General features: G+C 65.2%; 46 protein-coding genes (2 of these 46 cut by a window edge). 19 read left to right on the top strand and 27 right to left on the bottom strand.

From position 1 onward, the window contains the following. Positions 1-304, bottom strand: the 5' end (the start) of a protein-coding gene (locus tag DVDV_RS01790) for an XRE family transcriptional regulator (RefSeq protein ID WP_075353010.1). 536 nt of this gene lie to the left of the window's left edge; only the first 304 of its 840 coding nucleotides appear in the window; the start codon lies at positions 302-304; its stop codon lies beyond the left edge, outside the window. Positions 305-442: 138 nt separating this feature from the next. On the opposite strand from DVDV_RS01790, the gene DVDV_RS01785 reads away from it, so the two are divergent. Continuing rightward, positions 443-697 (top strand): Mor transcription activator family protein, encoded by a 255-nt coding sequence (locus tag DVDV_RS01785; RefSeq protein ID WP_043640180.1) that lies wholly within the window; start codon positions 443-445, stop codon positions 695-697. Between the two features lie 183 nt (positions 698-880). On the opposite strand, the gene cls is transcribed toward DVDV_RS01785, so the two are convergent. Further along, positions 881-2,293, bottom strand: coding sequence for a cardiolipin synthase (cls, locus tag DVDV_RS01780; RefSeq protein ID WP_075353009.1), 1,413 nt, complete (start codon positions 2,291-2,293; stop codon positions 881-883). 134 nt (positions 2,294-2,427) lie between these two features. Between cls and DVDV_RS01775 the strand changes: the two genes are divergently transcribed. Further along, a complete protein-coding gene (locus DVDV_RS01775; RefSeq protein ID WP_075353008.1) occupies positions 2,428-3,024 on the top strand; it encodes a hypothetical protein in 597 nt (198 codons plus the stop codon). A gap of 368 nt (positions 3,025-3,392) precedes the next feature. On the opposite strand, the gene DVDV_RS01770 is transcribed toward DVDV_RS01775, so the two are convergent. From DVDV_RS01770 to DVDV_RS01760, 3 genes are all read right to left on the bottom strand, one after another. Next, complete coding sequence (locus DVDV_RS01770; protein WP_075353007.1) at positions 3,393-4,685, bottom strand: EAL and HDOD domain-containing protein; 1,293 nt, start codon at positions 4,683-4,685, stop codon at positions 3,393-3,395. Positions 4,686-4,805: 120 nt separating this feature from the next. After that, positions 4,806-6,236, bottom strand: a complete 1,431-nt coding sequence (locus tag DVDV_RS01765; protein ID WP_075353006.1) for a cell wall metabolism sensor histidine kinase WalK — start codon at positions 6,234-6,236, stop codon at positions 4,806-4,808. Continuing rightward, a complete protein-coding gene (locus tag DVDV_RS01760) occupies positions 6,220-6,891 on the bottom strand; it encodes a response regulator transcription factor (RefSeq protein WP_075353005.1) in 672 nt (223 codons plus the stop codon). The genes DVDV_RS01765 and DVDV_RS01760 overlap by 17 nt, the downstream gene beginning before the upstream one ends. A gap of 376 nt (positions 6,892-7,267) precedes the next feature. On the opposite strand from DVDV_RS01760, the gene DVDV_RS22615 reads away from it, so the two are divergent. From DVDV_RS22615 to DVDV_RS01735, 6 genes are all read left to right on the top strand, one after another. Next, a complete protein-coding gene (locus tag DVDV_RS22615) occupies positions 7,268-7,432 on the top strand; it encodes a hypothetical protein (protein WP_175577041.1) in 165 nt (54 codons plus the stop codon). Positions 7,433-7,665: 233 nt separating this feature from the next. Next, positions 7,666-8,394: an amino acid ABC transporter ATP-binding protein gene (locus DVDV_RS01755; protein WP_075353025.1), complete on the top strand. Its 729-nt coding sequence runs from the start codon at positions 7,666-7,668 to the stop codon at positions 8,392-8,394. A 54-nt stretch (positions 8,395-8,448) separates the two neighbouring features. After that, positions 8,449-9,267, top strand: a complete 819-nt coding sequence (locus DVDV_RS01750; protein WP_075353004.1) for an ABC transporter substrate-binding protein — start codon at positions 8,449-8,451, stop codon at positions 9,265-9,267. A 98-nt stretch (positions 9,268-9,365) separates the two neighbouring features. Next, positions 9,366-10,067: an amino acid ABC transporter permease gene (locus DVDV_RS01745; protein ID WP_075353003.1), complete on the top strand. Its 702-nt coding sequence runs from the start codon at positions 9,366-9,368 to the stop codon at positions 10,065-10,067. Positions 10,068-10,077: 10 nt separating this feature from the next. After that, positions 10,078-10,773 carry an amino acid ABC transporter permease gene (locus DVDV_RS01740; protein ID WP_075353002.1) on the top strand — a complete coding sequence of 232 codons (696 nt, stop codon included), beginning with the start codon at positions 10,078-10,080 and terminating at the stop codon, positions 10,771-10,773. Positions 10,774-10,988: 215 nt separating this feature from the next. Beyond that, a complete protein-coding gene (locus DVDV_RS01735) occupies positions 10,989-11,861 on the top strand; it encodes an alpha/beta hydrolase (RefSeq protein WP_075353001.1) in 873 nt (290 codons plus the stop codon). Here the strand turns inward: DVDV_RS01735 and hflX are convergent. The 5 genes from hflX to DVDV_RS01710 all read right to left on the bottom strand — a co-directional run bounded on the left by hflX (position 11,794) and on the right by DVDV_RS01710 (position 21,683). Continuing rightward, positions 11,794-13,530 carry a GTPase HflX gene (gene hflX, locus DVDV_RS01730; protein ID WP_254845191.1) on the bottom strand — a complete coding sequence of 579 codons (1,737 nt, stop codon included), beginning with the start codon at positions 13,528-13,530 and terminating at the stop codon, positions 11,794-11,796. The genes DVDV_RS01735 and hflX overlap by 68 nt on opposite strands. 244 nt (positions 13,531-13,774) lie before the next feature. Then, positions 13,775-16,141, bottom strand: a complete 2,367-nt coding sequence (locus tag DVDV_RS01725; protein ID WP_083634541.1) for a glycosyltransferase family 39 protein — start codon at positions 16,139-16,141, stop codon at positions 13,775-13,777. A gap of 247 nt (positions 16,142-16,388) precedes the next feature. Further along, on the bottom strand, positions 16,389-18,386 hold the full coding sequence (locus DVDV_RS23100; protein ID WP_254845190.1) for a ribonucleoside triphosphate reductase: 1,998 nt from the start codon (positions 18,384-18,386) through the stop codon (positions 16,389-16,391). After that, positions 18,304-19,080, bottom strand: a complete 777-nt coding sequence (locus tag DVDV_RS01715) for an anaerobic ribonucleoside-triphosphate reductase activating protein (protein ID WP_075353024.1) — start codon at positions 19,078-19,080, stop codon at positions 18,304-18,306. The genes DVDV_RS23100 and DVDV_RS01715 overlap by 83 nt, the downstream gene beginning before the upstream one ends. A gap of 230 nt (positions 19,081-19,310) precedes the next feature. Next, positions 19,311-21,683: a glycosyltransferase family 39 protein gene (locus DVDV_RS01710; protein ID WP_075353023.1), complete on the bottom strand. Its 2,373-nt coding sequence runs from the start codon at positions 21,681-21,683 to the stop codon at positions 19,311-19,313. A 207-nt stretch (positions 21,684-21,890) separates the two neighbouring features. On the opposite strand from DVDV_RS01710, the gene DVDV_RS01705 reads away from it, so the two are divergent. The 6 genes from DVDV_RS01705 (at position 21,891) to DVDV_RS01680 (ending at position 29,973) form a co-directional block, all read left to right on the top strand. Further along, positions 21,891-22,886 (top strand): DNA polymerase III subunit delta, encoded by a 996-nt coding sequence (locus DVDV_RS01705; RefSeq protein ID WP_075352998.1) that lies wholly within the window; start codon positions 21,891-21,893, stop codon positions 22,884-22,886. Between the two features lie 87 nt (positions 22,887-22,973). Next, complete coding sequence (radC, locus tag DVDV_RS01700) at positions 22,974-23,660, top strand: DNA repair protein RadC (RefSeq protein WP_075352997.1); 687 nt, start codon at positions 22,974-22,976, stop codon at positions 23,658-23,660. A gap of 16 nt (positions 23,661-23,676) precedes the next feature. Further along, complete coding sequence (locus DVDV_RS01695) at positions 23,677-23,979, top strand: acylphosphatase (protein WP_075352996.1); 303 nt, start codon at positions 23,677-23,679, stop codon at positions 23,977-23,979. An 86-nt stretch (positions 23,980-24,065) separates the two neighbouring features. Continuing rightward, positions 24,066-26,549, top strand: a complete 2,484-nt coding sequence (gene lon / locus DVDV_RS01690; RefSeq protein ID WP_075352995.1) for an endopeptidase La — start codon at positions 24,066-24,068, stop codon at positions 26,547-26,549. 349 nt (positions 26,550-26,898) lie between these two features. Then, a complete protein-coding gene (locus DVDV_RS01685) occupies positions 26,899-29,130 on the top strand; it encodes a vitamin B12-dependent ribonucleotide reductase (protein ID WP_075352994.1) in 2,232 nt (743 codons plus the stop codon). A 240-nt stretch (positions 29,131-29,370) separates the two neighbouring features. Further along, entirely contained in the window at positions 29,371-29,973 is a 603-nt protein-coding gene (locus DVDV_RS01680; protein ID WP_075352993.1) for a hypothetical protein, read from the top strand. A gap of 277 nt (positions 29,974-30,250) precedes the next feature. On the opposite strand, the gene DVDV_RS01675 is transcribed toward DVDV_RS01680, so the two are convergent. Further along, positions 30,251-31,120, bottom strand: coding sequence for a universal stress protein (locus DVDV_RS01675; RefSeq protein ID WP_075352992.1), 870 nt, complete (start codon positions 31,118-31,120; stop codon positions 30,251-30,253). 408 nt (positions 31,121-31,528) lie between these two features. Between DVDV_RS01675 and DVDV_RS01670 the strand changes: the two genes are divergently transcribed. Then, entirely contained in the window at positions 31,529-31,708 is a 180-nt protein-coding gene (locus tag DVDV_RS01670) for a FeoB-associated Cys-rich membrane protein (RefSeq protein WP_075352991.1), read from the top strand. Between the two features lie 142 nt (positions 31,709-31,850). Here DVDV_RS01670 and DVDV_RS01665 read toward each other — a convergent pair whose 3' ends face one another. The 4 genes from DVDV_RS01665 to DVDV_RS01650 all read right to left on the bottom strand — a co-directional run bounded on the left by DVDV_RS01665 (position 31,851) and on the right by DVDV_RS01650 (position 36,959). Continuing rightward, entirely contained in the window at positions 31,851-34,241 is a 2,391-nt protein-coding gene (locus DVDV_RS01665; protein ID WP_075352990.1) for a methyl-accepting chemotaxis protein, read from the bottom strand. A 501-nt stretch (positions 34,242-34,742) separates the two neighbouring features. Continuing rightward, positions 34,743-35,177: a co-chaperone YbbN gene (locus DVDV_RS01660; RefSeq protein ID WP_075352989.1), complete on the bottom strand. Its 435-nt coding sequence runs from the start codon at positions 35,175-35,177 to the stop codon at positions 34,743-34,745. Between the two features lie 16 nt (positions 35,178-35,193). Then, positions 35,194-35,646 (bottom strand): AsnC family transcriptional regulator, encoded by a 453-nt coding sequence (locus DVDV_RS01655; RefSeq protein ID WP_075352988.1) that lies wholly within the window; start codon positions 35,644-35,646, stop codon positions 35,194-35,196. Positions 35,647-35,648: 2 nt separating this feature from the next. Then, a complete protein-coding gene (locus DVDV_RS01650; protein WP_075352987.1) occupies positions 35,649-36,959 on the bottom strand; it encodes a diguanylate cyclase in 1,311 nt (436 codons plus the stop codon). Positions 36,960-37,644: 685 nt separating this feature from the next. On the opposite strand from DVDV_RS01650, the gene DVDV_RS01645 reads away from it, so the two are divergent. Then, positions 37,645-38,052, top strand: coding sequence for a hypothetical protein (locus DVDV_RS01645; protein WP_075352986.1), 408 nt, complete (start codon positions 37,645-37,647; stop codon positions 38,050-38,052). Positions 38,053-38,417: 365 nt separating this feature from the next. Then, positions 38,418-40,463: a methyl-accepting chemotaxis protein gene (locus DVDV_RS01640; RefSeq protein WP_254845187.1), complete on the top strand. Its 2,046-nt coding sequence runs from the start codon at positions 38,418-38,420 to the stop codon at positions 40,461-40,463. A gap of 81 nt (positions 40,464-40,544) precedes the next feature. On the opposite strand, the gene DVDV_RS01635 is transcribed toward DVDV_RS01640, so the two are convergent. The 11 genes from DVDV_RS01635 to DVDV_RS01585 all read right to left on the bottom strand — a co-directional run bounded on the left by DVDV_RS01635 (position 40,545) and on the right by DVDV_RS01585 (position 53,859). After that, positions 40,545-43,805 carry an efflux RND transporter permease subunit gene (locus DVDV_RS01635; protein ID WP_075352984.1) on the bottom strand — a complete coding sequence of 1,087 codons (3,261 nt, stop codon included), beginning with the start codon at positions 43,803-43,805 and terminating at the stop codon, positions 40,545-40,547. After that, the gene (locus DVDV_RS01630; protein ID WP_139311475.1) at positions 43,802-44,998 is read right to left on the bottom strand and encodes an efflux RND transporter periplasmic adaptor subunit; all 1,197 of its coding nucleotides are present in this window, start codon (positions 44,996-44,998) and stop codon (positions 43,802-43,804) included. Before DVDV_RS01630 ends, DVDV_RS01635 begins: the two co-directional genes overlap by 4 nt. A gap of 117 nt (positions 44,999-45,115) precedes the next feature. After that, entirely contained in the window at positions 45,116-45,733 is a 618-nt protein-coding gene (locus DVDV_RS01625) for a histidine phosphatase family protein (protein WP_075352983.1), read from the bottom strand. Further along, positions 45,730-46,902: a DVU_1551 family NTP transferase gene (locus DVDV_RS01620; protein WP_075352982.1), complete on the bottom strand. Its 1,173-nt coding sequence runs from the start codon at positions 46,900-46,902 to the stop codon at positions 45,730-45,732. Before DVDV_RS01620 ends, DVDV_RS01625 begins: the two co-directional genes overlap by 4 nt. 31 nt (positions 46,903-46,933) lie before the next feature. Then, the gene (locus DVDV_RS01615; RefSeq protein ID WP_075352981.1) at positions 46,934-49,048 is read right to left on the bottom strand and encodes a histidine kinase dimerization/phosphoacceptor domain -containing protein; all 2,115 of its coding nucleotides are present in this window, start codon (positions 49,046-49,048) and stop codon (positions 46,934-46,936) included. A gap of 47 nt (positions 49,049-49,095) precedes the next feature. After that, positions 49,096-49,287, bottom strand: coding sequence for a hypothetical protein (locus DVDV_RS01610; RefSeq protein WP_075352980.1), 192 nt, complete (start codon positions 49,285-49,287; stop codon positions 49,096-49,098). Next, entirely contained in the window at positions 49,278-49,655 is a 378-nt protein-coding gene (locus tag DVDV_RS01605; protein ID WP_083634540.1) for a phage holin family protein, read from the bottom strand. The genes DVDV_RS01610 and DVDV_RS01605 overlap by 10 nt, the downstream gene beginning before the upstream one ends. A 1-nt stretch (position 49,656) precedes the next feature. Further along, on the bottom strand, positions 49,657-49,953 hold the full coding sequence (locus DVDV_RS01600) for a DUF883 family protein (protein ID WP_075352979.1): 297 nt from the start codon (positions 49,951-49,953) through the stop codon (positions 49,657-49,659). Between the two features lie 66 nt (positions 49,954-50,019). Beyond that, entirely contained in the window at positions 50,020-53,013 is a 2,994-nt protein-coding gene (locus DVDV_RS01595; RefSeq protein ID WP_075352978.1) for a PAS domain S-box protein, read from the bottom strand. Between the two features lie 18 nt (positions 53,014-53,031). Beyond that, a complete protein-coding gene (locus DVDV_RS01590) occupies positions 53,032-53,277 on the bottom strand; it encodes a Nif11-like leader peptide family natural product precursor (protein ID WP_075352977.1) in 246 nt (81 codons plus the stop codon). Positions 53,278-53,526: 249 nt separating this feature from the next. After that, entirely contained in the window at positions 53,527-53,859 is a 333-nt protein-coding gene (locus DVDV_RS01585; protein ID WP_175577040.1) for a hypothetical protein, read from the bottom strand. A 349-nt stretch (positions 53,860-54,208) separates the two neighbouring features. Between DVDV_RS01585 and DVDV_RS23725 the strand changes: the two genes are divergently transcribed. Then, positions 54,209-54,331 carry a hypothetical protein gene (locus tag DVDV_RS23725; protein WP_303046317.1) on the top strand — a complete coding sequence of 41 codons (123 nt, stop codon included), beginning with the start codon at positions 54,209-54,211 and terminating at the stop codon, positions 54,329-54,331. 81 nt (positions 54,332-54,412) lie between these two features. Here the strand turns inward: DVDV_RS23725 and DVDV_RS01580 are convergent, their stop codons facing one another. Further along, the gene (locus tag DVDV_RS01580) at positions 54,413-56,113 is read right to left on the bottom strand and encodes a glutamine--tRNA ligase/YqeY domain fusion protein (protein ID WP_075352976.1); all 1,701 of its coding nucleotides are present in this window, start codon (positions 56,111-56,113) and stop codon (positions 54,413-54,415) included. Between the two features lie 239 nt (positions 56,114-56,352). Here DVDV_RS01580 and DVDV_RS01575 point away from each other — a divergent pair, with 239 nt between their 5' ends. Then, positions 56,353-57,671: the 5' portion of an EAL domain-containing protein gene (locus tag DVDV_RS01575; protein WP_075352975.1), read on the top strand. It continues 1,159 nt past the right edge of the window; the window shows 1,319 of its 2,478 coding nt (coding positions 1-1,319); its start codon is at positions 56,353-56,355; its stop codon lies beyond the right edge, outside the window.

Below are 57,671 nucleotides of genomic sequence, written 5' to 3'. Positions count from 1 at the left end.
TCAGCGGCCCCTCGGCCGGGTAGGGCATGGCTTCCAGTCGCTGGCGGCCAAGGGTCATCATGTCCTCATAGGGCAGCTCGAAAAATTCCGCGAACCGGCGGCGCAGCCGGGCCTTGGGCACCTGCTTGCCGGCCAGGATCTTGCTCACATAGCCTTGGCTCACCCCGACAAAGGCGGCCAGATCACCCTGGTTGGCCTCTTCCACGGCGGTCAGTTCCACCAGGGCCTTCCAGAAATACTGGTCCTCCTCGGTGCGAAACGGGCCGTCTTCCGGGCCGGGCGGGGGCGTAGCCGGACGTATCATGTTCGGATTGTGCCCCAGGCGGGGAGAGAATGTCCATTCCTTTTTTGGAATAATATTCTTGACAAATATTCCAATTAGGAATATTTCGTCACGCAGGCAAGGCCGCTGTTCCACTCAAAGACCACGGAGACGGTTGCAATGCGTGAAGCCGAATTGGAGGCCACATTGGCGCAGAGCCTGGGAGAAGAAGCCGCCCGGGCTGCCCTGGACGCCCTGATCGCCGCCTGGGGCGGTTGCCGGCTGGATATTCCAAACGGGACCTCGTCCCGCAAACGTCGGCGTGATGCCGAGATCAGGCGACGCCACCGCGACGGCGTGGACCTGTTCGCCCTGCGCGACCTGTACGGACTGTCCGACCGACATCTGCGGCGCATCCTGTACACAACCCATTAGCCGGGTTGCGGTCCGCCCTGCCCACCGCCGGACCGGCTGGTCCGGCGGTTTTTTTAGGACAAGGGAGTGTGCGGGAAGAGGGAGAAGAGCCTCCGGCGGCCGGGGGCCTGAGGCCCCCGGACCCCCCAACGGCGCGCGTCGGCCGGCTGGGCCGTCCGAAACCTTGGGGGCCTGGGCGCGGCCCTACAGGATCGGCGAAAACAGGCGGCTCATCATGACGCCGATTTTAAACACAAAGGACCGGTCCGAGTAGTCCTCGGCCGTGGCCCGGACGCACTGGGTGAAATCGGCCAGCAACATGGTCTCGACTGCGGCAATGAAACCCGGATCGGCCACGGCCAGGGTGATTTCGAAGTTTAAGCGAAACGAACGATTGTCGCAGTTGGCCGTGCCCACGCTGGCCATGGTGTCGTCGACCAGGATGACCTTCTGGTGCAAAAAACCGTCCTGGTAGCGGTAGAACTTGGCTCCCAGGGTCTCCAGGTCGGTGAGATAGGAAAACGAGGCCAGATAGACCATGTGGTGGTCGGCCTTTTGCGGCAGCATCACCCGCACGTCCACCCCGCGAAGCACGGCCAGTTGCAGGGCCGAGACGATTTCCCGGTCCGGCACGAAATACGGCGAGACGATCCACAGCCGGTCTTTGGCCGCCGAGATGGCCTGGAAGAAAAACAGGTCGCAGGATTCGATGTCGTCGGCCGGGCCGGTGGGCAGGACCAGGGCCGACATCTCGCCGCCCGGAGCCGGACGCAGGTCCCAGGCCAGGGTCGGCGTCTCCCGGGTGGCCCAGTACCAGTCCTCCAGGAAGGTGAGCTGGACCAGGGCGGCGGCCGGTCCCGCGATGCGCACGTGGGTGTCGCGCCAGTGTCCCAGGCGGGGATTTTGGCCGAGATATTCATCCCCGACATTGTGGCCGCCGAGAAAGGCGGTGGTGCCGTCGACCACCACGATCTTGCGGTGGTTGCGGAAGTTGAGCTGCAGGCGGTTTCGCCAGCCGAGCGTGGTGTTAAACGGCGAGATTTTCACCCCGGCCCGGACCAGTTCGGCAATGTAGCTGGCATCGAGTTTGTGGCAGCCGATCTCGTCGTAGAGCACGCGCACGGCCACCCCGGCCCTGGCCCGGGCGATGAGCCGTTCCTGGAGCCGGCGGCCGATGGTGTCGTCGCGGATGATGAAAAATTGGACCAGGACGTAGGACTTGGCCGCGTCGATGGCCGCGAAGATGGCCTCGAAGGTGGCCTCGCCGTCGATCAGCAGGCGCACGTCGTTGCCGGCGGTAAAGGGCAGTTCGGCCAGCCGTTCCAGGACCGGAAAAAGGCTTGGCAGGCCCGGAGCGTGGCTGTCCGGGAAGGCCCGGCCGGCATTGAGTTCCGGGGCCATGGCATTGACGATGCGGTCCCCGGCCCGGCGCGAGGCCACATAGCCCTGGAAGCGGTTGCGCCCGAAAATCCAGTACAGCGGCACGGCCACATACGGGAAGGTGATCATGGCCATGACCCAGGCCATGGCCCCCTGGGACGAGCGGGCAGTGAAAAGGGCCCGGGAAGCCGAGGCAATGCCGATGAGGTGGCACAGGCCGAGTATGACGAACAGCACGAGGCCTCCCCGGCCGGCACTGGAGCGACGCACAAACGCGCATTGTTCTTGACCGGCCTTTGCATCCTTCTATACGCACAGGGCAGTCCCGGCAAGAAACGCCGCGATCCCACGCACCCCAACCGGAGACACCCATGTCCGAACATATGCTCAATTTGCCCCTGGCCGCCCCGGTGTATGCCGGCAAAACCCTGGTCGGGCGGGTCGAACACGTCATTGTCGATCCTTCCCATGGCCGGGCCACCTGGCTTGTGGTGCGCGAAAACGCCCTGCCCAACACCCTGCGCCTGGTTGCCGAGAAGTTCGTGGCCGAAACGGGCGCAGACGGCGTGCACCTGTCCTGCGACGCCGCCAAGCTGGCCGCCATGCGCGAATACGTGCTGACCGAATACTATCCGCCTGCGTTTTTCCTGCATCTGGCGGCTGACGAGAAGTGCAAACTGCCGCTAGCCCCGTCAGGCTGGACCATCGAACGCCCGGCCACGCCGGCCGGTTCGGTCGCCCTGGCCGGCCACGAGGCGGTCTGGGCCACCGACGGCAAGGTGGGGCGGCTCGACGGCGTGCACGTCGAGGCCCACACCGGCCGGGTGATCGAACTGCTGCTGCGCCAGGGCCATCTGTGGGGCGCGCGCGAAGTGGCCATCCCGGCCGGGCTGGTCGCGGCCTACGAAGACGGCATCGTGCGTTTGGCTGTCGATACCGCCGCCATCGGCGCGCTGCCGTCGGTGTAAAGGGGAGGCCGGAGACGGGGAGGCAGGAGGCAGGAGAAAGATGCCTCCGGCGGCCGGGGGCCTGAGGCCCCCGGACCCCCCAACGGAAGAAGTTCTTCGAGGAGTTCTTCGCGTGGGCTGCTCGTCCGGGCGGTTTTTGAACGGGAGAGCCGAAGCATACGCTTGATGTGCAACACCGTTGCTCCGGCGGCCGGGGCATGATCCCCCCGGACCCTGCAAAGAGAAAAGTTTGGGGACGGGTGGTTTGCGCTGGCGGGTGAGCCGTCGTCCTGGGCGTACGCGCGGCCATAACGGAAAAAGCCGGCCCGTCTTCCCTGGTGGGGAGGACGGGCCGGCTTTTTGACGGGCTGTAGGCGACGTGGCCGGGGCTACTGGTGGACCCGTTTGCCCGGGGGCGGCGGGACATCGGCCTGGCTGACGAAAAAGCCGCTGCTGTAGGCCATGGCCTCGCTGGCGCAGACCTTGACGGCGTCAAGCTCCAGGCCCAGCCGGCGGGTCAGTTCGGATAACCTGGCCCAGTCGGAATCCTCAATGCACTCGGCCAGATCGAGCAGAGGCTGGTATTCGTTTTGCGAATCCCGGCGCAGGGCGGACTTGAGCTTTTCATCCAGGGGCAGATGCTCGGCCACCTTGCTCATGGGCAGGCCCAGGATGGCGTCGAGCAGGGAAAAAAGTCCGAGCAAAAAGAGCGTGCTGGGATTGAAATCCCAGAAATCGTAGCGCATGGTCACAAGTTCCATGAGCCGGGCGCGCTGCAGCGACAGTTCGGCCAGTTCACGGGGCATGTCGCCGCCCTGGGACATGTCGGCCAGAAGCACCGCCCGCAGCCAGTTGCGGATCTTGATGCTGCCAAGGACCATGATGGCCTGGCGGATGGACTGGATTTTTTGCGGGAATCCGAAAGCGGCGCTGTTTAAATAGGACAAGAGCCGAAAGCTCACGGACACGTCGGCGGAAATGGCTTCGGCCAGGGCGTCCACGTCCGGGTCCTCGGACTCGATCAGGGTGAGCAGTTGGAACCGGCTCATCTGGTGGGAGGTGAGCTTGCGTTCGGCAATGATCTCGGGTTCCTTGAAGAACCGGCCCTGGAACAGGGCAAAGCCGGCGGCCTTGAGGCTTTCGAAATGGTCCAGGTTGGCCACCCGCGAGGCCCACAGGGTGGCCTTGCCGCCCCCCTTGCGGGCGATGGCGGCAATGGCGGCCGGATCGCCTTCCTGGCCGGCGTCGAAGCACCAGACATCGGCCAGTTCGGCCAGCTCCGGCAGGTCCGGGTGGGCCGGGCCGACGTCCACGGCCAGGGAATAGCCGTCGCTGCGCAGCCGGTTGGCGGCGTCCAGGACGGCCTTGGTCTGGGTCACCCGGCCGATGAATTTGACCACGCCGTGGGCCGGGGGCAGGGCATAGGGGGCCTGGGCCAGGAAGCCGGCCTCGTCAAACGGGGCCACCACCTTCTTGCCGCGCTCCACGGCATGTTGCACCCCCATGTAGGACGTGGAGGCCAGGGAGCCGGCCAACTGTTCCTGGTCGGCAAAGCAGGCCAGGGCGGCGCAGGCTTCGGCCCCGCCCTGGATTTCGTAGCCCCATAGCTTGCGCTTGACGTCGAAGAGCGCCTGTTTGGTGAAAAAAAACGGACTGGCGCCCTGCTGGCCGCTATCGCTCATGATCGACCCCGGTCTCGGTTGACGTTTGGGTGCGGCAAAACCAGGCTGGTTTGTCTCAAACATGCCCCAGGCGCGTGGCGTTGACAATGGTTTTTCCTGATTGTTGGCCGCGTCGCCGCCTCAGGCCCGGCCGTCCGGGCCCGGCTGGCCGGACGGGGCCGGCGCAGGCAGGGTGAAGGTGAAGGCGCTGCCCCGGCCCAGGGTGCTTTGCACCTCGATGGTCACGCCGTGGGCGAAGAGCACGGCCCGCACCAGCGACAGGCCCAGGCCCAGGCCGCGTTTGGAGCGGCTTTTGTCGGCCCGGTAGAGGCGGTCGAAGATGCGGGGAATCTCGTCGGCGAGCATCCCTTCGCCGGTGTCGGCCACCCGGACCGCCACCCCGCCGGGCACCTGGGTGGCGGCGATGGTCACCTGACCGCCCTGGGGCGTGTACTTGACGGCGTTGTCCAGCAGGTTGGCCAGCACTTGCCGCATCCGGTCGGCGTCGGCCACCACCGGCAAAGGGCCGTTGGCCTGGCCGAGCAGGGACACCTGCTTGGCCTCGGCGGCGTATTCGTAGAGTTCCACGGCGTCGGCCACCAGGACGGCCATGTCCACAGGCCCCAGGTGCAGGCGCATGGCCCCGGTCTCGGCCTCGGAGATGTCCATCAGGATGCCGAGCATGGACACCATGCGCCGGGTTTCCTCGGCGCAGTCGAGCAGGGCTTCGCGCAGTTCCTCGGGATCGTTTTTGGTGGCCGCCGCCACTTCCACGGCGGCCAGGGTGCGGGTGGCCGGAGTGCGCAGGTCGTGGGCCACGTTGTCGAGCGCCTCGCGCATCCCGGTGATAAGCGTGCGGATCTTGTCCAGCATGGCGTTAAAAAGCCTTGCCAGTTCGCTCAATTCGTCATCCACCCCCACTTCCGGCACCCGGGCGTCCATGCGGCCGGTGTCGATGGCCCGGACGGTGTCGATCAGGTCCTTTATCGGGGTGAGCACCCGCCTGGCCAGGACAAAGCCGGCGGCCAGGCCGATCAGAGCCACCGGGACCATGATGCCGGCAAAGATGACCCGGAAGCGGGCGAGGAGTTCCTCGCGTTCACTGGCATCCTTGCCGAGATAGACCGCCCCGCCGCCGGGCAGGGTGCGGCAGGCCACCTCGTTCAGGCTCCCCTCTTCGGCCGGGTCGGGCAAGAAAAACCATTGGACGGACTGTCCCGGGGCAATGGGCAGGGTGCCTGGCAGATGCGGGGTCTCGTCCGGGGCGAGGTCGATCAGGGGTGTGCCGTCCGGGGCGTCCACGCGCAGCAGATACTGCTCGGTGTCGATGTTTTCCCGCTCCAGGTGCAAAAAATCGAGCAGGCCGGAAAGGCCCTTTTTCTGGCTCACCGAAACATATTCCCGCAGCTTCTGGGTCATGGCCACCCGGTCGCCTTCGCGCACGGCCCGGGAAAGCAGGGAATAGGCCAGCAGGAAAAGCGTGACCGAACTGGCGATGAAAATGAGGGAATACAGGCCGGTGAGACGAAGGGTGGTGGACCGGAACAGCGGCCGCCTACTCCTTGAGAACATACCCGACTCCGCGCAGGGTATGGAGCATCTTTTTCTCGTAGTCCCGGTCGATCTTGTTGCGCAGCCGGCATACCAGCACGTCGACCAGATTGGTCTGGGGATCGAAGTGGTAGTCCCAGACATGCTCCATGATCATGGTTTTGGAGAGCACCTTGCCCGGGTTTCGCATGAAGTATTCGAGCAGGGCGAATTCGCGGGGCTGGAGCTGCACCGAGGTTTCGCCCCGGGTCACGTCCCGGGTCAGCAGATTCATGGACAGTTCGCCGACGGTCAGGCGGGTGGGTTCGGCGGCGCTGGTGGCCCGGCGGATGAGCGCCTGGACACGGGCCAGCAGTTCGGCAAAGGAGAAAGGCTTGGACAGGTAGTCGTCGCCGCCGGTCTCCAGGCCCCGCACCCGGTCCTCCACCGACCGTTTGGCCGACAGGATGATGATCGGGGTCATGACCTTGCGCCGGCGCAGTTCCTCGATCACCTTGAGCCCGTCCATTCCCGGCAGCATCACGTCGATGATGGCCACGGAATAGGGTTCCGTGGCGGCCAGATGCAGGCCGTCCGGACCGTTGGCGGCATGGTCGGCGGCAAAGCCGCTTTGCCGCAGGCCCCCCAGAATGAAGGAGGCAATTTTTTCATCGTCCTCGACGAGGAGGATGCGCATGGGGCGGTCGTCCTTTGGGCTTGAGTGGGCGGCCGGGCTGTCGGGCGCCGGCTGCCGTGTGTGCTGGCTATCGTTATACATAGCCGGGCACATAATGACCAGCGGAGGGTTAGGCCATGGTTTTCAGCCTTTTTTCATTTCTGTAATTGGCTGGTAAGAGTAATGTAACGTATTGAAATATTCATGAAAATACATGTCAAGGCTGTAATGGGACCGTAAGCGGCCGGCAAGGGAGGGGGGCCTAGACCGATGCCTGTCGAAGCGTCGACCCGGTACCCCGGTCGATGCATGAGGATGGTTCCCGCTGCCGGGAACCCCCTGTGGCCGGTTGGGGGAGCTTTCAGTCAAAACGTTTACCGTTGAAGGAGACTATATCATGAAGAAGGTCATCATTTTCACCGTCGTGTCCTGCCTGCTCGCCACCTCCATGGCTTTCGCCGGCACCAAGAAAAAGACCAAAAAGACCACCAAGGGCGACACCAGCAGCTACTCCGAGGTGCTCAAGGCCAAGAAAAAGGCCAAGCCCGCCACCACCAACTAGAGCTTTATCAGGGTTGCGGCGGTTTGCGGCCTGCCGGACGTCGCCGCACCGAGGCCGGGGGAAACCCCGGCCTTTTTTGTGGTCTCCGGCAGGGTCCCGCAACGCCCGGCCACGGATTGACAAAACGGGTTGTTTCGCGCACTTTTGGGCATTCAGAAGCGCCTTGCCGTTTTGCCGCCTGCGGCCGCCGCAAGGCGATCGAATTCGCTTTTGCCTAAAGGACCGGTATGCCCATGCCCATGATTGAATTTCACAACGTCCAGAAGTGGTACGGCGATTTCCACGTGCTCAAGGGCATCACGGATTCCGTGGACCAGGGCGAAGTGCTTGTCATTTGCGGCCCGTCAGGGTCGGGCAAATCCACCCTGATCCGCTGCGTCAACCGCCTGGAAGAATACCAAAAGGGGCATATCCTCTTTGACGGCCACGATATCCACGGCGACGACGTGGACGTCAACCGGCTGCGCTGCGACATCGGCATCGTGTTTCAGCAGTTCAATCTCTATCCCCACCTGTCGGTGCTCAAAAACATCACCCTGGCTCCGGTCAAGGTCAAGAAGATGCCGCGCAAGGAAGCCGACGAACTGGGGCTGGCTCTCCTCGAGCGCGTCGGCATCCACGAACAGGCCAAGAAATTTCCGGCCGAACTCTCCGGCGGCCAGCAGCAGCGTGTGGCCATCGCCCGAGCCCTGGCCATGCAGCCCAAGGTCATGCTCTTTGACGAGCCGACCTCGGCGCTGGACCCGGAAATGATCAACGAAGTCTTAAATGTCATGAAGGATCTGGCCCGCGACGGCATGACCATGCTGTGCGTCACCCACGAAATGGGCTTTGCCCGGGAAGTGGCCGACCGGGTGGTCTTCATGGACTTTGGCGAGATAGTCGAAAGTGCCGCGCCGCTGGAATTCTTCCGCAATCCCCGGCACGACCGCACCCGGCTTTTCCTCAAGGAAATTCTCTAGCGCCAGAAGCGGGCGTTGGCCCGCGAACCCTCAAAACGCCTAAAGGAGGCTCCCATGCGCATTGCAGCCCGGATTACCGTCCTTGCCTGCCTGCTGACCCTCGTTGCGGCCATGCCCGCCCTGGCCGGCAAGCTCGACGACATCAAATCGCGCGGCACGCTTGTCGCCGGCGTCAAGGACTCCCAGCGTCCCTTCGGTTTCGTGGATGAGAAGTCCAACCAGATCGTGGGCTTTGAAATCGACCTCATGGCCGCCCTGGCCCAGCGCCTGGGCGTGAAGCTGGAACTCAAGCCCGTGACCTCCTCCACCCGCATCCCCATGCTCACCCAGGGCGCCGTGGACATCGTGGCCGCCACCATGACCCACAAAAAAGAGCGTGAGGATCAGGTCGACTTCTCCATCACCTATTTCATGACCGGGCAGAAACTGCTTGTCAAAAAAGACGGCGGCATCAAGTCCGTGGCCGATCTGGCCGGCAAAAAGGTCGGTTCCGTCAAGGGTTCCACCTCCGAGCAGAACGTGAAAAAGGCCCAGCCCGACTGCACCGTCATCTCCTTTGAGACCTACCCCGAGGCCTTCCTGGCCCTCAAGCAGGGCAAGGTCCAGGCCATGACCACGGACGAGTCCATCCTGGTCGGCATCAAGAACAGCGACGACAAGCCCGAAGCCTGGGACATCGTCGGCGAATACATTTCGCCCGAGCCCTACGGCCTGGGCCTGCCGGAGAACGATTCCGATCTGCGCGACTTCGTCAACCTGGCCCTCATGGACATGTGGGAAAAGGGCGAATACCAGAAGATCTACGAGAAGTGGTTCGGCAAGGACACCAAGGATTATATCCCCCTGACCTGGAAGATGGAGCTTTGGCCGTAGCCGAGGCGGGGAAACGACGTTTGCCACGCGGCCGGGGGGAAATCCCTCCGGCCGCCCTTGCGCCGGGGCTTGCTCCGGCCACCCTTTGGGGATGACTCTTGGCGTATCAATTCGATTTCGGGCAGGTGGTCAGCGGGGAATACGGCCAGTGGCTCCTTTCGGGCCTGGGCACCACCCTGCACATCTCCGGCATATCCATCGTGCTCTCCCTCGGGCTTGGCACCATGGTGGCCGTTTTGCGGCTGTCCAAGGTGCGCCCGCTGGTCTGGCTGGCAGCCTCCTTTACGGAATTTTTCCGCAACACGCCGCTTCTGGTACAGATTTTCTTCTGGTATTTCGGCTCGTACAGTGTGCTTCCCGACGCCGTCAACGAGTGGCTCTACGCCCGCGACTTCGAGTTCGCCTGCGGCGTCATTGCCCTGACCGTCTACACCGCCGCCTTTATCGCCGAGGAAATCCGGTCCGGCATTTTTTCCATCCCCAAAAACCAGCTCGAAGCCTCCCGGGCCTGCGGCCTGTCTTTTCTCCAGGCCATGGCCTACGTCATTTTGCCCCAAGCCTTCCGGGTCATCATACCGCCGCTTATTTCCCAGTTCCTGAACCTGATCAAAAACTCGTCCCTGGTCATGACCATCGGCGTTATGGATCTGACCTACATGGCCCGGCAGATCGAGGCCCACACCTTTCACGGCTTTGAGGCCTTTACCGTCTCGACCCTTATGTACCTGACCATTTCGTTGATCGTGTCGTTCTCCGTCAACCTCTACAATCGGTACGTGCTGCACGTCCGTTCACGGTAGGAGGCTGACGATGCATTGGGACACCGTTTACAAAAATTTCGACTACCTGCTTATCGGGGCCTATCCGCAAGGACCGCTCGGCGGTCTGGCCATGACCGTCATCCTGGCCGTCGCCGGCATCTTCGGCGCGTTCTGGCTGGGCCTGGGTTGCGGCCTCATGCGCATCTCCAAAAAACGCCGGCTGCGCTGGCCGGCCATGGCCTTTATCGAGATCATCCGAGGCACGCCGCTTCTTATGGTGGTGTTCTGGTTCTATTTCCTGGCTCCGGTGGTTTTCGGCCACAGCCTGCCCGAGGCCGAAAGCGCCCTGATTGCACTCATCGTCTTCACCAGCGCCTACATCGCCGAGATCGTCCGGGCCGGGGTCGAGGCCCTGCCCAAGGGCCAGATGGAGGCGGCCCGAGGCTCGGGCCTGTCGCATGTCCAGGCCATGGTCTTCATCATTTTGCCCCAGGCGCTGTTCAACATGATCCCGTCTTTCGTCAACCAGTTCGTTTCCTTGACCAAAGACACCTCGCTGGCCTTTATCATCGGGGTCAACGAACTGACCAAGGCCGCAACCCAGGTCAACAACCGCACCCTGACCGCGCCAACGGAAATTTTCATCACCATCGCCCTGCTCTATTTCGTCATCTGCTACTGCCTGACGGAATTCTCCCGCTACCTGGAACGCCGCATCAACCGTTACCAGGCCCGGGGCCGGTAGAAGACGAAGGCGAAGGTGAAGGCGAGGGCGAAGGCGAAGATGCCTCCGGCGGCCGGGGGGATGATCCCCCCGGACCCCTGCAAAGGGGGAAGTTTTTAAGGGGATATGGCAGGGCGCAGTAAACCCTTGCCTTCCAGGAGGGATTCCAAAGGGGTCACCCCTTTGGCCGCCGGAGGCACTCTTAGAATTCAAGATGCCCTTTATCCGGGAGCGCCATGAAATACGTTGCCATTGCCTGTATCGCCGCGATGCTGGCCTACTGCGGCTATCTGACGCTGCTCTATGTCGGCCAGGACGGCATGGTCTTCCCCGGACGGGTGGCCAATCCGGCCCGGGTGGAGGAGATCAGGCATTATTATCCGCGCCTGGAGCCGTTTGCCGTCACCGCGGCCGACGGGGCAACCCTTCGCGGCTACTATCTGCCGCGGGAACGCGATGGCCGGCTGCAGCCTGCCGTGCTGTATTTTTCCGGCAACGCCGAGGAGCAGACCGGCTTTTTCCTGTGGTCGCCCAACGAACTGCGGGCCTATACCGTGGCCGGGGTGGATTATCGGGGCTACGGCGGGTCTGACGGCAAGCCGTCCGAAGCGGCGGTCAAGGCCGATGCTCTGGCCGTCTATGACGCGCTGCTGGCAAAGCTCGGCCCGGACGGGCGCATTGTGGTCATGGGTCGAAGCCTCGGTTCGGGCGTGGCCGCCTATGTCGCCGCCAATCGGCCGGTGGCCGGCATCATCCTGATTACGCCCTACGATTCCCTGGCTGCCGTGGGGCAGGCTGCCCACCGGTTTGCCCCGGTGCGGCTCTTGATGAAACATCCCTTTGACGTGGCCCCGGACGCGGCCCGGATCACGGCTCCGGCCCTGTTCCTGGTGGCCGGCGACGACCATCTCATCCCGCCGGCCCGGGCCGAGGCCCTGGCCGGGCTGTGGCCCGGCCCCAAGACCTACGAGGTCATTGCCGCCGCCACCCACAACAACATCCTCGACAGCCCCCGCTACTGGCAAATCATCCGGGAATTTCTCAAAGGGTGTCTGGGTTCGTCCCTTCCGGCGGCGGCCCCTGAAGCTGCGTCCGGCGCGGCGTCCTGATCGGCCCGGTCGGGCCGGCCAAGTCGTCCTGATAAAGGGATGGGTCCGTGTCGGCCAAGTCGTCCCGGAGCGCATCGTCCGGGGCGCTCGCGTCCGGGGCACCGCCTTCGTGCCGCGTCACCCGCACGCCCGGCCCGCTGCGCACCCGGCCAAGGATGGCCGTGGTCAGCTCGCCCAGGCCGTCGCGGGTTTTGGCCGAGAGGGTTATGGCCTCGGGAAAGACATTGCGCAGCGGCGCGCGCAGATCCTCGGGCACGGCGTCCCATTTGTTGAGCACAAACAGGCGCGGCACATCCCCCAGCTCCATCTCTTGTAAAATGTCGGCCACGGCAGCGGCTTGCGCTTCCACCTCGGGATGGGAGGCGTCGGCCACGGCAATGAGCAGGTCGGCCGCTTCCAGTTCTTCCAGCGTGGCCCGGAAGGCTTCCTTGAGTTCCTTGGGCAGCTCGCGGATAAACCCGACGGTGTCGGTCAGGATGATCTCCTGGTCGCTGGGGAAACGCAGCCGGCGGCTGGTCGGGTCAAGCGTGGCGAAAAGCCGGTTTTCGGCCAGCACGGCACTGCCGGTCAGGGTATTTAACAGCGTGGATTTGCCGGCGTTGGTATAGCCGACCAGCGACACCACCGGCAGTCCGGCCCTGGCCCGGCCGGCCCTGGCCGCGGCCCGGCGCTTGCGCAATTCCTTCAGCTCGTCCTTGATGCGGCCGATCCGTTCGCGGATGCGCCGGCGGTCCACCTCAAGCTTGGTCTCGCCCGGTCCCCGGCCGCCGATGCCGCCCATGAGCCGGGACATGGCCCGATCCTGGCGCACGAGTCTGGGCTGGAGGTATTTGAGCTGGGCCATCTCCACTTGGAGCTTGCCCGAGCGGGTGGCGGCGTGCTGGGCAAAGATGTCCAGAATAAGCTGGGTGCGGTCGATGACCCGCAGCTGCGTCACCTCGGCCAGGTTTCTGATCTGGGACGGGGACAGTTCGCCGTCAAAGACGAGGAGCGACGCCCCGGCCCGCAGGGCCGCGATCTCGATTTCGGCCAGCTTGCCCTTGCCCAGGAGAAATTTCGGATTGACGGTCGCCACCCGCTGCACCACCCGCTCGGCAATGTCCAGGCCGGCCGTGTCGGCCAAAGCGGCCAGCTCATCGAGGGAGGCTTCCTGGGTCGCCTTGGGGGAACTGGCCACGCTGACCAGCACGGCGCGGTCCCGGCCCGAGGCGGATTTGCCCGGCGTGTCGATGCGCTCGCCCTCGCGGGAAAGCTCGGCTTCCAGCGCCTCGGCCAGGGCGGTGAAGTCCTCATCCACCCGGTCAAAGGGGCGCGGCGGCAGCACGTCATAGGGCGCATCCCCGGCTCCCGGCGGCAGCAGGTGGGCCACATGCAGGGCGACCGGCGCGGCCAGGCCGTCGATGGTCAGCGCCGCGACCGAGTCCAGGCGCAAAAAGAGCATGTCGGTCAGGTCTTCTTCGTTGAGCGGCTCGCCGGAGAGGTGGACGTGCAGCAGGCGCAGTCCGCGCAACCGGCCGGCGCTTAAGCGCGCCCGGTCGAGTTCCGGGATGAGGATGCCCTTCTGGCTGCCGACGATGATGTGGGCCGGGCGGCCTTTGCGGTCGATGAGCAAGCCCACCTGCCGGCCGATGCCGTAGGCGATGGCGGCCAGTTCCCGGGCCTGATCGATGGTGTAGCCGCCAACGGAGGGATACCGCCGTGTTCCCAGCCGTTCCAATGCTTTGAGCTGACTGGGCTTGAGCCCGATCACATTGCCGATGACCTTGGCAGCGATGGCGAATCCTTTTTGTTGGAGGGGGTGGGGGAGCGGTTTTTCCGTCAGGCGGGGGCCCGTCTGTCGTGAAGAAACCGCGATGGAGCCATATATCGCGGGAACGGACCTTCCGGCAAGGGGGCGCGGGGGCCGGACCGGTTCAGGGTGTGAACAGGAGCTTGTCTCCGACCTGCCACAGTTGCGCCCCGCCGGTGAGCCGGATTTGGAGGGTGGCGGGGTCCTGGCCGACGTTTATGGCGTACCGGGCCGCCACCGGCGACCACTTTCCGGCCAGCCCCTGGAGGGAAAAGATCTCGCGGCCGTTCCCCTGGGCATCGAGTTGGGTGACGGTCACCCTGCCGTCGTCGGCAACGCGGGGATAAAAGACCAGCCGGCCGCCCGGAGCCGGGAGGGTGGCCGTCACGGTGACCGGCCGATCCGGGGAGGCCTGGGCGAGGGTGACGGCCTCGTCATGTTCGCGCAGGAGTCGGACGTTTTCGGGCTGGTCCACCACGTAGGATTGCTTTGGACCGGAGCGCAGAAACCCGGTGCCCTGGTAGGATTCCAGGAGCCGGCCTTTGAGCCAGGCGGTGATGGCGTTTGCGGCAGGGCCTTTGGTGTGTTCGTCGTAGAGGGAGACAAAGAGTTCGCTTAGGCGCAGGCCGTGCCGGTTGCCGCTGACGGCGTAGGGCGTGCGCTGGCGGCAGACGAGCTGGGCGCGCAGCCGCAGGCGCAAAAAGGGCTGGGGCACCTCCAGCTGGAGGAGGGAGAACTTGGCGGCATTGGCCGTTTCGCTGACGGTGGCGCGCTGGTAGGGGCCGTCGTCGTAGGCGTACTCCAGCACAATGGTGTTGCCCTCGCCCGGATTGTCATAGGCCAGACCGATTGCCAGATTGCCGGGAAGGAGGCCGGCGTCGTTTCGGACTTCGTATTCCACGATTCCGGGCGTGTCGTAGCCGGTGGGGGAGAGGGCGAAGCCGCCGGAGGATTGGATGGCCAGATGCGACAGGGACCGGGCGCGCACATACACGTCATCCGGGGCGGCGGTGAAGGTGGCCTCGAAGGGCAGGGCGCGCAGGCTCGCGCCCGGTGTTCGCGCCAGGGAAAAGGTCAGGCCGTGCAGGGCGTCCAGGCGAAACGGCGTTGCGGCGCTGCCCTGGTCGCGCAGTCGGGCCACGGCCGGCCACAGGTCGCCAAAGCCCGGACGCAGGGACAAAAACGTGACGTCGGCAGTGGCATCCTGCGGCCCGACCGTCTGGTTCTCCAGGATGTTGTCCGCGACAAAGCGCCGGTAGTACCAGTTGGTTGCATCGGCGATGAACGGGTCCTCCACGACAATGAGATCCTTTGCGTGGAAGCGGCTGGCAAATTCCCTGCCCATGGTTTTAAACGTGCCGAAGTCCCACCAGGTGATGATGTTGGACTCGGTGCGATAGAGCTTGTCGGCCTGCTGGACACAGGTGGCCAGGGCCAGGGCTGCGGCCAGGGCCGGCGCGGCTGCCAGACACAGGCCGCGTTTCCCCAGGCACAGGAAGGTTGCGCCCAGGCTGGCCGGCAGCAGCAGCACCGGCAGCATGAAGCTTACGTGGGTCGGGAAGTAGTACGAAGCGTATCGCTTGGCCATGATGGCGGCCAGGGGGACGAGGACAAAGGCCAGGGGATAGACGAGTTCCCGCGGACGGGTCCGGGCCAGCCGGAAGAGTCCGAGGCCAAGCAGGCCGGCCAGGAGGGCCAGCAGCCAGCCGGTGTGAAAGAAATCAAACAGCCCGGCCAGGTTTTCCAGGGTCTTGGCCAGGACCTCGCCATAGGGCAGCGGGTCTGACACATCCGGCCGGTCCAGCAGGGTTTTGACAAAGACCGGAACCAGGGGGACGAAGGTCAGGCCGCTGGCCCCGAGGAACAGGGCCACCTGCTTCCAGGAGATGCGCCGGCTTACGGCGGCGCTGGCAAATACGGCGGTCTGCGCGCCGAGGATAAGGATGCTGACGAGGTGGAGCAGCACCAGGGGCGCGTTGGCCAGGCAAAAATGGGCCAGGGTCCGTCTGGTGGGATTGGCGAAGTAGCGCCGGAGGTAGAGATAGCTCAGGCAAAGCAGGGCAACGAGCACGGCATAGGGCCGAACCTGTCTGGAAATCCAGATATGCAGGGGGTTTGAGGCCAGGAGCGCGGCCGCGAACAGGCCTTCGTTGGCGCTAAACGATTCGCGTACGATCTTGTAGACCAGATAGATCGAGGCAATGCCGGCCATGGCCGAGGGGAGCCGCACAATGGCGTCGGCATCGCCGAACAGCAGGAACAGCTTGAGGAGCAGGTGGTAGGTTGGCGGATGCACCTCGATGGTCATGATCCATCGGAAAAGATAGGGCAGGGGAAAGGAAGCGCCGAAGGTGGCCTGGATTTCGTCGGCCCACAGCGACGGTACATCGAGATGATACAGCCGGGCCAACGCGCCTATGCAGAGTATAAGGCCAAGCGACCAGCCTGTGGCGGTCGAGCCGGGAGTATGCGGGGTGTTCGGTTGGGGCATCGTCAAGGCGTGGGCAGGCTGCGCCGAGGGAAGGTTCCTGCGGCCCTGTTGGGATTATTTTGGGTCCGGGCGGCACTATCCAGCCCTGCGCCAGGGTGCGGCTGTCCGGGCACAGCCGTCGCGCGCCAAGCAAGCGGCTCTATACCCGCAAGCCCGAAATCCGGCAAGAGGCCGGGCCGGGCTCCCACAACGACAAGCGGGTGGGGACGACCCCGCCCGCTTGTGATTCAACGCGCCTGTACGCCCCCTAACAAATCTCCCCGTACGTCAACCGCTCCTCATATTCCGCCTGCTTGCCCTTGTTCCACAGCGACACCGGACGATAGTACCCCACGATGCGGGTGAACACTTCCGAGGCTGCGCCGCAGTCCGGACACTCGAAATGCTCGCCTTTGATGTAGCCGTGGGTCTTGCAGATGGAAAACGTCGGCGTAATCGACAGGTAGGGGATTTTCGTCATGGTAAAGGCCTTGACGATAAACGACTTGAGCGCCTCCACATCAGCCACGGCTTCGCCTAAATAGGTGTGGAACACCGTGCCGCCGGTATAGAGCGGCTGGAGCTTGTTTTGATGCTCCAGGGCGGCAAACACGTCACGCGACAGCCCGACCGGCAGGGTGGTCGAATTGGTGTAATACGGCGTGCCGTTGCCCGAGGCCTTGATGTCGGCGTACAGCGATTTGTCGATCTTGGCCAGACGGTAGCTCGTGCCTTCGGCCGGGGTGGCTTCGAGGTTGTAGAGGTTGCCCGTCTCCTCCTGAAAGCCGGCGGTCAATGTGCGCAGATGCTCCAGCATCCGGGTCATGAGCCGCACCCCGGCATCGGTCTCGATGCCCTTGCCCAGGAGGTTCAAGCAGGCCTCATGGCCGCCGACCAGCCCGATGGTGGAGAAATGGCCCTTGAAGCCGTTGGTCAGGTAGCGCTTGGTCCAGGGGAAAAGCCCGCGCTCCAGGTTGTCGCTGATCATCTTGCGCTTGAATTCCAGGGCATCCTTGGCCAACTCGGCATATTCGCCGACGAGATCGAGAAAGTCTTCCTCGCCCTGGGCCAGAAAGGCCAGCTTGGGCAGATTGAGCGTCACCACGCCGACCGATCCGGTCAGGTCGCCGGCCCCGAAAAGCCCGCCCACCTTGTTGCGCAACTGGCGCAAATCCATCTGCAGCCGGCAGCACATGGAGCGCACGTCTTCCGGCGAGAGGTCGGAATTGATGAAGTTCTGGAAATAGGGCGCGCCGTACTTGGCGGTCAATTCCAGCAGCAGCCGGCCGATCTCGCCGTCCCAGGGAAACTCGGCCGTGATGTTGTAGGTGGGGATGGGAAACGAGAATATGCGGCCGTCAAAGTCGCCCTCGCCCATGACCTCCAAAAAGGCCCGGTTGATCATCTCCATTTCCGGCCCGAAGTCGCCGTAGACCGCGTCCTGCAGTGTGCCGCCGATGATGACGGCCTCGTTGGCCAAGTGCTTTGGCGGGGCCAGATCAAAGGTGAGGTTGGTAAACGGGCTTTGCCCGCCCCAGCGCGAGGTGGTGTTGAGGTTGAAGATGAACTTCTGCATGGCCTGGCGCACTTCGCGGTAGGTCAGCCCATCGTGGCGGATAAACGGGGCCAGATAAGTATCGACGTTGTTAAACGCCTGGGCGCCGGCCCATTCGTTTTGCAGCGTCCCCAGGAAATTGACCATCTGGCCGAGGGCCGTGTCGAAGTGGCGGGCCGGGCCGGCGCTGGAGCGGCCCTGGAGATTGAAGCCTTCCAGCAGCAGATCGCGCAGGCTCCAGCCGGCGCAGTAGCCGGCCAGACCGAAGGACAGGTCGTGGATGTGGAAATAGCCGTGCTCGTGGGCGGCCCGGGCCTCTTCGGGATATTTGCCAAGGGCGTAGCGGGCCTGCACCGTGCCCGAGAGGTGGAGCATCAGTCCCTGGAAACTGTGGGTCATGTTGGCGTTTTCCGCCACCCGCCAGTCGGTCTTGGCAATGTAGTTGTCGATGACGTCGGCGATGTCGAGGAAGGCGGCCTTTTGTTCGCGCAGCTCCCGGCGTTTTTCCCGGTAGACGATGTAGCGCCGGGCAACGCCATAAAGGCGCGACTCCATGAGCACCAACTCCACGGCATCCTGGACATGCTCCTGCTCGGGCACGTCGTTGCCAAGCTCAGCCAGCTTCCCTTCAACCTTCCCGGCCAGCCGGGTGGCCAGGAGCGGGTCCTTGATGCCGCTGGCCTTGAGGGCTTTCAAGATGGCCTGGGCAATGCGCTGGGTGCTCCACGTCTCCAGACAACCGTCGCGTTTGCGAATCTGCTTGGGCATGGTTCCTCTCCTCCCCGTGGCTGGCAATCGGCCTGAAAGGTTGCAAGGTGAGCGCGTGTCCGGCCGGCAGCAGCGACCCGATCTCCCTCAGGTCGGCCTCGGACAGTTCGGGCACACGGGTGGTGCGAAACTGGATGCGCCCGGCATGGGACGCGGCCAGGGCAAAGACCTGCTCCAGGCAGGCGCGGGCTGTGGCGGCATCGACCTTGTGGCCGGTTGCAAGCGGATAGTCGGCAAAGGGGGCTTTGACGTCCACGGCCAGGTGCACGTCGGGGTGGCCGGCTAAGAGCTCGGCCAGGACATCCGGGCGCAGGCCGTTGGAATCGACCTTGACCGGCAGGCCCGAGGCGGCAACGGCTGTGGCCAGATCGACCAGCCCCGGAGTCAGGGTGGGTTCGCCGCCGGTGATGACCAGTCCGTCGAGCCAGCGTTTATGGGTTGCCACAAAGCGGCGCACGTCTTTCTCGGCCACAAGCGGCCCGGTCTGGGGCGACCAGGCCAGGGCGGCGTTGTGGCAGTGGGGACAGCGCAGGTTGCAGCCGCCGAAAAAAAGCACGGCGCTCAGGCGTCCCGGCCAATCGCAAAGGGACATGGGCTCGATGCCACGCACGAGCTTCCAGGCGGATGTGTAGGTCATTTTGTAAACGATGCCGAAATGATAGAAAGATTGTTCGACCCCCGGCCCGCTCCCCAACGCGCCGAGGCTGGGACGTCCCCAACACTCCCCAAGCCGCTTTCGTCATACGCCCGGGACCGATGAAATCAAGGGGCCGGCCGGCTTGCCGACAGATCGAATCCGGCAAGGCCGCGCCATGCCGGACGATCTTTTTTTCGAGAAAGCGGCAGGCGGCAAAAGCGGTTGCGTCATCAAAAGAGCAGGGCGTCGCCCAGGGTCCACACCTGGGACCAGCGGCCGGTCAGTTCCAGGTCAACGACCGCTTCCTGGTCCTTGAGCCAATCCGGGACGATGAACTCGTACCGGGCGCTTATCGGGGTCCAGCGGTCGGTGAGGTTTTGCAGGGCAAAAAGGAGTCGGCGGCCGCCGTTTGGGTGGGTGGCCCAGATCCGGACCATGCCGTCCTGGCCGACCCGGGGGAAAAACGACAGCCGGTCCCGGCTGGTGGCCAGGGTCAGGCGAATGACGCCCGGCCGGGAAGGATCGGCCGGGGTGCGGGCCGACCATTCCCCCAGGCGGCTGTCCGGGACTGTTGCGATGTTGTCGCGCTCGGCCGGGAGCCCGGCCTGGGTGGCGTCGGTTGTCGGGCTGAAGCGTTCTTCGAGATAGTTTGCCAGCAGGCTGGCGGTGAGATGGCGTTCGGCGCTGTCCAGGCAGGCTGCCGCGTCCCGGGCCGGACAGAAAAAGGCTTCCAGGCCGGTGAGGCGCAGGGTCTCCTGGGAGCCGCCGGCCAGGGTCGGGGTGCGGGAGGTCGCGCGCAGGAGGAGGTCCACGGTCAGGGTGGTGTAGGGGGCGTCGCGGCGCAGGGCGATCTGGCGCTGATGGGTGGCGTCGTAGCCGGTGGACAGGGGGTGGCTGGTTGGCGGCTCGTCGTCAAAGCGCACCAGGGCGGCCAGGGTGTTGTCCTGGCCGGTGTTGTCGAAAAGGACATTGATGCGGATTTCCTGGGGTTCTGGCGGGGCGTTGAGGGCGAAGACGGCCCGCACCTGCCCCTGGGCGTCGTTTTGGATGGGAATAATGGCCGGCCCTCGGGCGTTTTGGTGGTGGCGCACCCCCCGGGCAATGTTGGCTGTGGCGAAAAAATCCCGGTAGCCCATGGGCAGGCCGGCCCGGCCCGGCAAGGCGGGAATGCGGCGAACCGGATCGCGGGGCACGGACAGGGCCAGGACCGTTGAGGTTTCGATCTGGTGGCGCACGGCCCCCCGGCCAATGCGCGCATCGAAATCGTCAGCGCTTTCTGCTAGATAGCCCCAATGGCCGCCGGCAGCAAAGAGCAGGGTGGCGGTCCGGTCGTCCGGGGTCAGGCCGGGGTTGTCCACGGCGTTTGGCCGGGGCGACTGGGCCAGGTACCAGGACACGACATTGCCGTAGAAGGCGTTGCCAAAGGAAACCACCGTGGCCGGGCCGAAAAGTCCGGCGATCCCGGCGGCGGCCAGCTTGTAGTTGTTGCCGATGATCGGCACCTGGTAGCTGCCGACGGCGTAAAACCGGTCCCGGTGCCACAGGAGCGGACCCAGGGCAGCCAGGGCCAGCACGGCCACGGTGACGGCCGGCAGCCGGGGGGACAGCCGGGGCAGGCAGCCCAGTCCGGATGCCATGGCCAGGGCGATGGGGATGCCAAGGCCCGACAGGTGGCGGGCATAGAGCCCGGTGGCCTTGCCCAGGGCCACAAGGAGGCCGAGCGGCACCAGGGTGAGGATGGCAAGCAGGGTAAAGGACCGGCGGTCGGCCCGCAGCAGGGCCCAAAAGCCCAGTCCGGCGGCAAGCGCCACCAGCAGCCGGGCCAGGGGGATTTCGAAGAGGTACAAAACGCCCAAAAGGGCCTCGCCAACGGCTCGGGCCGCGTCGGCCATGGTTTCGTCGGAAGCGGCAATGAGGGCCGGGGTCTGGCTGGCCCGGATCAGCCCGAAATAGGCGGCAGCGGTGATGCCGGCGCAGCCGGCGGCGTAGAGGAGCACAGCCGGCATCCGGGACCGGGGCCGGGCCAGGGGCGGGACGAGCAGCAGGCAACAGCCCATGGCGGCCAGCAGGGGAAAGGACAGGTAATGGGTGGCGACCATGAGCGCGGCGCTGGCCAGCAGGCCCCAGATGGAGCGCAGCCGGCCGTCCTTGAGGAAGCCGGCCAGGAAATACAGGGCGCACAGGTAAAAAAAGAGCCACAGGGAATAGGGCCGGGCCATGCGGGACAGCCACAGGTCCTGGGGCATGGCCAGCCACAGTGCGGCAGCGGCCAGGCCCACAGGCCGGGAGAAAAGGCGCGTGCCCACGGCCATGACCAGGGCCACGCAGCCAAGGCCGGCCAGGGCCGGCAGCAGGCGCACGATAAAATCGTTTTTCCCCAGAGTGAGAAAGGCCTTGAGCAGCAGATAGAACAGCGGGGGATGTTCTTCCAGGCTTTGCGACAGCTCCAGGATGGCGGAAACCGGGAGGCTGGCATTGAGCGGTGCGGCCGCCTCGTCCAGCCACAGCGACGGCGCGCCGAGGCGGTAAAAGATCAGAAAGGCTGCAAGGCCAAGGACAAGGGTGGGGATACTCCGGGATTGGCGTGCAACAACGACGCTCAAGCGGTCAAACACACTCCCCACAACCACCTCAAATGGGATGCAATAACTTGAGAGTGGTCCGCTAACGTCGGGAAAGTCAATACGATAGGCGGACGGTATCCAAAATGTCATGGAGCCGGGCCGTGGCCGCCCGGCTCCTGTGCCGCCGGTTTGCCGCCGGGCATCGCAGCCGTTGCCCCCGGGCCGGGCCTCGGCTACGGTGGCCCCATGCAAAGAGCCGGTTTTTCCTTTCTTATATGTCCCGACCCGGAAATCATCCGGGAGCGGGTGGAACGCCTGCTGGCGGATTGCGGCCAGTCGTTTGCCCGGGAGGTGTTCTGGGGCGATGAGGAGATTGGCGCGCCGTTTTGGAGCGCCCTGACCGTGGCCAGCCTTTTTGCCGGCCGCCGGGCCGTGGTGATGCGCCGGGCCGAGGCCTTGCCGGCGGAGTTCTGGCCCAAGCTGGCCCCGGCGCTCAAGGGCTTTAACGACGCGGTCTGGCCGTTTTTCTGCCTGGAAGGGCCCCTTGACCGCAAGGGTGGGCCGAAGTTGCCCAAAACCCTGGCCGATCAACTCTATTTCAAGGTGGCCCAAAAGCGCAAATGGGTGTTCGTCTCGCCCGGCCTGACCCGCCGGGACATGGGGCCGCGCCTGTCGGACTGGGCCGCCCGCCGGGGGCTGGCCCTGGGGCCGGGCGTGGCCGAGGCCCTGGCCGGGGCGCTGCCGCCCTCCCTGGCCCATGCCGACAACGAGCTGGCCAAGCTGGAACTGGCCCTGGGCGACCGCACCAGCCTGGAGCTGGCCGATCTGGGCCTCTTGTCCCATCACGAGGGCATGGACGGCTTTGCCTTTCTCGACGCCCTGGCCGGCGGGCGCGACCCGACCCTGGTGTGGCGGGAGATTTTCGACAAGGAACTGGCCGGCGAGGAGATGATTTTCCCGTTTATCGGGCTTCTGCTCTACGAAGCCCGGATGATGTGGCGTCTGGCCGTGGGCGAGGCCGACGACGTGCGCCTGCCGCCCCAGGTGCGCCAGAAAAAAGAGGCCATGGCCCGGCGGCTGGGGGCGGCCGGCCTGACCCGGATCTTTGAAGCGGCCTTTGCCGCCGAGGCCGGCATCAAAACCGGAGCCAGAAAGCCGGATCAGGCCATGGAGTTTCTGACCGCCGAACTTTTCCGGCTTTTTGGCGGCCAGATGCGGGCTTCCCCCCGGGTTTCCCCATGACAGGGCCGGAATGTTCCCTTTTTTCGGCTGCAGATTGTCGGTTTTTCCTGCCCATCCGCCACAAACGCCTTGCCCGGACCGCAAACCATGCTTAGTAAGAAAGAATCGCCACACTACCTCGGCCATCGCCGCCGCCTCAAAGACCGGCTGCTGGAAAATCCGCGCGCCCTGGCCGACTATGAAGTGTTGGAGCTTGTCCTGGGCTACGTCAACATCCGCCGCGACAACAAGCCCCTGGCCAAGGAACTGCTGCAGCGGTTCGGCAATGTGCGCGGCGTGCTGACGGCGCGCCTGGAGGAAATGCGGGACGTGGCCGGTTTCGGCCCGGGAGCCGAGGAATTCCTGACCCTGTGGCGCGAGGTCTGGGCCAGGTTCCACGAGCAGCCGCTCAAGGACCGCATGGTGCTTAACAGCCCCGAGATCGTGGCCGAAATGGGCCGCTCGCGCATCGGGGTCAAGGAGCACGAGGAATTTTGGATGGCCCTGGTGGACACCAAGAACCGGCTGATCGGCTGGGAACAGGTGAGCAAGGGCACGGTGGACCAGGCTGCGGTTTATCCGCGTGAGGTCATTGCCGCAGCCCTGCGCCACAAGGCCAGCGGGGTGATCCTGGTCCACAACCATCCCGGGGCCGACCCACGGCCCTCGGTCGAGGATGTGGAATTCACCCGGCGCATTGTCAGCGCCGCCCGGGAAATGGACATCCGGGTCCTTGACCACCTGGTGGTGACGGAAAACCGGTTTTTCAGCTTCCAGGCCGAAGGCATGATCTAACCCAAGGAGGCGCTCCATGACGGCGACGGATGCCACTGCAAAGGCGACGCCAAGCCTGCACGCCACCATCTCCGGCACGGTGCAGGGCGTGTATTTCCGGGCCTGGGTCTGTGATCAGGCCGTCAGTCTCGGGCTTAACGGCTGGGTGCGCAATCTGGCCGACGGTCAGGTGGAAGTGCTGGCCCAGGGCGCTCCCGATGCCCTGGCCGCCCTCAAGGAGCGCCTGCCCCAGGGCTCGCCCCTGGCCCGGGTGGATTCGGTGACGGCCACCATGATCGATTACGACAAGGCCTATACGGCCTTTGCCATTCGCGGCTAGGCCGGCCGCCATTCGTTGAGGCCGCCTCTTCGGAGGCGTGATCGGCCCCTGTGCCGCTTTCGAAGCAGACAAGGAGTCTTCGCACCATGGACAAAGAACACGACCCGCAGGCGGTCCCCGAGGCTGATGCCCCCGAGGCCGACGCCCCCAAGGCCGACGCCGCTCCGGTGGCTGCCGGGACCGAAGGCGACGAGACGAGTCCGCCCGATATTCCAACCGAATTGCCGGTGTTGCCCGTGCGCGACATCGTGGTTTTCAATTATATGATCCTGCCGCTGTTTGTCGGCCGGGACAAGTCGGTCCAGGCCGTGGACGCGGCCTTAAACGGCTCGCGCTACATATTGGTGCTCACCCAGAAGGATGAGAAGGTCGACGACCCCGGGGCCGACGACCTCTACCGGGTCGGCACCGTGGGCATGATCATGCGGATGCTCAAAATGCCTGACGGCCGGCTCAAAGTGCTGGTCCAGGGCCTCACCCGGGCCCGGGTGAAGGAATTCAGCTCGTCTGAGCCCTATCTCCAGGCCTCGGTGGAAGTGCTGGCCGAGCGCGATCCCAAGGAAGCGACCCTGGAGCAGGAAGCCATGATGCGGGCCGCCCGGGAGCAGAGCGAGAAGATCCTGTCGCTTCGGGGCATGGCCTCGGCCGATATCATGGCTGTTTTAAACAGCGTCAACGAACCCGGCCGGCTGGCCGATCTGGTGGCGTCGAACCTGCGGATGCGGGTGGAAGAGGCCCAGCGGCTGCTGGAGTGCGAGGACCCGGTGGAGCGGCTGCGGCTGGTCAACGACCAGCTGGTCAAGGAAGCCGAAGTGGCCACCATGCAGGCCAAGATCCAGAACATGGCCAAAGAGGGCATGGACAAGGCGCAAAAAGACTTCTTCCTGCGTGAGCAGCTCAAGGCCATTCGCCGGGAGCTTGGCGAGGGCGGCGAGGAGTCCGACGACCTTGAGGAGCTCAAAGAGGCCCTGGACAAGGTCGGGATGCCCAAGGAGGTCAAAAAGGAGACGGACAAGCAGCTCAAGAGGCTGGTGTCCATGCATCCCGATTCCTCCGAGGCCGGCGTCATCCGCACCTATCTCGACTGGATGGTGGACCTGCCCTGGAAAAAGCTCTCCAAGGACCGGCTCGACATCAAGGAAGCCAAGCGCATCCTCGACGACGACCATTTCGATCTGGAAAAGGTCAAGGAGCGCATCCTCGAATACCTGTCGGTTCGAAAGCTCAATCCGGGCATGAAAGGCCCCATCCTGTGCTTTGTCGGCCCTCCGGGCGTGGGCAAGACCTCCCTTGGCCGGTCCATTGCCCGGGCCCTTGGCCGCAAGTTCGTGCGCATGTCCCTTGGCGGGATGCGCGACGAGGCGGAAATCCGGGGCCACAGGCGCACCTACATCGGCTCCATGCCCGGCCGGGTCATCCAGAGCATCAAGCAGGCCGGCACCCGCAACCCGGTCATCATGCTCGATGAGATCGACAAGGTCGGCTCGGACTTCCGGGGCGATCCGTCCTCGGCGCTCCTTGAGGTGCTTGATCCCGAACAGAACAATTCCTTCTCGGACCACTACTTAAACGTGCCCTTTGACCTGTCCAAGGTGATGTTCATCTGTACGGCCAACATGCTCGACACCATTCCGGCGGCGCTCCTTGACCGCATGGAAGTGATCCGCCTGCCCGGCTACACCGAGCAGGAGAAGGTCAAGATTGCCCGGCGCTACATTCTGCCGCGCCAGATCGAGGAAAACGGCCTGGCCACTGCGGACGTGTCCATCTCCGATCTGGTGGTGGCCCGGGTGATCCGCGACTACACCCGCGAGGCCGGCCTGCGAAACCTGGAGCGCGAGATCGGTTCGGTGTGCCGCAAGCTGGCCCGGCGCAAGGCCGAGGGAGAGGAGCCGCCCTTCCGGGTGACGGTTTCCTCGCTGGAAAAGCTCCTTGGACCGGCCCGGTTCATGGACGACGAGCGCGAGGCCGATCTGCCGCCGGGCGTGGCCGTCGGTCTGGCCTGGACCCCGGTTGGCGGGGTGCTTTTGCACATCGAGGCGGCCACCACCCCGGGCAAGGGGGCGGTGCATCTGACGGGCAAGCTTGGCGAGGTGATGAAGGAGTCGGCCCAGGCGGCGCTGACCTATGCCAAGTCCCGGGCCAAGGAACTCGGCATCAACCCCGAAGCGTTTGAGAAAAACGACATCCACATCCACGTGCCGGCCGGAGCCACGCCCAAAGACGGCCCGTCGGCCGGCGTCACCCTGGTCACGGCGCTGATTTCGCTTTTGACCAACACGCCGGTGTGCAACGATCTGGCCATGACCGGTGAGATCACGCTTCGCGGCCGGGTGCTGCCGGTTGGCGGCATCAAGGAAAAGATCCTGGCGGCGGTGGCCGCCGGCATGAAGCAGGTCATCATTCCGGCCAAGAATATGAAGGACATCCTGGATATTCCCAAGGACCTGCGCGGGCGCATCAAGATCATGCCGGTGGAACGCATCGACGAGGTCTGGCCGTTGGCCTGCGCCAAGCCCGAGGTTGCGGCCGAGGCTGCGACGGCGCAGACGCCCGAGGCGACGGCCTAGACGAACGAGTCCGTATGGACAGCGACCAAGAGGCCGGGGCGGAGACGCTCCGGCCTTTTTTGCGGTGCAGCCCCGCCTTTGCGCCGCCCTGTACGGCTCCAAAAAAGCCGGGGAAAATACCTTCACCCCGCACCGATCCGCCACAGCCGGCGTCCCGGCCTGATCCGGGGCATGTCGGCGTGGGTGTGGCAATCCGATCTGATCTGGTGTATGTCTCAAGAATGCGGGGACACCGGTTCTCGCGTCTGCCCTGAATTTTAATACGCTGTTTTTGTTGGTTGTTTTGTAAGCCGCCATCAGGCGGCCAAACTTTTTTCCCGCAATTGACAACGCTTAGGAACAACGCCCCATGACCAACCTTCCCCTGCCCGCCGATCTGCCCGAGGCTGCTGTCAACGACAACGCCATGGTGGTCCTGTCCAAGCGCTACCTCAAAAAGAACCCCGACGGCTCCCCCGAGGAGGACGTCCGGGGACTGTTCTGGCGCGTGGCTGCGGCCATCGCCGCCGAAGAGGCCAAATATCCCGATTCGTCCTGCACCCCGGAGGCCCTGGCCCGGAAATTTTACGATCTCATGGTCGGGATGCGGTTTCTCCCCAACTCCCCCACCCTCATGAACGCCGGCACCCCGCTTGGGCAGTTGGCCGCCTGCTTCGTGCTGCCGGTCGGCGATTCCATGGACGAGATTTTTGACGCCGTGAAGTTCGCCGCGCTTATCCACAAATCCGGCGGCGGCACGGGCTTTTCCTTTTCGCGGCTTCGCCCCAAAAAAAGCCGCGTCGGCTCAACCGGCGGCGTGGCCTCCGGGCCGGTGTCGTTCATGCGGATTTTCAATACCGCAACCGAGCAGGTCAAACAGGGCGGCACCCGGCGCGGGGCCAACATGGGCATCCTGCGGGTCGACCACCCCGACATCCTGGAATTTATTTCCTGCAAGGAACGCGAAAACGAACTGCAGAATTTCAATATCTCGGTGGCGCTGACCGAACGCTTCATGCAGGCCGTGGAAAAGGGCGAGGACTACGACCTGATCGACCCCCGGGACGGCTCGGTGCGAAGCCGGCTTTCGGCCAGCGAGGTCTTTGCCCTGCTCGTGCGCAAGGCCTGGGAATCCGGTGATCCGGGCATCGTCTTTCTCGACCGCATCAACCGCGACAACCCCACCCCGGCCCTGGGCGACATCGAGTCGACAAATCCCTGCGGCGAACAGCCACTCCTTCCCTTTGAAGCCTGCAATCTCGGTTCCATAAATTTATCGGTATTTTACGATCCGCAGGCCAAGGACGGCATCGACTGGAAGGGCCTGGCCGAAACCGTGCATCTGGCCGTGCGCTTCCTCGACAACGTCATCGACGCCTCGCGCTATCCCTTTGAACAGATCACCGAAATGGTCCACGCCAACCGCAAGATCGGCCTTGGCGTCATGGGCTTTGCCGATCTGCTCTATCTCCTTGGCGTGCCCTACGACAGCACCGAAGCCCTGTCCCTGGCCGAGAAGCTCATGGAGACCATCCAGGCCGAGGCCCGGTCCGCCTCCAAGCTCCTGGCCGCCGAACGCGGCCCCTTCCCGGCCTACCCCGAATCCATCTACGGCAAACGCAATCTCGGCCCCTACAGAAACGCCACCACCACCACCATCGCCCCCACCGGCACACTGTCCATCATCGCCGGCTGCTCGTCCGGCATCGAGCCGCTGTTTGCCCTGTCCTTTGCCCGCCATGTCATGGACGGCGAAAAGCTCGTGGAGGCCAACCCCCATTTCGTGGCCGCCCTCAGGGCCGCCGGAGCCCACTCCGACGCGCTCATGGAGGAGGTCACCCGCAAAGGCTCCATCGCCCACATCGGGATGCTGCCCGAGAACCTGCGCGAAGTCTTCGTCACCGCCATGGACATCGAGCCGGTCTGGCACCTCAAAATGCAGGCCGCCTTCCAGAAATATACCGACAACGCCGTATCCAAGACCGTCAACCTGCCCGGCACAGCCACCCAGGAAGACATCCGGGGTATTTACTGGATGGCCTACGAACTGGGCTGCAAAGGCGTGACCGTCTACCGCGACGGCTGCAAGGCCAATCAGGTGCTGTGCACCGGCGACGGCGCTCCGGCCGACCCGGCCAAGAAGCCAACCAAGGTGCGCACCCGCCCGGACATCGTTTTCGGCTTCACCCAGAAGGTCAAAACCGGCATGGGCGAACTCTATCTCACCGTCAACGAGATCGACGGCAAACCCTTCGAGGTCTTCGCCACCATCGGCAAATCCGGCCGTTCGGTGACGGCCAAGGCCGAAGCCATCGGACGCCTCGTGTCCCTGGCCCTGCGCTCCGGGGTCAGTGTGGACGACATCGTGGGCCAGCTCAAAGGCATCGGCGGCGAAAACCCGGTGTTCCAGAAAAAAGGCCTGCTGCTCTCCATCCCCGACGCCGTGTCCTGGGTGCTGGAAAACCGCTACATGGAAGGCCGGACCGTGCGCGACGACACCGGCACGCTCGGCCACCCGCAATGCCCGGACTGCGGCTCGGACCTCGTCTTCGAAGAAGGCTGCCACGCCTGCAAAAACTGCGGCTATACCAAGTGTGGATGATGATTGAGAAGAGAAAGATACGAAGAGAATAAAGACGCCTCCGGCGGCCGGGGGGATGATCCCCCCCGGACCCCCTCGATGGAAAAGGGGGTGGGGCGTGGCGCAAGCGCGCACGAACGCGGCAACTTTTTGGAAAAACGTCTGCCCCTCTCGCCCCTCCCTCGCCAGGGAGGGTCCGGGAGGGGGTTACCCCCTCCCGGCCGCCGGAGGCATCTTCTCCTACTCTTCCACGAGGTCTTTTTGAGCAAAATAGACGACATCATCGCCCGTATGGAGGCTCTGGAAAAGGAGCTGGCTGCGGAGTTCGATCACGTCGGCACTGAGGTCCGCTACACCATTGAGCGCAAAAAGGTCCATTTCACCAAAGAGATCCAGCAGCGGCACAAGCTGCTGGCCACGAAATGGTCGGCGTATGTCGCTGCATCCGGTTTTCTGAGAATGCTTACCATGCCGATCATCTGGGGAGCCGTCATCCCGGCCCTTATCATGGACCTTTCCATCACCTTTTATCAGTTCGTCTGCTTCCCCATCTATGGCATCCCCAAGGTGCGGCGTTGCGATTACATCGTCATTGACCGCCACGCCCTGTCCTATCTCAATTGGATCGAAAAACTCAGCTGCGTCTACTGCGGCTATTTCAACGGCCTGCTCGCCTTCGTGCGCGAGGTGGCCGCCCGCACCGAACAATACTGGTGCCCCATCCGCCATGCCCGCACGCCCAAGTCCACCCACTCCCGCTACCGGTTCTTCCTGGAATACGGCGACGCCGAAGGCTACCGGGCGCGCCTGGAAACCGTGCGCCGCCAGTTCGACGATCTGCGCGGACGCGGCAAGGGGAAGTGAAGGGAGGGGAAGAAGGAAGATGCCTCCGGCGGCCGGGGGATGATCCCCCCGGACCCCTGCAAAGGGAAAAGTGGGATGGAGCCGGCAGGCACAGGGTGGGTTGCGTGGTCAAGGATGCGCCGTGAACCACATTCCGACCGCGCTCCGACCGCGCTTCCACCCACCCTTTGAAAAGAAGAAAGTTTTTGGGGAGGGTGGGGGCGTGGGGGAGGGAACCCCTTTTTCCCAAAAAGGGGTTCCCTCCCCCACATCCTCTCTCGTCCTCACGCCACTTCAGCTACTTGCACAACCACAGGGCCGCGTGTTCGATGCCGCGCAGGATTTTGAGGCTGGTGGTGGCGAAGACGTGTTCCAGCGAGGAGGGCTTGTGGCTGGTGCGGCCGATGGCCACGGCAGCATATTTGCCTTCGTTGGCTTCGGCCAGGATGGTCCGGGCCGGATTGGCCGAGGTGAGCACTTTGACGCTGATGCGCGCATCGGGCACGCCGTTGGCTTTGACTTCGGCCAGGGCGCGGCCGAAGATTTGTTCCGCGTCGATGCAGCGGTCATCGGTGCAGACATGGAGCAGGGTGATGGAATGTTCCGGATCGTGGCGCACCATGTACCCGGCATGGTCGGCCACCCGCATGCATTCGTCCGACCCATCCACGCACACCAGCACGTTTTTGCGGCCGCGCTCCGGGTTGCGGCAGATCCAGATGGGAAACGACAGCGATTCCCATAGGATGCGGTGCGACACCGAATCCGTCACCATCTCCTCAAACCAGGACAGGCCCCGCCGGCCCAGCACGGCCGCATCGTAAAGGCCTTCCTCGGATTCCCGGACGATCTCCTTGACTGTGCCGAGCTTGCCCCGGGAAAATTTGACCAGCACCTGATCTTTGGAAAAGCCCATGGAATAGAGCCATTCCTTGGCCTTTGCCATGGCCGGCACACCGAGCAGGGCTTTGTCTTCCTCAATATGCACGATGGCTTCGGGATTGGCGTCCAGATCGATGGGATCGAGCCGCCAATCGGGTTTGCGCGGCACAACATAGAACAGGGTCAGCTTGAGGTCGGTTCGGTTCGAGAAGAAATTGTAGACGAATCGAAGGCTTTGGGACGTTTGATACTCGTTGCTGACGGTCACCAGGAGATGTTTTTCCATGAGCCTGATCCTTGGGGCGCAGGAGCCCGAGGTCAAGGGTGTTTTATAGGAAGGCCAGTGCAAAAAATCGAGAGCGGATGCCTCCGGCGGCCGGGGGGATGATCCCCCCGGACCCCTGCAAAGGGGCAAAGACGGGTTGATGGCTTTCCCATTGCATCAGGTCGGCCAAGGGCCGTGGCAACAGCCGCGCAAAGGTGTCGCAAACAACCGTTGCCCCGGCGGCCAAAGGGCCGTGGCTGCGTCAACCCCCTGCAATTGAAGACGGTGGCCGGCCCTGTCGGGGGCTGTCGCCGGGAACCCGGCTGGTTGCAGAAGGGTCATTTGTCTTGGATAAAACATCTTGCGTCAGGTTGGAAAGGGCTTATTGTCTCTCTCGACGTTGAGAGTCAATTTCAAGGAGTCCGGTCTATGGATACGCTGATCGTGGTTGTGATCGTGGCGGTGGCGGCCTGGTATGTGTACCACAAGTTTTTCGGCAAAAAGGCCGGTTCGTGCGGCTGCGGCTGCAGCGGCGGCTCGTGCGGCAGCGGGTCCGGGCCGCAAAAGGGTGCATCGTCGTGTTGCGACCAGCCGGGCAAGCGCCTGTAGCGGCATATTCCCGAGGGTATCCGGCCACCTGCAGCCTGCCGGTATTTTGGGCCGCCGGAGACAAATGCTCCCCGGCCATCGGTGCGGCTGCCTTTCTTGGCGCAAGGCCCGGCAGACGTCGGGCCTTGCGCCGTTTGAGAGCTTAGAAATTCTCGAATTCGGTGTCGTCGCTGCCCCCGGGGGTTCCCTGCAGGACAATGCGCGCGCCGCCATGCCGGGGTCTGCCGCCGTGGGGCAGGGCTTTGGGGGCTTTGCCCGGGCCGGCCGGGCGGCGCTGCCGGGCGGCTGGTTCCTGGGAGCGCCGGGGGGTGTCCACCTGGAAAAAGGCGATGATGGCCCGGAGCTGTTCCGACTGCCCGGAGAGTTCCTCGGCAGTCGAGGCCAGTTCTTCCGAGGCTCCGGCATTTTGCTGGATGGTCTGGTCGAGCTGTTGCAGGGCTTTGTTGACCTGGCTTGCCCCGGCGCTCTGCTCCTGGCTGGCGGCGCTGATTTCCTGCACCAGTTCGGCGGTGCGCTGGATGTTGGGCACGAGCTGGGTAAGCAGGGCGTTGGCCTGGACCGCCACGTCGGTGCTGTCCTTGGCCAGGGTGGTGATTTCCGAGGCCGCCTGCTGGCTGCGCTCGGCCAGCTTGCGCACTTCCGAAGCCACCACGGCAAAACCCCGGCCGTGTTCGCCGGCCCGGGCCGCCTCGACTGCGGCATTGAGGGCCAGCAGGTCGGTCTGGCGGGCGATTTCTTCGATGATCGAGATTTTGCCGGCGATCTGCTTCATGGCCGCCATGGTCTGGACCACGGCCTCGCCGGACTCCTTGGCATCCTTGGCCGCCTTGACGGCGAGGCTTTCGGTTTGCCGGGCGTTGTCCGCGTTTTGCTGGATGCCTGAACTCATCTCCTCCATGGAGGAGGAGGACTCTTCCACGGCCGCAGCCTGTTCCGTGGCTCCCTGGGAGATGGCCTCGGCCGAGGCGGAAAGCTCTTCGCTGCCGGCGGCCACATTGTCCGTGCCGGACTGCACATCCATGACGATTTCGGTCAGCGTTTCGATCATCCGGGCCAGGGATTCGAGCATGACGTCATTTTCCGAGCGCTTGACGACCTGGACGCGCAGGTCGCCGGCAGAGAGTTGCTTCGCGGTCTGGGCGACCTGGATTTCGGCCGCAATGAGGGCGGCGATGGAGGGCATGAGGACGTCTTTTTCCGAGCGTTTGGCGACTTCGATGTCCAGGTCGCCAAGGGACAGCTTTTTGGCCACGCCGGCGATTTCCCGTTCCGCCGCCAGGAGCTTGCCCATGGAAATGAGCAGGACGTCCTGAGGCGAGCGGGGCGTGATCTCGACATCGAGATTGCCCAGAGCCATCTGTTCGGCCACGGTTGCGACCTGCTGCAGGGCGGCCACCATGGACCCCAGGGATTCGAGCATGACGTCGGCATCGGACCGCTTGGTCACATTGACCTGCAGATCGCCCGAGGCCACGGTTTTGGCCAGCGTAGCCACCCGTTTTTCGGCCTGGGCCAGATTGATGAAGGCCAGGAGCAGTTTGTCGTCGTCGCAACGGGGCTTGAGGGCCACATCCAGGTTGCCGTCGGCGAGTTGCTGGGCGGCGGCGGCCACGGCCTGCTCCGACCGGGCCAGTTCACCGATGGAAATGAGCAGGGAATCCTCCGGTCCCCGGGGTGTTATCGACACGGAGAGATCGCCCCTGGCGATATGGGCCGCCACCTCGGCCACCTGTTTTTCCGAGGCCGCGACCAGACGCAGGGCGTCGGCCAACTGGCCCAGTTCGTCACGCTGCGAAACAGGGAGCGTCTGTCCCAGGTCGCCCTGGGCCAGGCTCCGGGCAAAGGCGGCGCCGGCAGCCAGCGGCCGGGTAATCGAGCGCGCGGTCATGATGGAGATGAAAAAGGCCAGCAAGGCTCCAAGGAGGGTCATGGCGGCGGTGACGCGGCTGGCGTTCTGGCGCTGGCTGTCAAAGGCTTCGTCGCCGGCCAGGTTTTCCTTGGCCAGGGACGTGCTGATCTCTTCAAGGGGGGCAAGCGTGGCCACGCGGATGGTATCCACCTGTCCGTCCATCTGTCGGATTTCCTCCTCCAGCGCGTCGGTGGAACCTTCCTTGCCGGAGGCGGCCACGAGGGTCTCAAGCTTGGGCAGCATCTTTTTTTCAAAATGCTCAAGATAGTTGGCGTAGCTGTCGGCAAAGCGGCCGGCCAGCGCCCGCTCTTCGGCGGTGTCGGCCAGGGATTGGACAAGGCGGATGTCTTCTTTCGCCTTGTCCTTGGCCTTGGCGAAATCGGCCTTGGTCTGGGCCAGTTCCCGATTGATCTGGGCATCGCCGATAATGGCGTACAGGCCGCTTACCCGCAGGGAGACGTCCATGACGGCCTTGGCGTCCAGGGCGCGCTTGGCCCCTTCGTCCTGAATTGTGCCCAGATGCTCCATAGCAACCAACTGGTAGGCGGCCAGGCCGATGAAGATGGCGATGACCAGGGTGAACCCGCCAAAGAGCTTGTACCCCACCTTGATGTGCTTAAACATGCCGACACCTCATTGTGACGCAGACGACCGTCCGGGCAGGACGTGTCGGGTGCCTGTCTGACCGAAGTCAGATCGTTAAAGAATCCCCCCTCGTTCCTAGAACAGAAAGCAAGTTGTTGTCTATTGGGTACGTGGTTGGTGCATTGGTGCATTGATGCTGTTGTGCTCGTTTTGCGGCTGCCGGCTGTCGGATGGTGCGGCCGGGCGGCCTCTGGCGGTCGGGCCTGGATCTGGCTGCATGGCCGGCCGAGGGCCGGGGCCTTGACAGGAGTGCAACGGCTGGTTCGCAGGGACGCAGGATGCCTTTAACAGGCGCCGGGAACCTTGCCGTGCCTGGGGTGCACCAGGGGCGTGGCCGCGGGAGTGGCGGTGGAAAGGCGACACGAGAGTCCGGGAGCCGGGTCTGGCCTCGCGTCCATGGTCGGTGGCGGGGCAGTGCTTTGGCGGGAGGGGGCGGCGGCCAGCCCGGCAGGGCGCGGGGCTGGCCGACTGGGGGCGCGCTCAGACGTTCTGGCGCACCCAGCCCACGATGTCGGCGGCGCTTCTGGCCCCGGAGATGCGAGCCTTTTCCTTGCCGCCCAGAAACAGGGCCAAGGTCGGCACGCCCTGGATGCGCATCCGGTTGGCGATGGCGGCTTCCTCCTGGGTGTCGCATTTGGCCAGGATCACCCGCGGGTGGAGCATGGCCGCAGCCTGGTCGTAGGCCGGGGCCATGCCCCGGCACGGGCCGCACCAGGGAGCCCAGAAATCCACCAGCACGGGCAGGTCGCTTTTGGCCAGAAACACGTCGAAATTGGCTGCCGTCAGGGTGATGGGATGGGGAGCCAGAATGGGGGCACGGCATTTGCCGCACACCGGGCCGCTGTCCAGGCGTCCGGTCTGGACGCGGTTTATGGCCTGGCACTTGGGGCACACCGCATGGATGGAATCGGGCATGGCGTCCTCGCAGGGGCTATTCGTCGCTCATGGAGAAATCAACGCGGATTTTAAAGAGCCGGTCGGCCGGCAGGTTCAGGATGGGGATTCCGGTCTTGGCCGTGATGGCCGCCAGTCCTTCCCGGATGGCCTCGCGGGAGGGGCCGATCATGGTGAACCAGATGTTGAGCGCGTGGGCGCGCAGATAGTTGTGGGTGACGCCGGGATGGGCGTTGACCGCGGCCGTGAAGGCGTCAAGCTTTTCCGGCGGCACCGAGGCGGCGCACAGGGTTGATTTGAAGCCGATCTTGGCCGACTGGAAGTTGGCTCCGATGCGGCGGATGATGCCTGAGGCTTTCAGGGCCCGGATGCGGGCCAGGGCTTCGGCCTCGGTCAGGCCCACCTGTTCCCCGATGGCCGCATACGGGCGCGGGGCAATGGGAAAACCGGTCTGGATGATGTCGAGAATGCGTTTGTCCGTGGCGTCCATGGTTACCGTGCTTCTGTTGGGGGTGGGGATTCTCGCTCCACCCGGTTGCGTCCGCCGGTCTTGGCCCGGTACAGGGCCTCGTCGGCGCGTTTGAGCATGTCCTGGCCTTGATCGTTTGGCCGGAAAACAGCCAGCCCGAAGCTGGCCGTCACCGGGCCGGCGGCGGCAAAGGGCGTCCCGGCCACGGCCTGGCGCAGGCGTTCGGCCATTTCCAGCCCGCCCTTGGCGTCGATGCCCGGGGCCACCACCACGAATTCCTCGCCGCCAAACCGGGTGAGGCGGTCCACCTGGCGCAGGCAGCCCCCAAGACGGGCCACCAGTTCGATCAGGACGCTGTCGCCCACGTCGTGGCCGTAGGTATCGTTTATGGCCTTGAAGTGGTCGATGTCCAGCATCACCACGGCCAGCGGCATGGCGTAGCGCTGGCTTCGGGCGGTCTCGGCGGCCAGGACGTCGCCGAGCTTGCGCCGGTTGAGCGCCTTGGTCAGGGGGTCGCGGTTGGCCAGATCAAGCAGTTCCCGGCGTTCCAGCTCCAGTTCCGTGATGTCGGTCAGGGTGAGCAGGCAGCGGTTTCGCCCGGGGAGTCGCGTGACGCCGACCTGGAAGACCTGGGGCGGGCTGTGGGGCCGGTCCGGGCGCACCAGCCGCAGCCGGTGGTCGCGGTCCAGGGCGTCGTCAGGCAGGCGACAGGCCCAGGCGGCCAGTCCCTGCGGCGGCGGCGGATCAGCCAGAAACCGGTCCAGGGTCAGGCCCCTGGCCTTGAATTCGCCAATGCTGCCAAGGCCCATGAAGCGCAAAAAAGCCCGGTTGAGGCTTGCGACCTCAGGCCCGTGGAGCACGGCCGAGGGATTGGGCGATTCGTCCAACAGGTGGCGCACGAGTTGCCAGCCGTCCTCGGCGAAACGGCGGGCGGCGATGTCGCCGACCGCGTCGTCGAGGGCCTCTTCCAGGGACTTCAGGGCAAAGGGCCGCACCACGCAGCGCAGGCCGGGCAGGGCCACGGTGGACAGGACCGCCACGATGTCTTCGGCCGTGCCGGCCAGAAACACGGCCATGTGGGGATTTACGCCCTGCATGGCCGCCAGCAGGCCGGCGGCCGGGCCATCCGGCAGGCGGGCGGCCACCACGGCCAGATCGGGCTGGCAGGCCGGGGCCATGTCCCGGGCTTCGGCCAGGGTTTCGGCCTGGACGACCACGGCAAAGCGCGGTTCCAGGAGCGCGGCCAGCACCGCCCGGGCCGTCGGATCAGGCTCGGCTAAAAAAGCGGTGAGACGCCGGGGCGCGCTGGCTGTCTCCGGTGGCTGGTGGGTCATGGCCGGGTCTCCCTGTCTGGCCGGCTCGGCCGGCCTGGCCTAGTTGGCCTGGTTGGGTAAATAAGACGGATCGCAACCCTTGTCATCGCTTGGCGAATGAGACACAGTGGCATGGTCGGCAATGTTCCGGCAAGGAGGCGAACCATGCGTCGTCAGCGCACCGCACGTCTGCTCCTGGCCTTGAGTTTGTGTCTGGCCGGACTTTTGGCCGGCCACGAAGCTGCGGCCCAACCTGTGGTGGTCTACCCCCCCGGGGTATTATCCGCCGCCCGGCTACGGACCGTATCCGCCCTATCCGCCGTACCCCGGCTATCCGGCCTATCCCTATCCGGTCTATCCCCCGCCGGGACCGGGCGTGGTCATCAATCCCTGGGGCGCGCTGGGGCTTCTTCCCGGCCCCGGTTACCGACCCGGTTACCGGCCCGGTCCCGGCTATGGGCCGGGGCCTGGCTTTAGGCCAGGACCCGGCTTTGGGCCTGTGGGGCCCGGCCCGGTGCCGGTTCCTGTTCCCGGCCGGGGGATCGGTCCCCGACCCGGCCCCGGCCCGGGGCCCATTGGTCCGGGGCCGATGGGGCCGGGACCAATGGGTCCGGGGCGGCCGGGCTGGCGGTGACGCCGCCGCTGCGCCCTGTTTGCCTGGAAAGCCCGCCCTGGGGCGGGCCAAGCCGTTTGTGAGGAGTCGCCCATGCTGCGTATGGTCCCGTTTGTCCTTGTCCTGCTCCTGCTGGCCGGTTGCGCCGGCAAGAGCGCAGCCTCCCGGCCGGAACTGGCCGGCACGCCCACGGTTTATGCCGAGGTGCTCAGCCCGCCCAACCCGCTGCTGGTCGGCTGCTTCATGCGGTCGCGGCCCTCGGAGTTCAACCGTCCCAACACCTACCATTATTGCCTGGTGGAACGGGGCGGCAAATATGCCGTGTATTACAATTGGCGCGACGGCAAGTCCGGCGAGGAGCACAAGGGCTGGATGCCGTTTACCATCGACGGCGACAGGCTCATAAGCGGCACCGATCCCAGCGCCTTTGTGGTCAAAAACGGGGCGGTCTGGCACAGCTACGGCGGCCGGGAGACCCAGCACCGCATGTTGCCTGAATAGCCCCGGTTGGCCCGGACTGCGGGCCGGACGCCGGGCCAACCGCATCTCCAATACCGGCCCGGCACAACGTGGCGTGCTCCGTTGTGCCGGGCCGGTTGCCCGTGGGGGCCGGCTGTTGCGGTTGCCGGGTCTCTTCCCCGTCCCCGCCCGGGACTGGCGGACGGAAATCGCATCCTTTTTTCTCTTTCTAGACGGTACGATTTCCGGTAAAATTCACAATACGCTGCGTGTCTCTTCGGGTGTGTCGCCTGGAGCGACACACGCCGCGTTTTGATGACGGGCTACAACCCGCAGCGCTCGCGGGATTGGTTGCGCCATAGATGGCTGTGTGGTGCGAAATACGGTTTTTAACGGTGAGGCGAACCATGTCGAAGCCAACGAAACTCTCTCATCGGGTCAGCGTCAGATTGTCCCTGAGCTATGCCATCCTTGTCATAGCGCTTATGCTGGTTGGTTTCACAGGGTTTTATGCGGCCAAGGTGATCAGCAGCAATCTGGAAACGCTGTTCGTCCGGTTCCTGCCGAGCGTTGACGCGCTTATTGAAGCGGACCGCGACCTGCACCAGCTGCTGGTGGCCGAACGGTCGATGCTGTTTACCGAAGTCGATTCCGAGCGGTTTAAGAAGCTGCAAAGCGCCTACGACACCAACCTCAAGCAGACCAAGGATCGCTTCGGCACGTTTAAGTCCCTCATGGCCACCCCTGAGGAAAAGAGTCTGGCCGGACAGTTCGATCAGGCCCTGCAGAAGTGGGAGGCGACCTCGGCCAGGGTGGTCAAGGCCCGGCTGCGCAACACCGACGAAGGCACCGCAGAAGCCATGGCCCTGTCCCAGGGCGAGGCCGACCAGCAGTTCGAGGCGATGCGGGAGTATATCAACAAGCTGACGGAACTGGAGTTGGGCTACTCGGCTGAGCGCAACACCGAATCCAAGGCTCTTTACGAACGCACCGTCCAGGTCATCGTGGGACTGACCGGGGCCATGATCCTGTTTGCCATCCTCACCGGCTGGCTGATCATCCGGGGGCTTTTGCGCAAGCTTGGCGGCGAACCGGACGAGATTGCCGCCATCGCCCGGCAGGTGGCCGTCGGCGACCTGTCCCTGGCCTTTCACGACAGCGCCCATCCGGAGAGCGTCTACGAGGCCATGCGGGCCATGGTGGCCTCCTCGACCCTGGTGGCCGAGGCCGTGGGCAAGCTGGCCCTGGGCGACCTCGACGTGACCGTGGCCCCGCGTTCGGACAAGGACACCCTCATGCGCTCCCTGGCCGCGCTCATTGCCGCTGAAAACAACATCGCCGCCCTGGCCGGCAAGCTGGCCCTGGGCGATCTCAACGTGACCGTGACCAGACGGTCGGACAGCGACCGGCTGCTCATGGCCATCGAACGGCTTATTGCAGCGGAAACCGAGATCGCCGCCATCATGGGACGCCTGAGCCAGGGCGAGCTGGCCCTGACCGTCACCCCGCGCGACCCGGCCGACAAACTGCTCCACGGCTTAAGCGAAATGATCGCCAAGGTCAGCGCGGTCATCCGCGAGGTCCAGGACGGTTCGATCAACGTGGCCACGGGCAGCGAACAACTCTCCGCCTCCTCCTCCTCCCTGTCCCAAGGCTCCACCGAGCAGGCCTCGGCCGTTGAGGAATCCTCTTCGGCCATGGAGGAAATGGCCGCCAGCATCAGCCAGACCGCGGACAACGCCAAGCAGACCGAGGCCATCGCCGTCAAGGCCGCCCGGGACGCCCAGTCCTCGGGCGAGGCCGTGGTGCAGACCATGACGGCCATGAAGGCCATCACCAGCAAGATTTCGATAATCGAGGAAATCGCCCGCCAGACCGACCTGCTGGCCCTCAATGCCGCAGTCGAGGCGGCCCGGGCCGGCGAACACGGCCGGGGATTTGCCGTGGTGGCTTCGGAAGTGCGCAAGCTGGCCGAGCGCAGCCAGGCAGCGGCAGCGGAAATCACCGGACTGGCCGCGACCTCCACGGAGATCGCCGACAAGGCCGGCCAACTGCTGCAAAAGCTCGTGCCCGACATTCAGCGCACCGCCGAACTGGTCCAGGAAATCAATGCCGCCAGCCAGGAGCAGAGCCAGGGGGCCGGGCAGGTGAACCAGGCCCTGCAACAGCTCGATCAGGTCATCCAGCAAAACGCCGCTGCCGCCGAACAGATCGCCTCCACTTCGGAGGAACTCTCGGCCCAGGCTTCCCAATTGCAGCAGACCAGCGCTTTTTTCCAGGTGCAGCGCGACGACGACTACCGGCCGGGCACCGGCCAGGGCGGCCGTCGCCAGGGCATGCCGCCGTCGGCCCGGGGCAAGGCCCTGGCCCGGCCGGCCGGCCGCAGGATGCCGGGTTCGGTCATTGCCCTGGATGATGCTGACCCGGACGACGCCCGTTTCGAACGCTACTAAGGCCTGTGGGGCCGCAAGAGTGCCCGGCTCTGCCTGGGTACAGGAAGGCCGGCGGGACAGTGTGTCCCGCCGGCCTTGTCTTTATCGGGCAGTGGCTTCACTGCGTCTGGCATCCAGAAAATACAGCACCGGCACCACCATGCGCGAGAAGATGGTGGCCGCCACTTCCCCGGCCATGAGCGAGATGGCCAGCCCCTGGAAGATGGGATCGAAAAGGATGACAAAGGCCCCGGCCACAACGCTCACCGCGGTCAGCAGCATGGGCCGGAAGCGCACCGCCCCGGCCTCTTCCACGGCCTGGGCCAGGGGAATGCCCTCGGCCCGGCGCAGCTCGATGAAATCCACTAAGATGATGGAGTTTCGCACCACGATGCCGGCCCCGGCAATGAAGCCGATCATGGACGTGGCTGTGAAAAACGCCCCGGCTGCGGCATGGGCCGGGATGATGCCGATGAGGGACAGCGGGATCGGGGCCATGATGGCCAGGGGAATGGTGTAGGAGCCGAACCAGCCGACCACCAGCACGTAGATGAGCACCATGACCACGGCAAAGGCCAGCCCCATGTCCCGGAAGACCTCGTAGGTGATCTGCCACTCCCCGTCCCATTTGAGGCTGTAGTCAAAGGTCGACTCCGGGGTGCCGTTCCAGAGAATCGGCAGCGGCGTTTTGGCCGCCTCCTGCCACACGCCAAGCCCCCGGCTGCCAAGCTCGGCCAGGGCGTCGTTGATGCGGCCGATGGCGTAGATGGGGCTTTCCTCGCTGCCGGCCACATCGCCGGTGACGTAGACCACGGGCAGGAGGTTTTTGTGGTAGATGCGGCCGGGCTGGGTGACCGTGGACACGGCTGCGATCTGGGCCAGGGACACGAGCCTGCCGCCGCTGCCGGCCACGGCCACCGACTCCAGGCTCCCGGCGTCCGGGCGCAGCCGGGGCGGCAGGCGCACCACGATGGGGGCGTCCTCACGGGCGTCGTCGTCATGGAGAAGCCCGGCCACGGTGCCGGAAAAGGACGCGGCCACGTCACGCAAGGCCCGGTCCGGGTCGATGCCGGCGGCCAGGGCCTTGTCGCGCTCGATGCGGATGACCTTTTCCGGCCTGGGGTCGTCCACAAACCAGTCCACATCCACCACGTCGGGAGTATTTACCATGGTGTCGCGCACCTGCCTGGCCAGCCGCTCCCGGCCGGCATCGGTCGGGCCGTAGATCTCGGCCACAAGCGTTTGCAGCACCGGCGGTCCGGGCGGGGCCTCCACCACCTTGATCCGGGCCCCATAATGGGCGGCGATGGGGACGAGGGTTTCGCGCACGGCCTTGGCAATGGCGTGGCTTTGCTGGCTGCGCGCACTTTTGGGCGGCAGATTGACGGCGATTTCCGCTTCGTTCTGGCCGTTTCGCAGGTAATAGTGGCGGATGAGCCCGTTAAAGGTCATGGGCGCGGCCGTGCCGGCATAGATGACGGCGTTGGTCGCGTCAGCCCGGGCCAGGGCCGCGTCGGTGAGGGCCCGGGATACGGCTGTGGTCTGCTCCAGGGTCGTGCCGCGCGGCATGTCCACGACCACGGCGAATTCGCTCTTGTTGTCGAAAGGCAGCATCTTGACCAGCACGGCCTTGGCCGGAAAAAGGGCGCAGGCTCCGGCAAACAGGGCGGCGACCAGGGAAAGAAAGCCCCAGCGCCAGACCGGGCGCTTGAGCAGCCGGTCCATGAGGCGCAGATAGAGCCGCGTGCCCAGGTCGTCGGGGATGGCGGCGTGGTCGGTCTTGCCCGGCCGAAGGGTGCGTTTGGCGGTCCAGGGCGTGACCAGAAAGGCCACCAACATGGACAGCAGCATGGCCACCGACGCGCCGATGGGCATGGGCCGCATGTAGGGGCCCATGAGTCCGCCGACGTAGGCCATGGGGGCGATGGCGGCGATGACGGTGAAGGTGGCCAGGACCAGGGGGGCGCGCACCTCGCCGACCGCGGCGACGATGACCTGGGACAGGGGTTTTTGGCGCGCACCGGGCAGGCCCAGGTGGCGCACGATGTTTTCCACGTCCACGATGGGATCGTCGACCAGGATGCCGATGCAAAAGATCAGCGCGAAAAGGGTCACGCGGTTGAGCGTGTAGCCCATGAGCCAGTAGGTGGCCAGGGTCACGGCCAGGGTGACCGGCACGGCCACCATGACCACCAGGCTGGCCCGCAGCCCCAGGAAGATGGCCACCACCCCGCCGACGGTGACGGCCGCCAGGATGAGGTGCATGAGCAGTTCATCGACCTTGTGCCGGGCGGTCTCGCCGTGGTTGCGGGTGACGGTCAACTGCACATCGGCCGGCAGGATATAGCCGCGAAGGGCCTCGATGCGCGCAAGGGCCGTGTCGGCCAGTTTGGCGGCATTTTCCCCGGCCCGCTTGGCAATGGACAACGTGACGGCCGGATGGGCCTCGCCAGGGCGCACGGCCGCGTCTTCGCCTCCGACCCCGGCCATGGCCGGTCCGGGAACGAAAAAGACGTAATCGTCCGGTTCGTCAAAGGCGTCGCGCACCGTGGCCACGTCGCCAAGATAGACCGGCCGGCCGGCCTCGACGGCAATGACGGCCCGGGTGATCTCCTTTTGGCTGCGAAAAAAATTGTCCAGGCGAATGGCCAGGGCCGTGCCGGCCTGGAAGGTCTCGCCCACGGCGCTGGCCGTGTTCTGTTCGCCAAGGGCGGTCAGAACGTCCACGGCGTCCAGGCCCCGGGAGCGCAGGCGGTCGGGGTCGAGTTCCACCATGACCGCCCGCTTGCGCCCGCCGGTCAGGATCGTCTCGCCGATGCCGGGGATGCGGCGCACCTCGTCGTTGACCGCCGCGGCCATGGTGCGCAACTGCCGGGAGTCGTAGGGGCCGCCCCACAGGGTGACGGCCAGGATCGGCACGTCATCGATGGACCGCGGCTTTAGAATCGGCCGGCTGCATCCGGGCGGAATCCAGTCGAGGTGCTGGTAGAGCTTGGCATAGGCGGCAATGAGGCTGCGCTCGATGTCCGCTCCCACGGCAAAGCGCACCACGGTCATGGCCTCGCCGTCGCCGGCCGTGGAATAGAGGTATTCCACCCCGGCAATCTCCCACAGAATGCGCTCCATGGGGGCGATCACCCGGTTTTCGATCTCCTTGGGCGTGGCTCCGGGCATGGAGACGTGGACGTCAATCATGGGCACGACGATCTGCGGCTCTTCTTCGCTCGGCGTGGCCGAGACGGCCATGATCCCGGTGAGGATGGCGGCCAGGATAATGAGCGGGGCGAGTTTGGAATCGACAAACAGGGCGGTTACGCGGCTTAACCAGTCGCCGTGGTGTCCGTGGGGTTCGGGTGCGGTCACTTGGGCGCTCCGGGGAGACGGTCGCCGTCGCGAAGGACGGTGGTTCCCGGACAGGCCAGTTTGTCGCCGCCGGCCACGCCGCTGAGGATTTCGACGAAGCGTTCGTGGTCGTCGGCGGCGTCAAAGGCTTCGGAGTCGGTGACGTAGGTGGCCCCGCCAAAATCCACGGCCAGGAAGCTGCCGCCGGTCTTGACCACGCCAAGGCGCAGGGTGCCGGCGGCGTCGGCCGTGGCCACCATGGGCAGGTCGCCGCGAAGGCTCAGGCATTTTGCCGGCACGAGGAGCTTTGCCACAGTGCGGGCCGGCACGAACACCCGGCCGAACATGCCGGCCCGGGGCGGCCCGGTGGCGCCGGGCACCTCTCCCGGCAGGGCGCATTTGAGCTTGAAGGTGCGGTTTGCCGGATCGACCCGGCCGACGATGGCCGAGACGGTCACGGCAAAGGGGCGCGGGGCCAGGGAGGGCACCCCGGCGATGATGGTCTGGCCCTGGCGCACGGCGGTCAGCAGGGATTCATCCACCTGGGCGGTCAGCTCGAAGCCGCCGGCGGAGGCGTCGATAAGGGCCAAGGGCGCTCCGGCCGCGACGTAGGCTCCCTGGTCCACATAGCGCCGGGCCAGGATGCCGTCGAAGGGGGCGGTGATGCGGGTGTAGGCCTCAAGGGCGGTCAGCTCGCCAAGCTTGGACACCACGGTCTGTTCCTTGGCGGCGGCAGCGTCGATCTGCCGGGACACGGCGTCGAACTCGGCCTTGGCCTTGTCGAAATCCTCCTGGCTGACCGCCCGCTGGGTGAGCAGCCGGCCGATGCGTTCCATGGTGGTCTTGGCCAGCCCGGCCCGGGCAACCAGGGCCTGGCGTTCCCGGGAGACCTGCTCGCGCTCGGCCAAAAAGCCCTGGCGCTGGCTGACCAGATCCTTGTCGTCCAGGCGCAGGATGGGCGCGCCGGCGGTCAGCCGGTCACCCTCACGGGCCATGACCGCCTCCACCGTGCCGGAAATCTTGCTGGCCAGGGTGACGCTTTGCTCAGACTCCACCTGGGCCGGAAACGACCGGCATTCCACCACTTCGGTGCGCGCAGCCGGTCGCACCGGCACATCGACGATACGCGCTGCCGGGGCCTTTGGTGGTTTGTCGCCGGAACAGCCGGTCAGGCAGGCCGCGAGGAGACACAGTGCCGGGAGGATGTATTGCATGATCCAGGGAATTGCATCGGCAGGCGCGCTTGTCAACGCAGGGACCGACTTTTACGCCCTCGATTGTGCAATGCCCCAAAAGTAATTTCACATTGAAAAGATCGGAAATTGGGTGGTTCAGGGGCCGGGAAAGCGCCAGGGCGCACCCGGAGCGAGGTTGACGCCGTCCACCCGCCAGCAGTCCGGGCCGAGGTCGAGCAGGTTTAAGCGGCAGTAATCCTGGCCCAGGCGAAACAGCCGGCGCAGATCGATGCCCAGGGCATGGCAAAGGATGGTCCGGTTGACCCCGCCATGGGCCACCACCAGCACGTTGCCGCACACCGATTCCAGTTCGTTAAGGGCGGCCACGGCCCGGTCCTGGACCTCGGCAAAGCTCTCGCCGCCCTCGGGGCAAAACCCGGCAATGTCGCAGCCCCGGCGTTCGTAGGCCCCGGGGTAGCGGTCCCGGACCTCGTCCACGGTCAGCCCCTCAAAGGCCCCAAGGGCAATCTCGCGCAGGCGCGGCTCCGGGCGCACGGCCAGATCACGCCCGGCAAGGATGATGGCGGCCGTCTCCCGGCAGCGGCACAGGTCCGAGGCAACGGCACAGGCAAAGGGCACGTCGGAAAACGCCTCGCGCCACAGGGCGGCCTGCCGGCGTCCGGCCTCGGTCAGGGGATGGTCGGTCTGGCCGATAAACCGGCGCGGTTCCTGCTGGACGATGGCACCGTGGCGCAGGAGAAAAAGCGTGCTCATAAGCGGCCCTCCCAGGGCAGGCCGGTTTGGGCCAGGACTTCGGCCAGGGGGCGGGACAGGGCCTTTGTGACCCGGTTCAGCACGGCCAGGGCGTTTTGGCGGCGGCGGGTGATGGCGGCTGTCGCCTCGGGGTCGTGGGCAAAAAGGGTCAGTTTCTGGCCAAAGCGTTCGGCCACGGACACCAGCCGGCTGCCGTGGACGAATTTGTCGGCCAGATAGACGATCTCCCGTTCGGTTATGGGGGCATCGGCCGGCAGTTCGAGGTCGCGGTGGGCGGCGACAATGGCTGCGGCCCGGGAAAAGCCCAGGCGCTCAAGGAGCCTGCCGCCTTCGGCCTCATGGTGGGGCCGGCCCTTGGCCACGTCGTGGAGCAGGGCGGCGGCTTCGGTCAGTTCGAGATCGAGGCCGGCCCCGGCGGCATTTTGCGATCGGGCCAGGGCCACGGCCACGGCGGCCACGCCCCGGGCATGGGCCAACCCCTGGGGCGGCACGGCCTGGATGGCCAGCAGGGCCTCGGCCTCGGCCGGGCTTGGGCAGTCTGCCCGTTTGGCCAGGGCGGCCAGGGCGGCGTAGTCGTCCGGGGTGTCCATGTCGGCCAGGGTCAGGCTGTCGGGCACGGGGAGTTCCTCAAAGGGAAAGGGGTCCAGGGCGGCGCGCAGGCCGCCGTCGCCGGCATAGTCCAGGATGGCCGGGATGAGGCCGGCGTCCAGGCAGGGCGGGTGGCCGCGCTGGCCGGCAAAGGCCGGGTAGAGGACGGGCGGGGCGTCGCTCTCCTCGGCCCGGTCCAGGAGCCGGGCCACGGTTGCCGGCCGGAAAAGCGGCACATCGGCCGGGGTCAGCAGCAGCCGGCGGCAGTGCGGCCACAGCCCGGCCACGGCGGCCAGGGCAGTGGTCACCGTGGAGAACATGCCGCGCTGGTAGTGTGGATTGTTGACGAAGTGTAGGCCGAGGCGGGCGGCTTCGGCGGCCACCTCGTCGCCCCGGTGCCCGCCGGCCACGGCAATGCGCTCCACACCGGCCTGGCGAAAGGTGTCGGCCAGCCGGGCCAGGGGGGTGCGGCCGGCCAGGGGCAGCAGCGGTTTGAGCGGGCCGGCCATGCGCGAGGACAGGCCGCCGGCCAGGATGACGGCGCAGACAGCGGGCCGGGGGGCGTCGGGTGGTCGTGCCATGGGGCAAGTGTCGGGGCTGGCCGGCTCCCTGTCAAGATGGGGCGCTTTTGGGGAAGGCCAGGGTGAAGACCGCGCCGCCCTCGTTTTGGGCAGAGACGCCGCCGCCGAGCTGCTGGGCCAGATTGAGGACCAGCTGCATCCCGAGGGTTCCGGTCTGGTTGAGGTCGAAATCGGGCGGCAGCCCCGGCCCGTTGTCGGCGATAACGATGACCACCTCCTGGCCGGTCTCGCGCAGGGCCACCTGCAGTCTGGCTCCTTCCCGGGAGGCGAAGGCGTGCTTGTGGGCGTTGGTCAACAGCTCGTTGACCGCCAGCCCGGCCGGCACGGCCTGTTCGATGGGCACGGTCACCGGGTCGAGCCGGCAGTGGATGTCAAAGCCCGGGCCGGATGTCGCCTGGCCGAAGATCTTGGGCAGGAGGTCCTGGATATAGGTGTCCAGGCGGATGTGGGAGAGATCGGCCGAGCGGTAGATTTCCTCGTGGACCAGGGCCATGGAGGCGATGCGGTTGCGGCTGACCCGGAAACTCTCCAGAGCCACCGGATCCTCGACCTGCTCGGACTGGAGGTAGAGCAGGCTTGAGATGATTTGCAGGTTGTTTTTGACCCGGTGGTGGATTTCCTTGAGCAGGATCTCCTTTTCCGCCAGGGAGGCCCGGATGGCCCGTTCGGCCTGCACCCGTTCGGTGACGTCCTTGTCCACGCCGCGATAGCCCTGGAAGTGGCCGGTTTCGTCATGCCAGGCCACGCCGCTGGTCATGAGGCAGTGGGAGGAACCATCCGCCGCCAGCCGCCAGTTGACCAGATCGCGCAGCGGCTCGCGTTTGTTCCAGGCCGCTTCGATGATCGGGCGCAGGGTCTGCTCCTCGCCGGGGATCAGGAGATCGAAAAAGCTTTTGCCAACCAGGGCACCGGGTTCGTAGCCCAGGGAATCCCGAATCTTGTCGCCGAGATGGGTGTAGCGGCCGGCGGCGTCGGCCTCCCAGATCCAGTCGGCCATGGAGGCGGTGATGTGGCCCATGCGCTCCTGGCTTTGGCGCAGGGCGGCCAGGGCCCGTTCCCGGGCGGCGTCGTTGGCGGCGAGCAGGTCGGCCATGGCATCGAGGCTGGTGGCCACCTTGGCGATGCCCGAAGGCCCGTGGGACAGGCCGGTGCGGGCCTGCTTCTCGCCCCGGCCGATGCGGGCGGCGGTGTCGGCGATGCGGTCGAGGCGTCTGGCGATGACCGCCCCGCCGACAAACCAGGCCACGCACAGGGCCAAGGCGCCGGCGGCCCCGAGCAGCAGCAGGTTTTCCAGCAGGGCCTTGCGGGCCGAAGCCAGCACGGTGCTTTCCGGCACACCCACCACAAAGGCCATGTAGGCCGGCGAAGTCGGCGACAGGCGCAGTTTGTGGAAGGCGTAATAGCGCATGATGCCGTCGGAACCCGGCAAAAGGGCCACGCCTTCGGTGCCGCCGGCATCGATGACCTGCCAGACCTCGGCCCGGATGCGGCTGCCGGGCGGATTGGTCGGGGTGGCCGGCTGGTAGAAAAGGCGGACGCCCATGCGATCACTGATGCCGAAGACCGATCCGGCCGGCATCCGCAGCTGGCTGAAGGCGGCTGCAAAGGAGTCGAGCTTGATGGAGGCCACGATCAGGCCGGCCTCGGCCCCGGAGTGGTCTTTAAAGGGCAGGACGAAGGGAAAGGCCGGGTCGCCGGAGGTGCGGCTGACGATGTATTCGCCGGCTGTAAACTGGCGCAGGGCCATGCCCTCGCGGAAATGTTTGCGGTCGCTTATATTGATGCGGCCGTAGGGCAGGCCCGAGGCAAAGATGTCGCCCTGGTCGTCGGCGGCCAGGATGTTGGCGTAGATGGGATTCTGGTTGAGCAGCGAGGCAAACAGGCCGCCGCAGGCCGCACTGTTCTTGTCCCGGAGTTCGGGCATGGCGGCCAGGGCGGTCAGGAGCAGCCGGGTGCTGTCGGTGATGCGCTCCTGGACCTGGGCCAGGGCGGCTGCGGCCCGGGAGGCTTCGGCCATGGCGTCGGTCACCAGATGGGCCCGGCGTTTGTGCCCGTCGTAGAGTTGCAGGGCCAGGGCCGGCAGCACGCACAAAAGGGCGAGCAGGACAAGGCCGCCCCGAATCGACATTGTGGAAAATGTCTTCATCCCGCGCCTCTTGCCGTCTGTGCCCGGGGGCAGGGTTGGGACGCCGGTCAGCGTCCGCTTATCCGGGCCACGAACCAGCGGGCGATGCCCAGGCCCAGGGTCAGGTTGGCCAGGCTGCGGGAGACGGCTGCGCGGCCAAGGCCCGTTTCCAGGCGCATCAACCGGCGGGAAAGTTCCCCGCGCAGGGCAATGGCCCGGCGCTTGTCAGCCAGGGCACGCAGTTGTCCGTCTAAAAACATGCCCGATCCTTTTTGAGTTCCTCCACAGATTGGGAAAAGGCCAGCGGCAGCCGGGCCAGCCGGCGGCGCAGGACGAAAAGCGTGGCCGCCCCGGCCACAAGCAGGGTCGCGCCACCGCCGGCGGCCAGGGTGAGACGCCACTCGGGCGGCAGGGCCAGGAACACGGCCAGGATGGCCAGGGCCAAGCCGGCCAGGAACAGGGCTGCGCCGAAAAACGCCAGCAGCAACAACTGGACGAGGCGGATTTTCACCTCGCGGGCTTCAAGCCCCAGGAGTTCCAGGCGGTCTACGGCGACATCCAGGGCCAGCCCGGCCATGCGCCCGGCCGTGGCCATCAGCTCCGAGAGGGCGGCGAACGTATCGGCCACGCTATTTGCGGCTCATGAACCAGCCGAGCAGCAGCCCGAGGAGAAACGAGCCGCCTACGGCGTGGTAGGGTTTTTCGTGAAGGATGCGGTCGGCGGCCTGGAGCTTTTCATCGAGGATGTCGTCGAGGTCGGCGTATTTGCTCTTGGCGGCCTCCAACCGTTTTCCCAGAAGTTCCCGGGCTTTCTGGACGCGTTCGTCAGCCTCTTCGGCCGTGGCGTCGACCAGGACGCCGGCATGGCGGATGAGTTCGCGCAGTTCTGCGGCCATCGCATCGGTGTGTGTTGTCTTTGAAGCCATCGTGTGCCTCCTTGGCAGTGGGCTCTTGCCCCATGTTCCTTCTTACTGCGAATGGGCGGCGGTTGTCTATGCAGGCGTGTCGGCAGCCGGGTCGCTGTGGCCGGCCGGTTCAAACAGGCTGGCCAGCCTGGCCAGAAACGGCCCTTTCTGGATGGGCTTGGTGAGCAACATGGCGGCCCCGGCGGCGGTGGCCCGGCTGCTTTCCTCGCGAAAGGCAAAAGCCGTGACCACCATGATGGGGGTGGCCGGGCGGCCGGCGGCGGCTTCACGCCGGCGGATTTCCTCGATCACGGTGAACCCGTCGATGTCGGGCAGCTGGATGTCCATGATCACGGCGTCAAACCGGGAGGCATCGAGCCGCTCCAGGGCCTGGGCGCCGGTATGGGCGTAGCTGACGGCCAGGGGCAGGTCTTCCAGAAAGGCCTCATAGAGCAGGCGGTTGGGTTCGCTGTCCTCGACGATGAGCAGGCTGCGCCGGCCGGCCAACTCCGGGCGGGCGTCACGGGCGGGAGCCGTCTGGGCCAGGCGGGGCGGCTGCTGTTGCCGGCTGCGGGCGTCGCGGGGCAGGGCGCAGTAAAAGGTGCTGCCGGCGCCGGCAGTGGATTCCACCCAGAGCCGGCCGTCCATGCCGTCGGCCAGCAGGGTGCTGATGGCCAGGCCCAGGCCCGTGCCGCCGTAGGCCCGGGTGGTGGAGGAGTCGGCCTGGGTGAAGGGTTTGAAGATGGTTTCGCGTTTTTCCGGATCAATGCCGATGCCGGTGTCGGCCACGCGAAAAAGCAGGTCCTCCCGGGCCAGCCGGGCCGGCAGCAGGGCCAGGCCGAGGACCACCTCGCCCTTGGCCGTGAATTTCACGGCGTTGCCGGCCAGATTGACCAGGATCTGGCTGATGCGGCCCGGATCGCCCCAGGCCTCCGTGGGCACGTCGGGGGCGATTTCGACCCGGATGGTCAGGCCCTTGGCCTCGGCCTGGGGGGTCAGCAGGGCGCTGGCGTGGTGGAGCAGGGCGACCGGATTGTAGGGCTCCCGGGCCAGCTCCAGGACGCCGGATTCGATCTTGGACAGTTCGAGGATGTCGGTCAAAAGGGCCATGAGGGATTCGCCGGCCACCTCCAGGGTGCGCAGGAAATCCTGCTGCCGGGTTGTCAGCGGGGTGCCGCGCAGCACATCCACCATGCCGAGGATGGTGTTCATGGGGGTGCGGATTTCGTGGCTCATGGTGGAGAGGAAGCGGCTTTTGGCCTGGTTGGCCGCTTCGGCCGAGTCCTTGGCCAGGCGCAGGGCTTCCTCCATGGTTTTGCGGCCGGTGATGTCCACCACGATGGAGAGCAGGCACGGCTGGCCATAGGCTTCCATGGGCGTGCACGACAGCAGGACCGTGATCAGCCGGCCGTCGCGCATCCGCAGCCGGACTTCCTTGTTGCGCACCTGCCCGTCGCGCTCGATGGTCTGCATGATGCGGTCCCGGTCGGTGGAACTGAGCCACAGGCCAAGCTCTGCCGAGCTGCGGTCGATGACGTCGCTGCGGGCATACCCGGTGATGGCGCAAAACGCCTCGTTGACGTCGAGGTAACGGCCCTCGGGCAAGGTGGTGATGGTGACCACCACCGGGGAGAGGCGGAAGATGTTGGCCAGGCGTTCCTGGCTCTGGCGCAGGGCCTGATCGGCCGCCAGTTGCTCGGTCACGTCCCGGGCGTAGATGGCCAGGTGCAGTCTGCCGCCGGGAGTGGCCGGTATGGGATAGACGGTGTTTTCGTAGACATGGCCGGCCCGTTTGTCGGTGAAGCGCTCGGGCATCCCGGTTTCCTGCACCTTGCGGTAGCGCTCCCGGCGGGCGGCGGCCACGGGTGCGTCGGTGAGCTCCAGGACGCCCCGGCCGAGCATGGATTCGACGCCCAGCCCGAAACGCTCGGCCCCGGTCTTGTTGATCATGACCACATGATAGGACTCGTCGAGGACCAGGATGGCGTCGTTTGTGGCGTTCAGGACGGCCTCAAGCATTTCGCGGTGGTGGGTGAGGTCGCGCTCGGTGGCTTTGCGGCGGGCGACCTCGGCACCCAGGCGGCGTCGCCACCACCACAGCGCGCCGGCCAGGATGGCGGCCATGCCGCCGGCCAGGAGCCAGCGTCCGGGCGGGTGCATCTGGCTGGCCCGGGCCGGGGTGGCCGCGTCGAACCAGCGGGCGGCCAGGGCGGTTTTGCGTTCCTGGGGGATGGCGTCCAGGGCCTTTTGCAGGATGCCGGCCAGCACGGCATCGGGCGAGCCCATGCAGATGGCGTTGTCGGGCCAGGGCATGGCGGCGACGATGCGCAGATTGTCAAAGCCATGCTCCCGGATGATGCCTGTTGCCGCCACGAGATTGACAAAGCAGGCATCGGCCTGTCCGCCGGCCACGGCCGCCATGGTCTCGATGGCGTTGCGTTTGAAATCGAACTGCGCCCCCAATTCGGGATGTTCGCTTTGCAGGCGTTCGTAGGCAAAATAGGTCGGGGCCACGGCCACGGTCCGGCCGGCCAGATCAGACAGGTTCCAGACCGCATCCGGGCCTGTTCGGGTAATCATGACGTAGGGATGGCTGGCGTAGGGCTTGGTCAGGTGCAAGAAGGCCCGGCGGCCGGGGGTGTCGGTGAGGCAGGCGAACAGGTCGATGCCGCCGGTCTGGGCCAGTTCCAGGGCGCGGGTGAAGGTGATGTCGAAGGCCGGGGCAAAGGTCACCCCGAGCATGGCCGTGAGGTCGGTGAGATAATCGGCGGCCAACCCCTGGTAGCGGGGCGTGCCGTCGGGGTCGCGCACGATGTTCTGGAAGGGATTCTGGCCGGCGGCCACGCCCACGCGCAGGACCGGGTGGGCGGCCAGGAAGGCCTGTTCGGTCTCGGTCAGCCGGGAGCGGATGTCGGCGACAGGCGGCGGCAGGGCTGCGGCCAGGACCGGAAGACTTCCGAAGCACAGGAGGGCCAGGAGCGTCCCGAGCAGGCACAAACGACGCATCCGGTCCGGGCAGCCGGGCCGGATGGCCACGGCCCGCGGCCGAAACCGGGCAGGCAGGCGTCCGCAGCGGTTCATGCCCGGTCGTCCCGGCGGCTACATGAAGGCGTAGGCGGTGTCGCCGTGCTGGCGGCGAACCCGGTCGATGACCGCAGCCCGCTCGGCCGAGGTCCGGCCGGCCGGGCTCGTGGCGCAGACCAGTTCGGCCGGGCTGAAGCGGTAGCCTTCCAGGATGACGAACCGGCGGCGTTCCCATTTGTTGCGGCATTCGCCAAGGGCCCAGCGGAATTGCGGGTCCTCATGCAGGCGGGCGACAAAGGCCTTGGCACTTTCAAGCGACATGATGCAGTCCTCCCCGTGAAATCGAGGGCGGTCATTGCACATCGCGCGCCAACCTGGCGGCCTGGCTGCCTTCTTAAAATAAAGTATGTCATTTTATGGTGTTGCCTGTGAATTTGCCGACACCGGCCAGTCCTGGCCGTCAGTCAGGCGATGCACTTTCTCACATTGTGGCCTGTCCTGTCGGCAAACGTCAAACAGCGCAAACACAAACCGCTCCGGTTGCGCCCTCGGGGACGTCCGGCCGCAGGCCTACTCGGGATAGTTGCTGTTGCAGTATTTGGAACACCAGGTGAGTCCAACGCCGATAGTCGGCATACAGCCGTTGAACTGATTGGGGCCGGCCAGTTCGTTGTACACGTCGTTGCAGGCGTCGTTGCAGGCTTTGCGGGAAGCGAATTTGGTCGAAATCACCTGCGAATCGTAGACATTGCACATGGTGATGGTGTCGCACGAGTTGTTGCGCCCGCCCTCGGAGGTGTAGCAGAAGCCCCGGAACTCCGAATCGGTCACCGGTTTGGGCGTACAGCCGGCACTGAGCCAGGCGAACAGAAGACAGCTGACGGCAAAAAGACACAGGCGCATGGGGTTCTCCTGTGGTGTATGGGGTGCGGGCCCTGTCCGGCCTGACGCCGGGCTTTGTCCTGGTGGCAGGCTACACCCGACGTATGTCTTTTGCCAAGGGTCACAGCCGGTTTGCCATGGGAATGTGCAAAATCTTGTACCAGCCTGGGCGGCCTTTTTCGTCCGGTACAAGATTTTGTACGTCGCCTCCGGCCTCTGGCCGCTTCCTGTTCGCTGGCAGGTGTATCTAAGGGCTTTGAATAGATTGTGTTTTTAAATTTCCAGGCGGTTTTTTCGGATTGGCCCGGCTCTTGCTCTAAGAAAAACATCCTTCCTCCACGAACACAATTTTGGAAAAAGGACTTCAGGGATGGCGACCCGGAAGTCCTTTTTCATTTATGGGGCCGGCCCGGTTCTGGTTGCCGGCTGGTTCCGGTCCTGCCGCCACGCTGCCGCCGCTGCCGTGAAAAAAAGAAACGCGCGCATCACCTGATGCGCGCGTTTTTCGTTGCCGGCCGGCAGCCGGCCGCCGGCCCAGGCGGCCCTTGGCTCCGGGCCGGCCGTTCAAATAGTTTTACCGGCCGCCCTTGGCCCAGGAGTCCTTAAGGGCCACCGAGCGGTTAAACACCCGCTTGGCCGCCGTCGAATCCTTGTCCACGCAGAAATAGCCCAGCCGCTCGAACTGGACGTTCTCGCCAACGGCAATGTCGGCCAAGGCCGGTTCGATCAGCGCGTTTGCCACAACGGTGAGGGAGTCGGGATTGAGCCAGTCCTTGAAATCGCCCTTGCCCTCGGACGGATTTTCCTTGGTGAAAAGCCGGTCGTACAGGCGCACCTCGGCCGGCAGGGCGTGGGCGGCCGAGACCCAGTGGATGGTGCCCTTGACCTTGCGGCCGTCGTCGGACCAGCCGCCCTTGGTGGCCGGGTCGTGGGTGCAGCGCAGTTCCACCACCTCGCCGGCCGAGTCTTTAATCACCTCGGTGCAGGTCACGTAGTAGGCGTGGCGCAGACGGACCTCGGCCCCCGGGGCCAGCCGGAACCATTTCTTGGCCGGCGTTTCCATGAAGTCGTCGCGTTCGACATAGAGTTCGCGGGTAAAGGGCACGGTGCGCGCCCCCATGGACTCGTCCTCGGGATGATAGGGGAAGTGGATGTCCTCCACCTTGCCCTCGGGATAGTTCTCGATGACGAGCTTGAGCGGGCGCAGCACGGCCATGAGCCGCTTGGCCCGGCGGTTTAAATCCTCGCGCAGGCAGTGTTCCAAAAGGGCCATGTCCACTTGGCTGTCGGCCTTGGACACGCCGATGCGCTCGCAGAAATCCCGCATGGCTTCGGGGGTGTAGCCCCGGCGGCGGATGCCGCTCAGGGTCGGCAGGCGGGGGTCGTCCCAGCCGGAGACCGCCTTTTCCGTGACCAGCTGGATGAGCTTGCGTTTGCTTAAGACCGTATAGGACAGGTTTAATCGGGCAAATTCGATCTGCTGCGGATGGCCGGGCACCGGCAGGTTGTTAAGCACCCAGTCATAGAGCGGCCGGTTGTTCTCGAATTCCAGCGAGCAGATGGAATGGGTGATGCCTTCCAGGGCGTCGGAAATGCAATGGGTGTAGTCGTACATGGGATAGATGCACCAGGTATTGCCCGTGCGATGGTGCTCCACATGCTTGATGCGGTAGATGACCGGGTCGCGCAGCACCACGTTGGGGCTTTGCATGTCGATTTTCGCCCGCAGCACCTTGGCCCCGTCGGGAAATTCGCCGGCCCGCATCCGCCGGAAAAGGTCGAGGTTCTCAGCCGGGGCGCGGTCCCGGTAGGGGCTGTTCTTGCCGGTCTCGGTCAGGGTCCCCCGGTAGGCCCGGATTTCCTCCTGGGTGAGGTCGTCGACGTAGGCCAGGCCCTTTTCGATGAGCTGCTCGGCAAAGGCGTAGAGCTTCTCGAAATAATCCGAGGCGTAAAACATCCGGTCGTCCCAGGAAAAGCCGAGCCAGCGCACGTCGTCCTTGATGGCGTCGACGTATTCCACTTCCTCCTTGGCCGGATTGGTGTCGTCAAAGCGCAGGTTGCAAAGGCCCCCGAAGTCCCGGGCCAGGCCGAAATTGAGGCAGATGGACTTGGCATGGCCGATGTGCAGGTAGCCGTTTGGTTCGGGCGGAAACCGGGTATGGACGCGGCCGCCCCATTTGCCGGTGCGGTTGTCTTCGTCGACAATCTGGCGGATGAAATCCCGGGCCGGAGCCGGGGCGGATTTGGCCGAATCGTCCGCGTTGGGTGCGGTCATGGCGGGACCTCGTGGATTGTATGGATGGCGGCATGGGGCCGCAAGAAACGGAAAAGCTAGGTGAAAATCGCCGGGGGGTCAAATAGGTCCGGCCCGGCCTGGACCAAAAGTGTGGCCCCATTGCCAAAAATGTCGCCATGTTGCCGGAGTCAATAATCAATTTTCCAATAATTTCGTGACATTGACATTTTGGTATTGCCCTTGCTACATGCCCGTCACTTTTGCCCAAGGCGGTAGTCATGACGCATCCGTCTGCCGAACTGTCGGAAGACGTCTTTCGGCGCATCTTTCACTGTACCCCAAACGCAGTCCTTTTGCGCGACGCCGACGGCATCGTGCTCCAGGTCAATCCCGCCTTTGAGGCCCTTTTCGGCGTGGAGGCGGCCGAGGTCGTGGGGCACGACCTGCGGGAGGTGGTGCGTCCGGCCGTGGGCCGGGGCCTCGACGGGGCCGGCGAGGTCTGGAGCCTGTCCGGCTCGGCCTTTTTGCGGGAAACCCGCTGGGGGGCGCGCGACGGCGGCACCGTGGACGTGAGCCTGTCCCAGTTCCCGGTGGGGGTGGTTGGCGGCCGCATCGTCTCGTGCGTCATCTTCCGCGACATTTCCGGCCGTCGCCGGGCCGAGGAACAGCTCGACGCGGCCGAGCGCAAGTACCGCTCCATTTTTGAAAACGCGGTGGAGGGCATCTTCCAGACCACGCCCGGCGGCCGCTACCTGGAAGCCAACCGCACCCTGGCCCGCATCTACGGCTTTGTCTCCGTCTTCGAGATGACCGAGCATTTCCGGGACATCAAAAACCAGCTCTATGTCGATCCCCGCCGCCGCGACGACTTCGTGCGCCTGCTCTCGGCCCATGACGAGGTGCACAACTTCGAGTCGCAGATCCGCAAAAAAGACGGGGCCGTCATCTGGATCTCGGAAAACGCCCGGGTGGTGCGCAACGCCGCCGGCGAGGCCGTCTATTACGAGGGCACGGTGGTGGACATCACCGACCGCAAGCGGGCCGAGGAACAGCTCGCCGCCCAGCGGGCCTATTTCGACCAGCTTTTTGCCAATTCGCCCCAGGCCATTGCGCTCATTGACATGCACCGCAACATCGTCGACGCCAACCGGGCATTTGAAGATCTCTTTGGCTTCAAGGCCGAGGAGATCAAGGGCTTCGGGATGCGCACCTATATCGTGCCCGAGCATCTGCTTGGCGAGTGCGAGAGCACCCGAAACGCCATCCTGTCCGGGAGCCCGCTGGTGCGCGAGACCTTCCGCCTGCACCGCGACGGCCGGCTCATCCCGGTGTCCATGATCGGCTTCCCCATTGAAATCGGCGGGCGCACCCAGGGCATCGTCTACATCTATCAGGATATTTCCGAGCGCAAGGCCTTTGAGGAGCAGATCACCCATCAGGCTTTCCACGACGCCCTGACCGGGCTGCCCAATCGCAGCCTGTTTGCCGACCGCCTCGACCGGGCCCTGACGCGCGGCAAGCGCCGCAGCAACTACCAGTACGCCGTGCTCATGATTGATCTCAACAAGTTCAAGGGTATAAACGATACCCTGGGGCA

This window comes from Desulfovibrio sp. DV (assembly GCF_001936595.1).
Classification (GTDB): Bacteria; Desulfobacterota; Desulfovibrionia; order Desulfovibrionales; family Desulfovibrionaceae; genus Solidesulfovibrio.
Note: the sequence above shows the minus strand (reverse complement) of the source record. Positions and strands in the feature narration are given on the sequence as shown.

Excerpts from the sequence above, each read along its gene's own strand:
- DVDV_RS01785 (WP_043640180.1), top strand. The coding sequence starts at position 443 with ATGCGTGAAGCCGAATTGGAGGCCACATTGGCGCAGAGCCTGGGAGAA.
- DVDV_RS01775 (WP_075353008.1), top strand. The coding sequence starts at position 2,428 with ATGTCCGAACATATGCTCAATTTGCCCCTGGCCGCCCCGGTGTATGCC.
- DVDV_RS01770 (WP_075353007.1), bottom strand. The coding sequence starts at position 4,685 with ATGAGCGATAGCGGCCAGCAGGGCGCCAGTCCGTTTTTTTTCACCAAA.
- DVDV_RS01765 (WP_075353006.1), bottom strand. The coding sequence starts at position 6,236 with ATGTTCTCAAGGAGTAGGCGGCCGCTGTTCCGGTCCACCACCCTTCGT.
- DVDV_RS01760 (WP_075353005.1), bottom strand. The coding sequence starts at position 6,891 with ATGCGCATCCTCCTCGTCGAGGACGATGAAAAAATTGCCTCCTTCATT.
- DVDV_RS22615 (WP_175577041.1), top strand. The coding sequence starts at position 7,268 with ATGAAGAAGGTCATCATTTTCACCGTCGTGTCCTGCCTGCTCGCCACC.
- DVDV_RS01755 (WP_075353025.1), top strand. The coding sequence starts at position 7,666 with ATGCCCATGATTGAATTTCACAACGTCCAGAAGTGGTACGGCGATTTC.
- DVDV_RS01750 (WP_075353004.1), top strand. The coding sequence starts at position 8,449 with ATGCGCATTGCAGCCCGGATTACCGTCCTTGCCTGCCTGCTGACCCTC.
- DVDV_RS01740 (WP_075353002.1), top strand. The coding sequence starts at position 10,078 with ATGCATTGGGACACCGTTTACAAAAATTTCGACTACCTGCTTATCGGG.
- DVDV_RS01735 (WP_075353001.1), top strand. The coding sequence starts at position 10,989 with ATGAAATACGTTGCCATTGCCTGTATCGCCGCGATGCTGGCCTACTGC.
- DVDV_RS01725 (WP_083634541.1), bottom strand. The coding sequence starts at position 16,141 with ATGCCCCAACCGAACACCCCGCATACTCCCGGCTCGACCGCCACAGGC.
- DVDV_RS01715 (WP_075353024.1), bottom strand. The coding sequence starts at position 19,080 with ATGACCTACACATCCGCCTGGAAGCTCGTGCGTGGCATCGAGCCCATG.
- DVDV_RS01705 (WP_075352998.1), top strand. The coding sequence starts at position 21,891 with ATGCAAAGAGCCGGTTTTTCCTTTCTTATATGTCCCGACCCGGAAATC.
- radC (WP_075352997.1), top strand. The coding sequence starts at position 22,974 with ATGCTTAGTAAGAAAGAATCGCCACACTACCTCGGCCATCGCCGCCGC.
- DVDV_RS01695 (WP_075352996.1), top strand. The coding sequence starts at position 23,677 with ATGACGGCGACGGATGCCACTGCAAAGGCGACGCCAAGCCTGCACGCC.
- lon (WP_075352995.1), top strand. The coding sequence starts at position 24,066 with ATGGACAAAGAACACGACCCGCAGGCGGTCCCCGAGGCTGATGCCCCC.
- DVDV_RS01685 (WP_075352994.1), top strand. The coding sequence starts at position 26,899 with ATGACCAACCTTCCCCTGCCCGCCGATCTGCCCGAGGCTGCTGTCAAC.
- DVDV_RS01675 (WP_075352992.1), bottom strand. The coding sequence starts at position 31,120 with ATGGAAAAACATCTCCTGGTGACCGTCAGCAACGAGTATCAAACGTCC.
- DVDV_RS01670 (WP_075352991.1), top strand. The coding sequence starts at position 31,529 with ATGGATACGCTGATCGTGGTTGTGATCGTGGCGGTGGCGGCCTGGTAT.
- DVDV_RS01665 (WP_075352990.1), bottom strand. The coding sequence starts at position 34,241 with ATGTTTAAGCACATCAAGGTGGGGTACAAGCTCTTTGGCGGGTTCACC.
- DVDV_RS01660 (WP_075352989.1), bottom strand. The coding sequence starts at position 35,177 with ATGCCCGATTCCATCCATGCGGTGTGCCCCAAGTGCCAGGCCATAAAC.
- DVDV_RS01655 (WP_075352988.1), bottom strand. The coding sequence starts at position 35,646 with ATGGACGCCACGGACAAACGCATTCTCGACATCATCCAGACCGGTTTT.
- DVDV_RS01650 (WP_075352987.1), bottom strand. The coding sequence starts at position 36,959 with ATGACCCACCAGCCACCGGAGACAGCCAGCGCGCCCCGGCGTCTCACC.
- DVDV_RS01645 (WP_075352986.1), top strand. The coding sequence starts at position 37,645 with ATGCTGCGTATGGTCCCGTTTGTCCTTGTCCTGCTCCTGCTGGCCGGT.
- DVDV_RS01640 (WP_254845187.1), top strand. The coding sequence starts at position 38,418 with ATGTCGAAGCCAACGAAACTCTCTCATCGGGTCAGCGTCAGATTGTCC.
- DVDV_RS01630 (WP_139311475.1), bottom strand. The coding sequence starts at position 44,998 with ATGCAATACATCCTCCCGGCACTGTGTCTCCTCGCGGCCTGCCTGACC.
- DVDV_RS01625 (WP_075352983.1), bottom strand. The coding sequence starts at position 45,733 with ATGAGCACGCTTTTTCTCCTGCGCCACGGTGCCATCGTCCAGCAGGAA.
- DVDV_RS01620 (WP_075352982.1), bottom strand. The coding sequence starts at position 46,902 with ATGGCACGACCACCCGACGCCCCCCGGCCCGCTGTCTGCGCCGTCATC.
- DVDV_RS01615 (WP_075352981.1), bottom strand. The coding sequence starts at position 49,048 with ATGAAGACATTTTCCACAATGTCGATTCGGGGCGGCCTTGTCCTGCTC.
- DVDV_RS01610 (WP_075352980.1), bottom strand. The coding sequence starts at position 49,287 with ATGTTTTTAGACGGACAACTGCGTGCCCTGGCTGACAAGCGCCGGGCC.
- DVDV_RS01600 (WP_075352979.1), bottom strand. The coding sequence starts at position 49,953 with ATGGCTTCAAAGACAACACACACCGATGCGATGGCCGCAGAACTGCGC.
- DVDV_RS01595 (WP_075352978.1), bottom strand. The coding sequence starts at position 53,013 with ATGAACCGCTGCGGACGCCTGCCTGCCCGGTTTCGGCCGCGGGCCGTG.
- DVDV_RS01590 (WP_075352977.1), bottom strand. The coding sequence starts at position 53,277 with ATGTCGCTTGAAAGTGCCAAGGCCTTTGTCGCCCGCCTGCATGAGGAC.
- DVDV_RS01585 (WP_175577040.1), bottom strand. The coding sequence starts at position 53,859 with ATGCGCCTGTGTCTTTTTGCCGTCAGCTGTCTTCTGTTCGCCTGGCTC.
- DVDV_RS23725 (WP_303046317.1), top strand. The coding sequence starts at position 54,209 with ATGGCGACCCGGAAGTCCTTTTTCATTTATGGGGCCGGCCCGGTTCTG.
- DVDV_RS01580 (WP_075352976.1), bottom strand. The coding sequence starts at position 56,113 with ATGACCGCACCCAACGCGGACGATTCGGCCAAATCCGCCCCGGCTCCG.